Below are 57,671 nucleotides of genomic sequence, written 5' to 3' on the forward strand. Positions count from 1 at the left end.
GGAGCTGCAGCAAGGAAGCATCCACCGTGTCACCCTCGTAGAATTGCGTAAACGCGCCCAGGCTTTCGTTGTAGCCGTTCTTGAGAATCTCCTCGCGCAGCCGATCGCGATAAAACCGCCAACTTTCCACATCACCATCGAGGCCGTGTTGCTCGACTGCCCTAATGCCTTCGTTATAGGCCGCCCACATCATTACTCGACCGTGGGTAAAGAAGCGCTGTTGCCCACGCATCTCCCAAATGCCGTGGTCTTTGACGTGAATGTGCGAGGTCTGATAGTCCAGGAGCTGTTTTTGCAGGCCCCACGAGTATTCGTCTTCCTTGTATCCGGCATCGCGCAGCCTTGCCAATGCCAGCATCACCTCACCGACCACGTCGGCCTGATACTGCGCGGCCGCGCCGTTGCCGATGCGCACCGGGCGGGAATCCGCATAGCCAGCAAGGTGGGGCAATTCCTTTTCTTGCAGCTCTCGCTCGCCGCCCAAGCCATACATGATCTGCAGGTTTTCCACATCCCCTGCCACCGCACGCAGCAGCCAATCCCGCCAGTCCAACGCGCCCTCGACGAGCCCGTGGCTGGCCATGACTTCCACGGTCAGGGCCGCATCGCGCAGCCAGGTATAGCGGTAGTCCCAATTGCGTTCGCCACCGAAGTCCTCCGGCAGACTGGTGGTCGGGGCTGCGACGATGCCGCCGGTATCTGAATGGGTCAGCGCGCGTAGCACTAGCAAAGACCGACGTACGAGCCGCGCCCAGGGTGAATCCACCTCGACTGCGGCCAGCCAGGACTGCCAGAAATCCTTGGTCAGCAGCAACGCCGAATGCGCATCCATGGGAACCGGCAGTTGTTGCCACGACGGGAACCAGGTCAGCGACCATGCCAGGCGTTCGCCGGCGGTCATGCGGAAGCTGCCCACCAGCCGTGGCAGTAGCCCGGATTGGCCTTCTTCAAGGTCATCGTCCGTGGCAGGTGTGAGCATCGGCCCGTGCAGCAATAATCCATCCGGCCCGGCTTTACACACCAAGACCTGTTCCCCTGTGTCGGGCAGCACCTGATTGCTAAACCACGGCAATGCGCGCGCATAATTGAAACGCACCCGCAGGTCTTGGACGATGGTGACCTCACCGCTGATACATTCCACTATCCGTACAACGTCTGCCTGCACCGTGGACGGCGGCAGGAAGTCAATCACTTTGGCGGTGCCCGTGGGGCACTCCCAGATTGTCTCGACGATGAGGGTATCCCCCAGATACCGGCGCTCGCGCACCATGCCACCGCGAACGGCCAGGCGCCAGCGACCATCATCGGCGGTACCGAGCAAGGCGCTAAAGACCGCCGCGGAGTCAAAGCGTGGCAGACACAGCCAGTCGATCGAACCCTCTCTGGAAACCAGCGGCCCCGTCTGCAGATCACTGAGCAGCGCGTAGTCCTCGATGGGGGTGATGTGCCGTCTGCGGGTGCTAGCGTCCTTGCCCGCTTGAGCACTTGACGATGATCCCTCAGAATCGTGTGGTGCCGCCCCTTTCTGCTTGCCGACGCTCGCCGGGCCTGGCTTCTTGTCCGCCACCTGGCCGCCAGCAGGTTGGCCTTGATTCTGTGCACTACCTGCTTCCGCAACCTTACCGAGGCCGCGCTGATGAAGGCCCTCAGGGATGGCCTCGTTCGGAGCGATTGTATCCGGTGGTGTGTTGCGTTTTTCCATAGCCCATTTCTACACGATGGCTCCGACCTCGCGACAGGTCTTTTCGAACACCCCCACCCCAGCGGCCTGAACACGTTTCCCCTGAATCCTAAAAATGACGGCGCTAATCCACGTGATTTTTCTTAAGTTTTGGGCAGTCCCCACAGGGTTGTCGACATCGAGTAAGCGTGGTTGTCCACAGAGTTATCCACAGGTGTCCACATTGCTTGGGGAAATCCGTGGTGAAAACTCACACCTTCTGTGGATAAGTGATGGACGTACCACCACCCCGGGTCGAAACGCCTACTATTCCCGCTGGTCACAGCCTTTTTGAGTTTTTCACCGGCCTGTGGAATTCGATGAAAATTCAGTGAACAACCTTGTCACCTGCGGGTTTGACAAACGGAATTTTGGTGTTTTTTAGCCCTAAACCCATATGCAGGGCATTCTTTTTTCAATTTGTCCCCAGCGTTATCCACAGGTAAAAAAATCCAGATGTCAAGGTCGTAATTCTCACAGGTTTGCGGAGTATTCCTTCCTCCGATCTATCACCTAGCGGTGTCTGCATCACGCCAGTTGGGGTGAGAATAAACGAACGGCCCCACTCCCGTTGAAGGGGAGGGGGCCGTTCGTCTGCTGTTGTCGTTGGGCTAGAAATCTAGCCGTTGTTGTTGCCTAGAGATTAGGCAGCAACAACCTCAAAGTTCACCTTTGCTGCGATGTCGGAGTGCAGCTTTACGTTCACGGAGTACTTGCCCGTGGACTTGATCAAGCCCTTAGGAAGTTCGATGGAACGCTTGTCCAGGGTCGGGCCGCCGGCCTGCTTGACAGCAGCGGCGATGTCCTCAGCGGAAACGGAGCCGAAGAGCTTGCCCTTGTCCGAGGTACGGACTGCAACGGAGACACCCTCGAGTGCCTCAACTGCAGCCTTGACTTCGCGTGCGTGATCGAGATCGCGAATTGCGCGAGCCTCCTGAGCACGCTTGATGCCCTCGATCTGCTTCTCGGCACCACGGGTGGCCACGATGGCCAGGCCGCGAGGAAGCAGGAGGTTACGTCCGTAGCCGTCCTTGACCTCCACGATGTCGCCTGCGACACCGAGGTTGTCAACGTCGGCGGTGAGGATCAGCTTCATGATCCCTGCCTTTCGTTTTACGGCCTCTTTCCCTATTGGCACCTCCAGCCCAAGCGGGGCGAAAGTCTCCAGGAAAGAGGAAAGTGTGAAAATCAGTTGATATTAGTGCTTATCGATCGCCTTAGAACGGCGGATCGTCATCGGCACCACCGAATCCACTAGCTGGTGGCGCACTGTTCCATGGGTCTGGTTCGGTGCTGCCACGTTGGGCCTGCTGCGATGAGCCCGGCTGACCCTGGAAGCCGCCCTGGTTGCCTTGGTTAAAGCCACCTTGAGCACCTCCGCCGAAGCCGCCCTGGCCGCCGCCATTGAAGCCGCCACCATTGTTTCCGTAAGAACCACCAGCGTTGCCGCCGCCAAAGTTGCCGCCCTCGCGGGCGTTGCGGTTGACGGTTGCGGTTGCGTAGCGCAGGGATGGGCCGACCTCGTCGACGTCAATCTCCATGACGCTACGCTTTTCACCCTCGCGGGTTTCGTAAGAGCGCTGCTTGAGGCGACCGGTGACGATAACGCGGGTGCCCTTTGTGAGGGATTCCGCCACATTCTCGGCGGCCTGACGCCAGATGTTGCAACTGATGAACATAGCTTCGCCATCGACCCACTGGTTCGTCTGATTATCAAATCGACGTGGGGTGGATGCGACGCGGAAATTCGCCACCGCAGCACCGTTGGGGGTGAAGCGGAGCTCTGGGTCGGCGACAATGTTGCCGACAACAGTGATGTTGACGTCTCCCTGTGCCATGTTCTCTTCCTTAAAGTCGAACTGCTTGTGGTACTTAACGTGGAACTTTTGTGGATTGGATGCGCAAGAAGAAACCGGTTCACTTACGCCAAAAGTTCAGCTTTGCCTCAAATATAGGCGAAAGCGTTACTTGTCGTTGCGCAGAACCTTGGTACGCAGAACGCTGTCGTTCAGGTTCAGAACGCGGTCGAGCTCCAGGACGGTAGCGGACTCGCAGTTGAGGTTCACTACAGCGTAGATTCCCTCTTCCTTCTTGGCGATTGGGTAGGCCAGACGGCGCTTACCCCAGATATCAACCTTTTCCACGGTGCCGTTTTCCTTGCGGACGATCTCGAGGAACTTGTCCAGGGACGGGGCAACAGTGCGTTCATCCTGGGAAGGATCCAGAATGACCATAACTTCGTAGTGACGCACGGACCTCATCACCTCCTATGGTCTTGTAGTAATTTGATTCGGCCACAGCCCGAATTGGCTGTGGCAGGAGGGTTCGTTGCGTCAGCAACCTTTCTAAGATAACGGAAGTCATCCCAAAAGTCCAGCCCACGCGCCCGCATTTGCGCACTTCCGCTCCAACTCTGCCTACTTCACCCGCAGCGGCGAGACAATGGACCCGAATCCAAGGCACGGTTGACTTGTGCGACTGAAAAGAATGTGTGCCTTGGGTACGGCAGGGGACGAAAGTCCGTGCCCGTGGCAGTCCCTAGCTCGGGTTGTTGGCCACGTATATTCCAATGAGCAAGGGCACGATGGTGATAAGCACGATCGCGATGCTAAATAGCGTCCATATCTGCTTCTTTGATTTGTTGTACATGAAGCTGGCAAAAGCCGAACCGAAGAAGAGAAAGCCCACGAATACGCTTCCCATGGTGGCAAACATTACTGGCATTGACATTGCGATGATTTCCTTTGTTGAGTTTGCTTTCCGACGTCCACGGGACGTACTTATTCGGCGACATGCTTGACGTCGCGGGAGGCGTGAGCTTCTGCCTCAAGATTCACGTCAGTAGCCTCGGCTGGTTTCTTCACTGGTGACTGCGACACCACCGGAACGATCTCGTCATCGAGCTCTCCAGCCAGCGGGTCATGCCCATCATGATCCCGGCGCACGGGATCAACTCGCTTGCCCAGCATCTGACGAATAACCAGCACCGCAATGGCGATGATGAAGCCATCCCGACCGAGAACGAAAATGTCGAGGAAGTGTCCCGGCACGCCCTTGTTGTCTTCACCCATCATGTGCCACATCAGGACTGGCCACGTAAGAGCGTCGGTAAGCGCCCAGGCAAAAATGAGACGCCAATTCGGCAAGGCCAACGCCGCGAGGACGACAAGCCAGAGCGAATACTGCGGGCTCCACACCTTGTTGGTCAACAGGAAGGCAGCAACAATGAGATAACACAGCTCGGCCACCCGGGGACGTCTGGCGACCATGATGCCTAACGCCGCAATCGCCGCACACGCTCCCAAAAACAAAATGAACGAGACCGTGTTAAGAGTGGTCGGCGTACCGGGACCGTCGAACCCAGCCCAGCCGAACTCACGGGAGATGACCGCATAAATGGTGGTCCACTCCCAGCCGCGGGTGGTATTAAGGCGGTAGAACTCGCCCCAGGCCTGCGGGTAGGCAAGCCACACACCCACGTTGCACACGACCCACGTGACCACGGTGGCCACGGTCATCTTCACCAACGGCACGAAGTTGCGGCTGCGCACCGACAAAACGAAATACGCGCCCAACAGGAAAAGTGGCCACAGCTTGATGGAGATACCGATGCCGATCCATACGCCAGCCATCCATGCATTGCGTCGACTAAACGCCCACAACGCCAGCGTCGCCGCCAAGATCGAGGGAATGTCCCAGTTGGTGAATGCATGCATGATCACCAGTGGAGAACATGCCACCAGAATGGCGTCCCACACGCGGTTGCCTGCCAGTTCGGCCACCAGCCGAACCACGCACACCCACATCATTCCCATGACCAACGCACTGAGGGAAAAGTAAACTGCAACTTCCGGGATAGCCAACGGGAGTACTTCCACCGCGGGGTAGATAGCACGAGTAATCACGGCCATGATCCACTGGAAAATGCCCGCTAGCACGGGGTATTCCATGTATCTTGTGCGCTCACCCTCCACCCAACTGTAGGCATAGGGGAATCCCGGTGCGTCAAGCCCACGTCCGCCATAGAGCGGAACGATGTCGTTGTAGCAGGCTGAGGTGTATTGGCGATTGCCGGCCCAGTCCAGCACCGCGACCCCGTCGACCATGTTGCCCTGAATGCAGTTGGCCTTGGCAAGGAACCCTAGGCTCAGGAAAGTTAGCGACGCCACAATGAGCACGCGGATGGGGGTCCACAACCGCTGCGTGCCGGCCCGGGCGAAGCGTCCCAGCGGGCCGCCGATGAATGCCGCGAAGTCCGAGGCAATAGGCTCGGTGGCTACCGGGGAGACCCTGCGAGAGGGATCGCTAAGGAAGACGCGCTTGCCGCCCGCCGCCTCATGGGCACCGCCTTCACGCCTGTGGGTCGTGGTTCGTGCTTGCTGTGTAGCCACCGCGAATCCTTCGAGCTCCTAGTGATCCTTCGCGCAGCTGTAACCACAGGGGCTGCAACTGCATTTCTTTTACTAAACCCTAACGCACCCGCGCGACACGCAAACCCATGCGCCGTCCCAGCAGGCCACATGAAGTAACAAAAGGGGGCGCGCCGCAGACGTTGTGCAGCGCGCCCCTGTCTTTACCGAGTGCGGTTTCAAGGACACTTGATTGCCTGTCGACGCGGGCAAGCAACCAAACTATTGCCCGATCAGCTCACCAGGGATGACCACTCCTGGCAAGATCTCCACGCCACCGCCAGTATCGGTACCGGCGTCGGTATCTGCGCCAGCGCCGACTCCCGGATCAACCGGGGCCACCTGCTCGGCGGGCGCATCGGGTACCGCCGTGTCGGAGGTACCGCCGGTAGTGGTCCCCTCAGTGTAGTCACTGTAGCCACTGCCATTGTCGTAGTAGCTCCAGGTTTGACCGTAGGAGCCTTCCTTGTAGAAGCCCATTTCCTCAGCTGGTTTGAAGGTCTCGTTCGGCTTGTCCTCTAAGGCGCCGTCGAGGATGTCCTTCCACGTCGAGGCGGGCAGGCCTGATCCGTACATCAGGCCACCCCAGGAATTGAGAAGCGGAGAATTGTCATCGGTGCCAGCCCACACTGCGGTCGCCAGCTGCGGGGTCGCGCCGATCATCCAGGCATCCTTGTTGTAGCCGGTATCCCCCAGCTGAGTGGTACCGGTCTTCGCGGCAGATTGGCGACCTCCTGCCAAAACGTTGCCATTGGAATAGGACGCAATCGGCAGCATGGCGTCGAGCACGTTGGTTGCCACCCAGCTCGGTACGACCTCCTGGGCGGAGGCGTTGGCATCGTGCTGGTAGAGGACCTCGCCCTCCGCGGTCTCGACCTTCTCAACGAAATAAGCATCATGTCGCACGCCATAATTGGCTAGGGTTGCTAGAGCGTGTGCCATATCCAGCGGACGGGACTGGTACTGGCCTAGAATAACGCCCTCATAGGGCTGGCCACCGTTTTCGGTCAGCGTCTTGTCGATCCCCGGCAAAGACTCCGCTACGCCCAATTTGTGGGCCATGTCGGCGGTGTCCTGCGTGCCGTTTTCCAAGTCATCCTGCAGGCGCAGGAAGCTGGTGTTGTAAGAGTTCAGCAGCGCCGTTTTGATCGAGCAGGCGCCACAGCCACCGCCAACATTGGTGACGGTAATTCCACCGGGCAGGGCGTACGGATCGGAACTGTAGTACGTGGATGTCGGAATGCCCTGTGCTACGGCCGCCGTGAGGCCGAAAACCTTAAAGGTCGAACCGGTCTGCAGTGCCGCGTTCGCATAGTCATAACCGGTGGCGTCCTCACCACCGTAGTAGCCACGGACGGCGCCGGTGGCAGGCTCAATCGAGACTGCTGCCATGCGGATCTTGCCGCTTTCGCCCTCGAGGTTGCTGCGAACGGCATCGACGGTGGCGTTTTGAACCTGTGGGTCGATGGTGGTGGTAACGCGCAGCCCCTTGGTCTCCACGTCTTCCTCGGTGATGCCCACGGAGGCCAGCTCGCTCATAACCTGGTTCCTGATGTGACCGTTGGTACCCTCTGCCTCGGTGTAGGCGCTGGTCAGGGCCGGATCAATGGTCTCCGGATAGACGAGGTTGGCGCGGGTGGTGGCATCGAGCCAACCGGAGCTCACCATGCCGTCGAGTACATAATTCCAGCGATCTTCTGCTTCTTCGCGGTTGTACCACGGATCAAGCTGGGAGGGACGCTGAATGGAGGCGGCCAGCACGGCCGACTGAGACACATCGAGCTGGGAAGCGGGAATATCGAAGTAAGCCTGGGCGGCGGCGTCAATGCCGTAGGCATTGCGGCCGAAATAGATGGTGTTGAGATAGGCCTCGAGCACCTGGTCCTTCGACCACTCATTGGCCATCTTCACCGAGTAGACCAGCTCCTTGGCCTTACGGGTGTAGGAGTGTTCCTCTCCCACCACCATCTTCTTGACGTACTGTTGCGTGATCGTCGAGCCGCCGCCGGCGGAAGCATTGCCGGTAATTTGTCCCAGGGCGGCACGAGCAAAGCCGGTAATGGAGAAACCGTTATTGCTGTAGAACTCGCGATCCTCCGCAGCCAACACCGCGTGGCGGGTGTCCTCCGGAACGGTGTCGAGGCTGACTTCTCGGCGGTTGCCTTCCGGTGGCACGATGCGTGCCAGCTCCGTGGTCGAGTCGGAGGCGTAGATCTCGGTGACCTGCTTGGTCTCCAATTCACCCGGCTTCGGCACGGTGGCTGTGGTGTAGCCGATGCCGAAGGCAACAAATGGGATCAAGATGATGACCAACAAGAGGGCTAGCAATGAGTTGCGCAACGTCTTGCTCTTCTTCTTCAACTGTCGCTTGCCACCCGAGGCCTTGGTGGTGCCACCACCTGCAGTGGAGCCCTCAGGTGTGGTGGGTGAGCTGTTATTTCCTGCCACTTAAAATCCGTGCTTCCTCAATGTGCGCGTTACCGTCAACTCTGACTGCGCGCCGTGCACTGATCGGGTTGCAAACCGACGTGCGGGCGCCTAGCCAGACTAAATCTAAATACTGAGTCTAAAGCCAAGTGGGCTATTTATTAAGGTCGCCACTTCGAAATTGACCTCACCTTGTATCTTTTTGCGTATTCATCACCATTGCCCTGCCTTAGTCGTCTTAGTCTGCCTGCCATGACACGGTGACTTCCTTGAGGAGGTGATTCCAACGACAGTCCGGGCACACCTCCACCGTGTGCATGCGAAAGACCTTGCCTTCAACCGCAAAGCGCTCGATTTCTTCCACGCTACGAGCCGTGGACGACCCCTTCCCGAGGGCATCGCCGTAGACCCAATAGACCTGGCGCAGCTCCTCACTCTCGCACACAGGACAGGGGTAGCCGGCCGGGAACCCGTGGTAGCGGGAGGCGGTCACAAGGATAAAATCCGCATCACATAACTGCTGCCTTGCCACGATCCCCGCCGAATAGTTCGCCAACACCCGAGCCCGGTTGAGCCGGTGGGAGATCTCCCCGCTGAACTGCATCATTCGTCCCAGTCTAACCATCCCCTCTTTCCTGTGGCAGAAGACAGGTTTCAAGCTCATCGCCGTCCGTCCACCCGACGCATAAGCCTTTCCTATTAGGTGCGGCTTGGCTTTCTGCTTTGCCTCTCACCTATCAACCGAGATACTCCTGCACATCTTCCCATCGATGCCACCATTTCGCTGACCGATATCCCCTCCATCGGGCAACGCAGTTCGAAGTTCCGCTCATACAATATATGTCTCCGCCCAGCAGGGTTCTCACGTTCTCTTCCTCATACTTTCCTGCCTCACACTTTCCCCTTCCTGCCTCATCCAGTAGATCTCAGTTCGATTCAGATACCTCACTTGTGGCTTTCGAGGAGATGTTTTTTACCTGCTAGATCACCAAGTAAACGTCGGAAAGCAAACAAAACCGCAGCTTGCAAGACATAAATATCGATTACTTTGTTGTACAAATCTATCTACCGCTGCAGATTCTTATAGAATGCTTACATGACCTCACAGACCCCATTAGAAATTGCCGCCGAGATCCGTCCGGCGCTGACCCAGCTTTACGTGCTGTATTTTCGTCAGGCCGAACAGTCCAAGCTCACCGGGCCGCAGCTGACGATCATGACCCGCCTCGAATCCGAGGGGCCGGCACGCATTAGCCACATCGCCCAGACCGAAGGCATTCGCATGCCCACCGCCTCCAATGCCCTGCACCAATTGGAAGAACGCGGCATGATCGAGCGCGTCCGCGACGAGCAGGATCGCCGTGGCGTGAAGGTAAAGCTCACCGATGAGGGGCGCGCCGAGTTGGCTCGCGTCGGACAGGAACGCACCGAGCACCTGGCCAAGATGCTAGAGACCCTGTCGCCTGAGAGTTTGGAAATGGCTGGAAATCTCGCACCCGTAATCAATGAATTGGCCAAGGCATACTCTGATAACCTTAAAGGTCAGTAGCGCCCTTAACCGATTAGTTATCCGTTCTTAACTGTGGTTTTACGATCGGAGGGGAGCTTGAAGCGCACGACTGGTTTGTTGAGTATCCCCTTCCATGACAAAGAAGAATTCCGCACAGGACCGTACTGCACCGCCCAAGTCCCCGATTAGGGTGCTCGTGGCGTGGTCACCGAACTCCGGCGGCACCGAGACCATCGAGGTTGCCGCTTGGCTGGCCCGCACCACGGAAGTCGAGATCCGCTGTGTGACCACCTTCCTTCGCCCCTGGCCTTCGCCTTCCATCACCAAGCTCGGCGAGAAGTACAAGCGTTGGTTCAAAAAGGAAGCCGCCCGCCTCGAGAAGGTAGTGCGCGCTGAACTATCCAAGGAGGGAATTGAGGAGTCCTCCTTGGCCAAAAAGGTTTCCATCTTCGCCGACGGCTCCAACGAAGCCGCGCTGTTGGCGCAGGCAGCCGCCGATTTCGAGGCCGATGTCATCCTACTTGGTTCGGGAGCCACTGCCCCCAAGGGGCGCTTCCTTCCTTCGACCACGGCGGAAACCCTGCTGCATTCTTCGCCCATCTCTCTGGGACTGGCACCGCGGAGTCCCAAGCTATCCAAACGTGGCATTACCCGCCTCAACTACGCGCATGTCGATGACAGCGATCCCACCCAGCATCTGCTGCGCCTTGCGGCCATGGCCGAAAGTTGGGGTGTTCCGCTGCGCATCGTGGCGCTCTCGCCCTCCGGATTCGGGCAGGCGCCGGTGACCCAGTCGCTCGAGCTGCCAACAGACTTGGCGTTGGAATGGCGCGAGAACACGTGGGCGATCCTCGATCGGCTAGGCGATCGCCTGCACGAGCACTTCCCCGAGTTGGCCGTGGAAACAGAGGTGGCCTCCGGTTCGGGTTGGTCGGGCGCGCTCGACGCGGTTAAGTGGAAGAAGGGGGATCTGCTGTGCCTGCGCTCTACTCCCATGCGTGCCCTTGAGCGGGTGTTCGTGGGATCCCAGGCAGCCGAGATCCTGCCCCACGTGCGCGTGCCCGTGTTGATGCTGCAGGAAGTTGCCGACTAGGAGGATCTGAATCGTGAACGACCACTCGCCTTCCACCGCTCCGATCGCCGTAGTCACCGGTGCCAGCCGTGGCGTCGGCCTGGCCGTATCGCTTGCGCTTGCCGACGCCGGCTACCGCGTCAAGGCTCACTACCGAAGCGCCCTGCCAGAAGGCCTCGATGGAAATGGCGCTATCGAGTGGTGGCAGGCCGATTTCACCAGGCCACTGGCCGGGCAGGTGCCGAGCTTTGAGCAGGTTGATGCCCTCGTCCACTGCGCCGGGGTATGCAGCCTCGGCACCACCGAGTCTTCCAGCCGCGCCGAGTGGGAGCACCACATGACGGTCAACCTCCATGCCCCGGTGGAGCTGACGCAGATGTTACTGCCACAGCTTCGCCAGTCCCGCGGGCAGGTGATTTACATCAACTCCGGTGCGGGAAAGCGTGCCAACCCCAATTGGGGGGCTTATGCGGCGAGCAAGTTCGCCGCCCGTGCGTGGTGCGATGCGCTGCGCGCCGAGGAATCCTTACTGCGCGTGACCGGCATCTTCCCAGGTAGAATCGACACCGACATGCAGCGGGCCATCGTGGCCAGCGAGGGCGGAACCTATGATCCGGCACAATTTCTTGCGCCGGAAACGGTAGGGCGCAGCGTTCTCCATGCCCTGAATACCCCTAAAGATGGGCATATTCATGAGATCATCTTGCGCCCGGGGGCACACTAGGAAGATGATTTTTCTCACGGGGCCGTAGTGGCTTCGCCAGTGTCCGGTAGGGAGGAATTATTCGGTGAACAGCATTCATATGGGACATCCGGAAAATGATCTTTCCTCGGATGCCGATTATGCCAACCGTTTTAGGCCAGCCCCGACGACCTTCGACGAGCTCGCCGACGCCCCCGATCCCCTGCTGATTGCAAAAAAGAACAAGCGCTCGACCAAGCAGGCGATTATCTATGCCTTCGCGGTCATTTTTGGCACCGTGCTCATCGCATTCCTGCTTGCCCTCGTCGCCCGCGCACAGGGCGGCCCGCTGTGCGAGTCTGGGCAGGCGACGTGGATCTGTTCGCGTTCGGCACAGATCTGGTGGCCGCTGGCCACGAGCCTTGTGCCGGTGTGGGGCACGATTGGTTGCGGTGTCATCTTGTACCGCAAGTACATCAATTACATTCGCTGGCGCCCGTGGATGGGCACGTTTTGGACGCTGATTCCTTGGTCGATGTTGTGGATGACCACCACTTTCCAGATGGCGATTACCGGGCATTAGTACCGGCAGCACTTCGCACCAGAGTTTTGCCTCCAGTTCATCTTGCGGTTACTGAAGCTTCTTAACCTTTTCGGGGTCATGAACCCGGATTTGTTTGGAGGCCCTTGTGCGTCATCGTCTCGCTTTATTCAGTGCCGTAGCTACGGCGTTTTCCCTAATCGGCACCGCCACTGCGGTAAGCGCCACCGCCACCCCAGCCCCCAGCGTTGTCATCAACGAGGTGGAGTCCAACGGCGATACCGTGGGCGACTGGGTTGAGCTGCACAACACCGACACCTCCCAGTCGGTCGACATCTCCGGCTGGTCCCTCATCGACGGAGATGCCTCCCACACCCCCATCACCTTCCCCGCTGGCACCGTCATTGAATCGGGTGGGTATTTCGCCTTTTATACCGACACCGATTCTTCACCCGATGGCAACACCTTCGGCCTCGGCGGCAAGGACTCCGTCACGCTTTCCGACGCCGCCGGCGCGCAGGTCGACAGCGTGTCGTGGACCGAACATGCCACCACCACGCTCGGACGCACCGACGCGGGTGCCATCGAGGTGACCTCCGCTCCCACCCGCGGCCTGCGCAACGATTTCACCCCGGCTACCCCGAACACCCCGGAGGATGCCCCCTTTAGCCCGGCTGGCCTTTCCATCAAACCAGTCGAACTCGGCGAATCCTTCGCCGCCGAGGACTTCTCCGGCGCCGATGTCGATGCCGCAGGCCGCGCTTGGGTCGTCAACAACGATAAGGGCGAGCTCTACGCCCTCGATTTCGACGAGGCCACCGGCGCCTACTCGGTCGCAGGCCACTGGCAGCTGCGCTATGCCGACGGCACCGGCGAGCCCGACGCCGAGGGCGTCACCGTCACCGACGAGGGCATCTATGTCGCCACCGAGCGCGACAATGCCACCAAGACCGTCTCGCGCCCATCCATCCTGCGCTTCGATGTCCCCTCCGCTGACCAACCTGCCGAACTCACGGCGACCAACGAGTGGAACCTTGCGGAGTTCACCGGCACGATCGGCGCCAACGGCGGCCCCGAGGCCATCGAGTTCGACCCCGCCACCGGCACCTTCGGGGTGGGCATCGAATCCACCGCGGAGGTCATGTTCCTGAAGCTGGATCGCGCAGGCAATAAGGCCACGCTCACCCAGCGCATCGCCACCGGCTTCGAAGCCGTGGCCTCCCTCAACTATGAGGATGGCGCGTTGCGCATCTCCTGCGACGACGCCTGCGAGGGCCGGTCCGCCATTGTGGGCTCCGACGGCACGCTTTCCTATCAGGCCCGCCCGACCGGCATCGACAACCTGGCCACCGAGGGCTTTGCCAGCTTCGCCACCAGCTGCGGCACCCGGTACCTGTGGGCTGATGACGGCGCCACGCTCGGCTCCGGCATTCTCGCCGCACAGACCTACACCTCGCCATGCAAGCAGGACACCCAATCGGATGACCAGGGCGCGGGCAGCTCCACGAGTGTGCTGGGTATTGTCGCCGTGCTGGGAGTAATCGGCGCCTTGATCGCCGCACTTTTCAACGCCTTCCTGCAGCTGCCGCACCTCGGCTAAGCCTCGAAGGGGGTCACCTCACCCCGTGGCCTTCAATAAATCAAGCCCCTACCCAGCAAGAAGGCAAGGTAGGGGAATCGTCGGCAAGCGCGCTCAGGCGTGCGCCGCTTCGGCCGTCATGCGGGCTGCCACCTCAGCGCACTCGGGCCTGCCGCAATGGCGGGTCTCGAGGTGCTCGTAGCAGTCGGGGCACATGAGCACGAGGTCGCGGCAGTTATCTTCGTTGATGCAGTGCTCGAACTTATTCGTGGGCTTGCCGCACTTGCAGTGCCCCAGCTGGATGAATCCGGGGTCTTCGATGCCTGCGCCGAATTCCATGTGCATGCGTTTGTCGAAGACGTAGAGCGAGCCCTCCCACAGCCCGTCATTGCCATATTTCTCGCCATAGCGGACGATGCCGCCGTCGATCTGGTAGACCTCCTTGAAGCCGCGGTTTTTCATCAGCGAGGACAGGATCTCGCAGCGAATGCCGCCGGTGCAGTAGGAGACGACGGGCTTGTCCTTCATCCAGTCGTACTTGCCGGACTCGAGTTCACGAATGAAGTCGTGGGTCGTGCGCACGTCGGGGACCACGGCGTTTTTGAACTTGCCGATCTGCGCCTCCATCGCGTTGCGTCCGTCGAAGAAGACGACCTCGTCGCCGCGCTCTTCGACCAGTTTGTTGACCTCCTCCGGTTTGAGGTGCACGCCGCCGCCGATGACGCCATTTTCGTCCACCTTCAGCTCACCCGGCGCGCCGAAGGCCACGATCTCGTCGCGAACCTTGACGGATAGGCGCGGGAAATCCTCCGCCCCGCCCTCGGACCACTTGAATTCGGTGCCCTTGAAGCCGGGGTATTCGCGGAAGCGCTTGATGTAGGCCTTGCAGGCATCCATGTCGCCGCCGACGGTGCCGTTGATGCCGTGTTCGGAGATGAGGATGCGGCCCTTGAGCCCCAGCAGCTCGCAGAGCTCGCGCTGCCACAGCATCACCGCCTTGGGGTCGGCGATCGGGGTGAACTTGTAATAGAGGAGAATCTTGCCAACAGTCACGCTCTCATCCTAACCCGTGGCTTAAGATGTTTGTCCATGCCCGAAGGTCACGTTATTCACCGTCTTGCGCGAGAGATCAATTCCCATTTCGCCGGTACCGCGCCGGTGGTCACGTCCCCGCAGGGCCGTTTTTCGGCCGAGGCCTCGCTTATCGACGGCCATAGGTTGGCAGCCGCCGAGGCCTTCGGCAAGCACCTGTTCATCGAGTTCGATGCCCCGACCCCGCAGCGCATCGTTTCCATCCACCTGGGGTTGATCGGATCCCTGCACTTCGACCCGCCGTCCGAGACCAAGGGGCAAATCCGGCTGCACATCGAAGGCGGTGAGGTGGCGGCCAATCTGCGCGGCCCGCAGTGGTGCCGGCTCATCACCGATCAGGAGCAGGCCGTGGCCGTCGGCAAGCTGGGCGCGGACCCGCTGCGGCCGGACGCGGACTTTGACGCGGTGAAGGCTAAGGTCGCGCGCTCGTCGCGTTCAATCGGCTCGCTGCTCATGGACCAGCATCTTTTTGCAGGTGTGGGCAATATCTATCGCGCGGAGACCCTGTTTCGGCTGGGTATTGATCCGATGACCCCCGGCCGGCAACTAGGCCCCCGCCTCGATGCGATCTGGGAGGATCTGGTGGGGCTCATGCGCTACGGCGCCAAACGCGGTCGAATCGATACGGTGCGCCCGCAGCATACCCCGGAGGCGATGGGGCGCCCGCCGCGCAAGGACGATCATGGCGGGGAGGTCTACGTCTACCGCAGGGCCGGGCAATCCTGTTTCGTGTGTGGCACCTCGATCGAGCACGTGGTGTTGGAAGGCCGCAACCTGTTTTGGTGCCCCGGCTGCCAGAATTAGCTCCACGCGCGGGGCAGCCGTGGCATGCCGAAGGAAGAAAAAAAGGGTGCTTCCCTTTTCGGGAACCACCCACGGCATCGGCGTTTAGTCAAGCAGATAGGTCGAGCTTGCCAGCATCAGGGCCAGCACCAGCACAGAACCCAACAGCGAGAAGGCTGTCACTATGCCCCGCTTGCGAGCGCCCAACCGGATAAACAGCACCGCACCCACGACGGCGCCGACGGAGTTGAACATGAGGTCATCAACATCCGAATAGCCCACGGCCAAGGCAAACTGTGCGACCTCGATGCAAAGGCTCAGGCCGATACCGATGACGACGGCCCAGACGGCGGGATGCCGGGTGCTGCTGCGCTGGTTGAGCCAGCCGGTAATCAGAAACGACAGAGGGACAAACATCACGATGTTGCCAATCGTGTTCGTCCACGGACCCCACCACACCGAATAATGTTGCCAACTGTAAAACGGTTGGAGGTTGAGGGAGCGATGCCCGGCGTGCGCGGAGGTAGACCACAGGCCGCCGAGACTGAGCTCGCCTTTGAACAGGGTCAGCGCCACCACGAGTAACGCCACCACTGCCAGCGTTACCGTGATCGCCTTGTGTGAGGCCATTCGTGTAAACGTCATGGGAACCGAGGCTAGGCAGGACTACTGTGAGCAAGCTGTGATTGTTATTCCATTCAACTGCCAACTTGCGGACAACAGCTTTCCCCGCATGATGCCGAAAAAACCTCCTTAATTTAGCTGTCAGCAAAGACGACGTGTTGATGTGCAAAGGGGATCGAATCAGGATCGTGGGCAATCTCGACGATGATTGCCTGCGGCAGGTACGTGCGGATCCCTAAGCGCACCCGAGCCGCAAGCGCTCGATCGAGATGGGCGGTGGGCTCATCTAAAAGCAGGATCTCGGGCTTGGCCAGCAAGGCTCGGGCTATTTCCACACGGGCGAGCTGCCCGCCGGACCACTGCCCCATCGGGGAGTCAAGCCCGCGTTCTGCGACATGTTCGCCGAGTTCCACGATGTCGAGCACCCGCGCGATCTCCGCGTCGGCATGCTTGGCGCCGAGCGTCAGGTTGAAGCGGACGGTGCCGGGGAAGGTCACCGCCTTCTGGGGCACGAACATGACGTGGCAGCGAAGCTGATCGAAGCCAATTGAGCGCACGTCGATGCCGCCTATCGTTACTGTCCCTGCGGCATCCAAGGTCATGGCCGAGCGCAGAAGCCTCGTCTTGCCGACTCCCGATGGGCCGGTGATCACCGCGTAGTCGCCGGGTGCCAGCGTGAGTGGTTGCCCGCCGTTGAGCCCTGGGGCCATAAGCTCACACACCCCACCCGGCCATGGGTGTGGCGGCGTATTCATGGGAGGTTGCGCCAGGTGTCGTACCCGCCGCGCCGATGCCAACGCCGCGGACAGGCTTGGGGCTAATTGTTCGATGGCGGCGACGTGCATGCAGGCGGTGAGAGTGATGAGCGCGGCCATAAGCGCCTCGGGCCACGGCATGCCGATGCTCACCATCAGGGATGCCCCACCGAGGCTTGCGCCGGCGCTCAACCCGGCGCGCACCCCTGACCAGCGGGCAAGGGTGCCAGCCGCCTGGAGGAGGCGGTTGTCGGTATCGGCGATGCGCGCGAGCTGGCCTTCTTGCATGTGGTAACCCACCACCTCGGCGTGCCCGAAGACGACGTCGGTGACTTGGTGGGTAAGCGTGCCCCGGGATAAAGCCACCGCCTCGTTGGCGCGAAACATGGGTGCCAGCCCGGTGGCCGCGGCCACCCACACCACGAGGCCGGAGGCGATCGTGATTGCGGCGGCTGCGCCGTTGCCGGTCGCCGCACAGGTTGCCGCCGCGGCAATGAAGGGGGCGAGCCCGGCGCTGAGAATCGGCACGAGCGTATGGGCGTAGAAGACCTCCAAGCGGTCGATGTCTTTGGTCAGGCGCTCGACGATATCGCCTGTTGTTCGGCGGTCGGTGTCGGCACCTTGATCACCGACGGTTGTGGCCAGTGCCGCAAACGCCTGCGCGCGCAACTGTTCTAAGACCTTGAACGCAACCCAATGCCCGCAGAATTGTTCGCCATATCGCAGCAAGGCCTTAAGCAGTCCGAAACCTATCACCAGCCACACCAGCCGCCAGTCGCGTTCGCTGATGGCGACAACCGCAGCACACACCATCGCGAGGTAGGCAACGAGACCGAGGATTCTTTGTAATCCGCTGGCAACCAGCGCGCCTGTAAATCCTCGCGTGGCTTTGAAAAGCCAGCCAAAGGTGCTCATCGCAGGCCGCCTCCCCGGTGCCCGTCGTTTTCAGCTGCCATGGTGATGACCTGTGCATTCGGCAGGCTGGCGGTGGGGTGATGGGTGACCATGACCACGGCGTGGGTGGCCGCAAGCTGGCCAAGCAGCGCCATGATCTCCGCGTGGGTTTCCGGGTCGAGGTTGGCGGTGGGTTCGTCGCACAGTATCACCCCTCGCCCGGACAACAAGCCGCGGGCGAGGCTGATTCTTTGGGCCTGACCGGCGCTGACGAAGGCGGCATCCTCACCGATCGGGGCATCGAGTCCTCGCTGTGCGACGACATCCTCCATGTGCACTGCGTCAAGCGCTGCCGTGATCTGCTTATCGCTTGCGTCTGGGGCGGCCAGCAGCAGGTTCTCGCGCAGCGTCCCGGTAAATAGCCAGGTGCGCTGGGAAATGAGCGCGCTGCCTTGGCGTGGGCGAAGCACCGTTCCGGCTACCGGATCCAGCGCGCCACCGAGGACGGCGAGCACGGTGGACTTGCCCACGCCCGACTTCCCGCGCACCACCACCGGGTGCCCGGGGCGGGCCTGGAAGCTCATATCCCGCGCAAGCACCTTGTCCCCGCGGGCGATGCTGGCGCGGTCACTGAGGACGGTATCGAATCCGAGAGTAAACCTTGTCCCCGCGGGCGATGCTGGCGCGGTCAAGGCCCACGATGGGTTCGGTCGTCCAGGTAACGCGCGCGTGCGCAGCTGTGGGATCCGTCACCGGTGCGGGGGCATGGCCTTCAGCCTTTTGCGTGCTTTCATGCCTTGTCGTGCCTTCCGTCCTGTGGTCAGTTGTGCCGCCGGGCTCAACACCCACGGCGGCTCCCGTGCCCGCACCGCGACTGGGAGCAACCCGAGCCCGGAAACGCCCCATCGCGGCGCCCGCGGCGCGGCCGGTCATACCGATGTAGAAGAAGCTGCCCACCAACTGCAGGGGGCTCGTCAAAGCGATGCTGGCCAGTAGCAATGCTGCGGCCTGCCCGTTGGTGATCGCGCCTGTTGTCAGCCGCCAGGTTGCCATGATGACGGTGACGGCGATGGTGCACAGTGCAAACGCTGCCTCGGAGACAAACAGCACGAGCTGGTTGCGGGACAGCAGCTTCATGGTGGCCAGGCGATTGCGTTCGCCGGCGTTTTCCAGCTGGGCGTGGATGCGTTCGGTTGCCCCGTGGCGCTCGATGGTCTCTAAACCGCGCACCATCGCGGTGAACTGGGCGGCCAGCGTGGCGCGCATGCGCCGGGAGCGCCCGGCGTCGGCGCGGAACTTCTTCTGAAACCACCCGATAACAACAGGTGCCAATACCAGCGCGGCGGCGGTTGCCAGTGCGCTTGCCCAGTCCACGGCGATTCCCAGCAAAATCAGCACCAGCACCGGGCCTGCGACCGCGCCGAGGATGAGTCCCTGAAATCCATAAGTGTTGTTCGTGTACTTCTCCACGTCGTGGGTCATCAAGGCGACATCGGCACCCGCTCCCGCCTCAGGCGCGCGGTATTCGGGCTGCGACCACAGCGCGCGCAGCAGCCCGGCGCGCACCCCTTTTTCGGCCGCGCGGGGTTGACGCTGCTGATGGTAGGCGGAAAGGGCCTGGGCGAGGGCGTAGCCGAGCACGCCTGCGGCGATGAGCACTGCGGCCCGGTGGCCGTCGATAAGCATGCCAATCCCGATCGACCACCCTGCCCACGCGGCATAACGCACGATAGTCGCGCCCGCTATCACTCGCGCTGCCCGTGTCTTCCACGAGGTCTTCAGCGTTGCCAGCAAAGCCGAACCCTGCTGTGCGGCATGGGGATGACCATGCTGGGTGCCCTGCGGGTGAGCATGCGGGTGCGCCTCCGGATGCCCGGTCTCTGGCCCGCGCGGGTGGCTATGCGGGCTGCTATGCGGGGGCGCCGTGGTAGAAGGCGTGGGCGGGTGCTGCCCTGTGCGGTGGCCGGTCGGGTGAGTCATAACCGTGGATTCTATTCCTCTCATCCCTGTCGGCGTCCTTTTGCGGATCCGTTTTCTTCGCTGTTAGCTCTGTTCGATCACGTCGATGATCTGGCCGAATCCGATTGCGGTATTCAGCGCTGAGATCCCCGAGGCATCGCTTTGGGCAATCACGTGAACCTGATTGTTCTTGATCGCCGGGACCTCTGCCACGGCGGGGTTCTTCAGCAGCTCCTCGAAAGGCGCACGCCCCTGGCCTTGGAAATCCTCGAGGAATAGCACGTCCGGATTGGCGGCGAGCAGCTGTTCAGCGTCGATCGGGCGGGTGTTGGTGACCCCGATGCGGGCGGCGGCGTAGTCCGCACCCGCACGCCCGATGAGCCCAGGCAGCATGAGCGAGTCATCCATGGCCATGACCTGTGGCCCGCGGGACATGAGCGCAAGCGCGCGTGGGTGCTTGCCGACGCCCTCAGCGCGCGCTTGTTGTCGCGCGATGTCTTTTTCGAACTGGGCCGCCTTTTCCTCAGCCACCGCCTGCATGCCGACGGCCGCGCCAATCGCGCGGGTGGCCGTGGCAACGCCCTCCGGGGTGGTGAAGTCGTCGGGGTCGATGACCAGTGACCGTACCCCGGTTGTGGCAAGCTGGTCCGCCAGGGACTTCTCGCCGCCGTGCCGGGTGGTGGCGATGACCAGGTCTGGTTGCAGCGCCAAGACCTGCTCGACCTCGGGGTCGGTGCCCGGAGGCAACGTCGCCTCCACCGCGCTCGCGGCCTGGGCCACCGGGCCCGGCGCGGACTTCAAGCTGGCAGGCACCGCCACCACGCGATCCCCGCCGGTGAGGCTTAGGACGATACCGGCTACATCGCTGGTCACGGCGACGATGCGCTGCGGGGCCTCGGCGGCGTCGGCAGCACCGGATTTACTCGCGGCGCTGGTCATCCCCGCAGGTGCCGCAGCACTGGACTCGGGGCCGCCGTTGGCACCCTGCTCGCCAGGCTCGCTGCTTCCGCAGGCGCCTAAGAACACGGTGACAGTGAGGACAAGGGGCAACAGCCCGCGGCGGGATCGGATGGCATTCATTGGCAAAGTAGAGTCCTTATCTAAATCAGAGTGAGTCTTGTTCTTTCAGTGAAAAGTTCATTGAGCTTTGGCGCGGGGTAGTGCATGCCCCACGGCTGTTTTCTTGCAGGGCGCTACAAGGGATGGACCTCAACAAACCCCAGGCTTGGATGCCTTCCCACGGTGACCTCCACCCCGAAGGCCTGACGGATGTGATCGGGGTGGAGCACCTCGCCGGGGCTTCCGCGATGGGCGATCCCTCCGTCATGGACGAGCAGCATCTCGTCGCAGTAGCGGGCGGCGAGGGTGAGATCGTGGACGACAATGATCACGCACCGGCGCGGATCCGCCCGCACCCACGGGCCAAGCAGTCGCATGACCTGGGTTTCGTGGGCGATGTCGAGGGCGCTGGTAGGTTCATCGAGAAGGAGGATCTTAGGCTCCTGGGCCAACGCCCGGGCCAGGCTGCTCAGCTGCTGCTGCCCGCCGGAGGTCGCGCACACCGGGGTGTCGGCCCATGCGATGGCGCCGCTTTGTTGCAGTGCCTCCGCCACCGCCTGCTCGTCTGCGGCGCTGAGCCCGGCGAAGCGGCGCGAACGTGAGTAGCGCCCCAGACGCACAAAGTCCCGCCCGCTGCATTCCACCGCCTGTGGCAGGTGCTGGGGCACATAAGCGATCTCACAGGCGCGCTCGCGCGGTGACAACGTCCTAGCATCGCGTCCGTCGATAAGCAGCCCACCGGTGCTAGGAACCAGCCCCGCGATGGCCTTGATGAGGGTGGATTTTCCCGCCCCGTTGGCCCCAACAATCGCATGTACCGCACCATAACGGAATTCGTGGCTGACGTGTTGCAGGATCTTCCTGCGCTGGCGCCGGTTGCGGTAGCCTGCGGCAAGATCGTCGATCCTAACCGCAACGGTGGGGTTATCGTTCTTCATCAACCTGCCTCCGGGGACTGCTGATGGGTGGTGTGGCGCATGACGAGGAAGAGGAGGAAAGGCGCACCCACCAATGCGGTGACGGTGCCGGTTTGGAGTGCAACCGGCTGCCAGACAAGCCGCGCCCCGAGGTCTGCCACCAGCAGCCCGGTGGCCCCGACCAGCGCGGAGGCGGGTAGCAGGAGTCGGTGATCGCTTCCCCAGATAAGTCGCACCACATGCGGCACCACCAGCCCGACGAAAGAGATGATGCCGGTGATGGCAACGCCGGCGGCGGTGGTCAGTGCGGCTGCGAACAAGACGATCTGCTTGGTGCGCGCAACCTGCATGCCGGAGGTGTGCGCGATCGCCTCGCCTGCCGCCAGCAGGTTGAGCTCTCGCGCATAAAACATGACCGCAAGCAGGCCCGCGGCAAGGGGGACTGCGACTAGGGCGGCGTCGGCAAGCGTGCGCCCGCTTAAGTCGCCGTTGAGCCAGAACATTGCCGAACGTGCATCCTCGGCATTGACGGCATTGGCGATCACCGCGGCGATGATGGCCCCGAGCAAGGCGTTGAGCGCAATTCCCACCAGCAAGATCGTGTGCGTGCCACCGCGCCCGCCGATGAACTGGACGATGAGCACCGCGATGAGCGCACCGGCGAACGCGCCAAAGGGCAGCAGGAATGAGTGGGCGCAGCCCCCGAAGACGATCATCACCACCGCCACCACCGCGGCGCCGCTGCTCACACCGGTAATCCCCGGTTCGGCAAGCGGGTTGCGAAAGACCGCTTGCATCGCCGCCCCTGCCACCGCTAGGCTCGCCCCCACCATCACGGCGACGAGCGTCCTAGGCAAGCGCACGGCGACGACCAAGGCATTGGCCGGATCCTGTGGTTCACGCAGCGCTTGCCATACGAGGCCCGGTTGAAAACCCAGCGGCCCTAGGCTCGTGCCGATGAACATGGCCACCGCCAACACGCACCCCAGCGCCGCGAGGACAAGCACGCGGCTGCGCCCCCGCGGGGCAGCTATTGCCCGTGCCTGCTCCGTTTCCATCCGCCACTCCCAACACAACCAGCTTAATGAAAATTCAATCCTTTAAGAAAAGTAAGTTGAGGATAGCCACAATAAAACCTGCTTCGCAAACGCGCACGCCACCCCGGACTACGCGCGCCGACATGCTCCGCCAACGCTTGAGGACTCATCGACCCGAACAAGGCCGATGAGCGTCCCCTCAAGCCACCGGCAGGCTAGTTCCCCAGCGGGGAAACCGTGACGCTCATCCCGACCCGCGCGCGGGCGCCGGGCGCAAGCTCCCGGCCATCGAGGCTAGGCCCCACCAGGGTCGGTTCCACGCAGAGGAATTCCCGCCAACCACCGGGATGGATATCCGAAATGGTAGCGGCAAGCTGCTCGCCGGGGTTCCACACCACGAAGGCGTCATTGTCAATGCCACGCACGTCCATGCGCCTGCCCACAACCGGATCGATGATGCTCACCGTCTCCGCTGCGCCCCGGCAGATACGGTCAAACTCCCCACGGAAGGTGGTTTGAGCCGTACCGACGGTATGCGCATCCTGTGCGCGATCGTATAAATCGGCACCGTCCAGACCCGTAACGTGGAGCTTTTCGACGTCGCCCACGCGGAAATACGGATGTAGCCCAAGCTGAATCCGCGCCTCCTTTTCAGACACATTGACCGCGCTGAGCACGACGTCGATCCCCTGCTCGGTGCTCGTAGTCAGCAGTTCAAGCGCCAGCCCATCATGTTCGACGTGGGCGCGGGAGACGCTTGCCCTCACCACGCCCGCGTTGCTACCGCCAGCACCTTGTGGCTGAGCCACGCCCTCGCCGACCACCTCCCACGGAGTAACCCGCGCCCAACCGTGTTTCGGACCGTCCATGAGGTCGGCGAACTGTGGGGCGATCACGGGCACCCCGCCGCGGATTGCCCGCGGGCCGGCGGTTGTGGTGAGTGTGGAAAGCCAAAAGATCTCGCCCATTTCACGGGCGGGACCAATAGCGGTGGCGCTGAGGATGTGGGCGCCGAAGGAAGCGATGTCAATCATGCCCCCATTATCCTCGCGCAAGCAGACTCGGGCGTGTCAGTAAAGCCCTGCCTGGGGCCACACCTGAACCTAGCCAGCGACGATTCAACCTGAAAACGTGGCCGCCCGCCCTGGATTAGAAGCCACCCGCAAGGACTTCTATTCCGGCAAACACAAAGGTCAGAACTATCCCTAGACCTATCCACCACCAGGACTTGTCGGGGCCACGACGCAAAGCCAGCCAAGCACCCAGAAAGGTGCCGAAAGTATTACACATCAGGTCGTCGATGTAGCTGCGCCCGAGTGCGAAGAGGAACTGCAGTACTTCAAGGCACAGGCTCAGGGCGAATCCGATGAGCGTGGCTCGGCGCAGCCGGTCCGCGCGTCCCCATAGTCCACAGGTGACCACAACTAGGGCCCCAAAGGGAACGAAGAGCCCGATATTGCCCACGTATTCAAAGTTGGGGGCAAACCATGACCGGGACATCAGCAGCATGTCGAAGGGGATAGGTTCGATGCGGCGCACGCGCTGACGCTCGGGGCGCCACAGTGGGCCGATGTGATAGAAACCCTTGAAGATGGTCAAAGAACAAATAACCAGCAGATAGCCAGCGAGCCCCCACGTGGTGCTCCACCTCTGCTCGTTAGACATAACGCCCAACGTAGCAGGTAGCTTCGTTGGACGTTGAATGAATTTGGCTTTTTAGGCCAGTGCAGCCTCGAGGGCGGCGAGCGCCTGCTCGGCGGTCTCGCGCTGGCCGTCGGCTGGCACGAACGCGCCCTCAACCATTTCGGTGGCGAGGTTAAACGACAAGGCGGGGGCAACCTCCGGCATACCGAAGCCATTGAGCACTGGCTTCCATGCGGTGATCGCATCCACGCCGCCTGCCCAGCCGTATCCGGCGAGCAGAACTGGCTTTTCCTTCCACTCCGGCCCCAGGGAGTCGACGGCGTTCTTGAAGGCTGCCGGGACGGAGTGGTTGTACTCGGCGGAAACGAAGACGAAGCCGTCCTGGGCGTCGATCTTGTCGCTCCAGGCCTGAGTCTTTTCGTTGTCGTACTGCTTGTTCAGTCCCATCGGCGGGGTGGCGTCGGTAAAAAACGGCAGGTCGAAGTCCTTGAGGTCGAGCAGCTCGTAGGTGGCCTCGGTGCCGCGCTCCTGCGCGATCGCGTTGAGCCATTCAGCAACAGCGGCGCCGAAGCGTCCGTCGCGGGTGGATCCGAGGATAATGCCGATCTTCATACAAGTCCCTTTCGAAATATCGAGAATGAGCAAACGCCACGAGCGCGACGGGGCGCCGACGACGTCGAAAAATGGTATCTGTCGATAGCAATCAACAAAACGGGATGCATCGCCCAGGCTATGTCGGCCTTTATACCGACGGGCAGGCAAACCGATTGTTGTGCTTGCCGACGCCACCAGCGCCGCCTTCGCAAGCGGCGCCCACTGGTCCTCGTGGCCACACCCACGCTTTGTTGACTTATCATATTTATAGTATTCCCGAACTGCGCCACTATCAGATCCGCAGGCTGTGAATTAAGGCACAGGCCGCTCCCCTGCATCGACCGGCGATTCCGGCGCGGCGTTATCGAGGTTTTCGTTTTGCTTCAGCGACGCCCTGCGCACCGAGACCGCCAGCAGCACGAGGCCACAGATGAGGAAGGCTACCGCGCGGGCAATGCCGCTTAAGGCCGCGAGGTCATAGAACACCAACTTCAGCACGGCGATCAGCGCGAGGAGCGCGCCGAGGTTGGTCAGCCGCCCGGCGCGGGTAAGCAGGAAACGCGCGGCCAGCGCCATCCATGCGATCGACACCAGAGCATGGGCGATCAACATGCCTCCGCGTGCGTTGCCCAGCATCCACCCCAGGTGCATGCCCACCCCCACCGTGGCAAGCATGGATAGATACAGTCCCACAAGGACCGCGATGATCTCCGTGGGGGTATCCCGCCTGGTTGGCCACAGCGGGCGCGCGCCAACCGCAGCGATCAGCGCTACCCAGATCACGATCGCAGCCAGGAGCGAATCCGGTGCGCGCTGGCCGAAGTCCAAGGTCAGCACGGGCAAGCCGAGGTCGGCGGTGATTCCGATGGCGCACACCGCCCAGACTGCCGTCACCCATGCCTGCTCGATAAAGCGCATGGCGGCAAGCAAAAGGGCGAAAAACACCACGAGCGCGCCCACCGACCAGACCATCAAGATGGTGGAATCAATAAACTCCAAACGCACCATCGCAGGTCCGCGGGTGGCCCACGCGGCAATCGGCAGCACGCCGATTGCGGCGTTGCGCACCCGCTCGCTGCGAAAGACCGTCAGGGACATCACGAACGCGCCGACTGCCGCAAGCAGCACCAGCCACTGCGCCACATCTAAACGATCTGATACTGCGGCGACGAGGGGTAGGCACAGCGGAGCCGCGGCCACAATGCTTGGTCGCCGCTTGCCACCTTGCACGTCCTCCGGTGCGACCGCACCTTCCTTGCCTTCCGCAGTGCGATCTGCGCCCGCCCACAGCAGCACCCACGTCTGAACCACAACGATCACCGCGATCAGCAGCGGGTATTCGCGCCCATCGAAAAAGATCGCGGCAGCTAAGGCCACTGCAGCGGTGACGGTGGCGATGCCCTGAAGTATCGCATCCTTATGCACCATCCCGAAGCCTGCTATCAGCAAAGGGATGAGCGCGAAGGTCAGATGATCTGGCACCTCGCTGGCCAGCGGGGTGTAGAGGCAGATTGCCGCGGCACCCAGCGCCAGCCACTGGGCTGTCCCCTGCCCGCCCTTGGCGGCAAAGAAGCGCCAGTTGTAATACCCCACCGCGCCGTAGCATAACAGCATGACCATTCCCGCAAGGTTGGGCGGGATCCATTTGTACACGGCCGTGACCGCGTGCGTTGTTATCAGCACTGTATAAAGGCTTGTGGTCATCAATGCGGTCAGCGCCGGTTGCGGCGCGGCATTGCGGTAGCGGTAGCTCGCCCCGAGAAGAACTAATGACACCAGGTAGGCGAGGATGACGCGGCCCACAGGTCCAAGCCATCCCATCTGGATGGCAATGGCCACGAGAAAGGCCACGCCGAGGAAGGTGATGATGCCGCCGCCGATCGCCACGGCACGAATCAGGTTCGACTCGCGATTACGCGTCGCCTGTGCGGTGAGCTCCGCCGTCGTGCGCGCAGCCGGCTGCGATTGCTGGGGCACCGGCGCGGGTCGCGGACCAACCCACCCACGGCCACGACGCTGGTTGGGATCATGTGCCGGCGGCATCGGCCGAAAGGCCGGCGCATCAGGCGACGCCAGCGGCATAGCGACAGGACCTGGTTGCAGGAGCGGCATGTCCTGATTGGCCGTGTGAGGTGGCTGCGGTGTCGAAAGGGATGCCACTGCGGAAGCATCGAGCTGTGCTAGCACCCGGCGCGCGTCCATGAGTGCGTTTTCCGCAACTTCCAGCCGACGAAGCGCATAGCTCACCGCTTCGTTGTTCTGACGGTGATTGTCGTTTCGTGTTTCCATATCCCCTACCTATCCACAACACCGAAGAGTGCGCACCCTCAATGCCTGCTTTGTTATGAATTCGTTGTGTAGGCAAAACATCCCTGCTCGTCGCACCTCGGCATATCACAAACCCCATCGAGCCTCAGCCGTAAACACCCTCTCACCTTGGACATCCACTGCTGCATTCAACAACCCTGCAGGAAGCCTCCTCGCCGCTCTTGTCGTGCGCCGAGCCCTTAAGAGGCAGGAACACTAGCGTGTGCGGCACGTTCGAAGGGGTCGATTGCTGCCACCGAATGAGCCAGGCGTTCGAAGTGCTCAGCCACGAGGCAGATCTGAGAATCCAGTACTGCCTCGAGGTCGTCTCCAGGCTCGACAAAGTCACACCAATACTCAACGTCGCGCTCGTCGCTGACGTCGATAAAGTCCTCCCAGTCTTCCCAATACTGAGCAACCTCGAGGCGGGTGAGATGATCGAGAGCTTCGATGGCGTCGTTCCACATGTGGTACTCGTCGTAATAATCTTTTTCAGCCGTGCCGAGACCGCCTATGAGCTGGGCACGCCCGTGTGCGTTGTCAGCAGAGGCATGCCCCAGGAAAGTAACCGTGAAAGGCCAGATGTTGTCCTCGTTGTAGTGGTAGAAGATTGCTTGGCCGTAAGCCTTCAGCACATTTTCCACACGCTCATTCATGTCTATGGCATGGACCTGAAAATCCGGGGACTCCAGAAGGTTTTCGCGGGAGAAGAAAGAGATCTCTTCCTCCCAGCCGAAGGCCGCGGCGATGATCCGGTGCAGGCCATACAAGGTGGTGCCGCGGGGAACGTCGATGAATCGGTCGACGACGATGTAGCTGTCATGCAGCTCTACTTTTAGCTTCACTTTCTCCATGCGCCGATTGTGCCAACCATTCCTCGCGGGACGGAAGACCCTTTTCTCCATGAGAGGCCGGTTGTCAACTCCAGTTGTCAGGAATGATGTTCTCTTACCTCGCACGGCCATGTCTCGGTACTTTCTTGCCGCCCACACACCTCCGATCGCACCTTTTCATCCCCGCTCGCTACTTGACACGCACCAGCCAACAGTCGCCCGCGGCGGGCAGGTGTCCACGCGGAAGTTTTTTTCACCGCTAAGGATGTCTCATGGATAAACTCGCACGCACCGAATCTCACGGTGGCCGCCAGCGCCCGCCCGGCAGTAGCCGTTCAAGCCGCCTGCACGTGGCCTGCGCCGTGAGCATCGCAGTGCTGACGCCTTCCGCATGTGGAAGCACCGATGAAGATTCCACCCAGCCCGCCACCAGCACTGCTGCGAGCACGACCGTGGCACCGGTGGCGTCGGCAAGCAAAAACGCGGAACCAACAGGGATCCAGGCGGTGCGTGTGGCCTATGAGAAACTGCTTGCGGACCCGGCTGCGGCGCGTGCACAGGCGGGCGCGGAATACACCCCGAGCAGCGAGGATAGCTTTAGTTACGCCATTGGCGAGTTCACTGGCGATGATCGCCCGGAAATGTTGCTGCGCGCGGGTGCCCATGCCGCCAATCCGGTGTTCGTTGTCTCAACAGATCCCAACAATGCCGTTGTTGTTGCCCGCACCATTGTCCACCAGGGCGTGAACGAGTTGGGTCAAGACCTTCAGATTCGCTTCTCCGCGGCGCATGATTTCATTTATCAACTGACTTTTGACACCACACGCTCGACGACCGCTGACACCGCACCTACCAGCATCGACACAGGCATAACCAACGTCGCACGCACTGACCAGGCAGAAGCCCTCGCGCTCGAAGGTGGCGCTTTGTCCAGCGTGGGCGTTTATGGATTTGCATTAGACGCCGCCACAGAGGCAGGCCAGACCGAGAAAGCGACGACGGGAACCGCCAGCACCGCAGCTTCCGATACGGTCCGCGACTTCCTCGACTTTGCGTGGTTTAGCTCCATTGACCCAGCGGGGTTGGATGCCCTCGCAGCGGTGTCCACCACGCATATTCCCGCCGGTTCGGCGGGGCGAGTATCTGACGATGGTCTAGGAAGGCCTACCCCGCAGACCGAATCCACGCCGACCCCCGAGGCGGCGGCACAGGCAGGCAACGTCTTTACCGGGACGTTGGTTTCGTATAGCGCCGCGAACATCGACGGGCAATACCTGGCCGAGGGGGTGGATCCGCAGGAGCGCTTCTTGTTGCTCCGGCTCGATTCACCCATCACGATCGAGGCCGATTCCGGCAATGGAACCTCGCAGGTCACGGCCAGCTATGTGGTCCCCGCGGGCGATTATTGGTCGCTCGAAGGTCAACACGTTACCGTCTATGTGGAAGCCGCGGACACCAATCTGCCTTCCGCCGACAACGTTCCTTCCACGGTCACGCATCTGCTTAATCCAACGGTTTTCCCGGACTAGTCCGGCTTCGCGTCCTGCGTGCCGACGCCGCCAGCCGCGACCTCGTACTCAGCGCTGCCATGCCCGTTGCGGCCGGCTCTGCTTCTTCATCTTCACCATCGCTCGCCTACTCATGCGCGCGTGTGCCCCGTGGCCGTCGGCAAGCGATAGACACCGCACGCACAACCGGGACGTATAAGCAGGGGGGACACGGGCCAAGCGGTGCAGGGTGCGTCGGCAAGCAATGGAAGGCGGCGTTGGCAACCGGATCTTTCACAAAAGCCCCGCTCCCCGCGCTTGTGCGTCGCTGGAGAAACCTCTTAATAGACCGGGCGTTTCGCTTTCCATTCCTCATGTGAAGTGTGATTTATTCACCTTTCACTTCCCACAATAGACAATCCTGTATACACTAACCGAACAAGCTAGTTCGGCTTGACTACTTCCGACGCCGCATGGCCGCCCTCCTTGCACGACCTCGTTCGCGCGGGCAACGTCGCCGGAAGTCTCGAAGAACGCAACACAGCACGAGTTATTCAAGAATCAAAAAGGAAGATCATCATGTCCGGAACACTGTCACGCCGCGATACGCGGATCTCAGTCCTTATCATCGCGCTCCTGTCTACCCTGGCAATGCTGCTGCTGAGCGCTTGCTCGGGTGGTAGCTCCAGCTCGGAGGGCAACTCCGAGTCCAGCGGATCCGCAGCCAGCGGTTCGTCCACCTTCCGCACCTTGGATGAGATCAAGTCCTCCGGCGTGATCAAGGTTGGCGTGTTCTCCGACAAGGCTCCGTTTGGTTCCGTCAATTCCGAGGGTGAGTACGAGGGCTACGACATCGAGTACGCCAAGCGCATTGCAGATGACCTCGGCGTCGAGGTTGAGTACGTGCCGGTCGAGGCCGCTGCCCGCGTCGAATTCGTCGACACCGGCAAGGTCGACGTCATTCTCGCCAACTTCACCGTCACCGACGAGCGCAAGGAGAAGGTTGACTTCGCCAACCCGTACCTGAAGGTCTCCCTCGGTGTCGCTTCCCCGGATAGCGCTCCGATCAAGGACGTCTCCGAGCTGGCCGACAAGACCGTCCTCGTTGTCAAGGGCACCACCGCCGAGTCCTACCTCGAAAAGGAGCACCCGGAGCTCAAGCTGCAGAAGTACGAGCAGTACACCGAGGTCACCAACGCCCTGATCGACGGCCGTGGCGCCGCCTGGGTCACCGACAACACCGAGGCACTGGCATGGGCTGGCCAGACCGAGGGCTTCTCCGCAAGCATCACCTCCCTGGGCGATCCCGACAACATCGCGGCAGCCGTTGCCAAGGGCAACTCCACCGTCTTGGACTTCCTCAACGAGGAGCTGGTCACCTTGGACTCCGAGAAGTTCTTCTTCGATGACTTCGAAAAGACCCTGCTTCCGGTCTACGGCGACCAGATCAAGCCCGAAGAGCTCGTTTTCTCCGCTGAAGAGCGCTAAACCGCGCCATTTATTAAAAACCCAAAACACATGGATACTTCGGTTGTTTTCGACAACCTTCCAATGTATGCCGAGGCGGCAGTTCTCACTGTGAGAGTTGCCGCTAAAGGCATTCTGGTTGCCTTTATCGTGGGGCTTGCCTGCGCCACGATCAACCTGTTTCGCACCCCAGTGCTGCGTTGGATCGTTGCCGCCTATGTCGAGCTCTCCCGCAACACCCCGTTGCTGGTGCAGCTGTTCTTCCTTTACTTCGGACTGCCAAAGGTAGGCATCACCTTGGAGTCGGAGACCTGCGCGGTGGTAGGCCTTGCCTTCTTAGGAGGTAGCTACATGTCGGAGGCAATCCGCACCGGACTGGAGGCGGTTCAGCCGATTCAGATGCAATCGGCGGTTTCCCTGGGCATGTCGCGCCTGCAGGCGTTGCGGCACGTCATCTTGCCTCAAGCCTTCACTATTTCACTCCCAGCCATCACCGCCAACGTCATCTTCCTTATCAAGGAGACCTCTGTGGTCAGCGTGGTGGCCCTGCCCGATTTGGTTTACACCGCCAAGGAACAAATCGGCCAAAGCTATGAGACCCGCGAGGCCTTGCTGCTGCTCGTGGTGTTCTACCTGATTATCTTGCTGCCCATTTCTCTGGGTGCTGGCTGGCTGGAAAGGAAGGTGCGCGGCAGTGTTTTCGGATCTTGACGTCCTCTTCCAAGGGAACAACTTCTTGCGCCTTTTGTCAGGGCTGTGGGTATCGGTGGAAATCGCGTTGTCCTCCATGGCCTTGTCCATCGTGCTGGGCACGATCTTGGGTGTCATCATGACCTCCCGCAACCGCGTGGTGCAGGTAGTCACCCAGATCTACCTGCAGTTTGTGCGCATCATGCCGCAGCTGGTGTTGCTGTTTTTGGTGTACTTCGACCTCACCCGCGGCTTTGGCATCAACCTTGACTCCAAGCTCGCCGCGATCATCGTCTTCACCTTGTGGGGCACCGCCGAGATGGGCGATCTGGTTCGTGGCGCCATCAAGGCCACCCCGCAGCACCAATTCGAATCGGCCGCGGCCTTAGGCATCGAGGGCATGAACCTCTACCGCTACGTGGTCCTCCCGCAGGCGGTACGCGGCCTGATCCCCCTGACCATCAACCTCACCAACCGCATGATTATGACCACCTCTCTGGTGGTGCTTATCGGCGTGGTTGAGGTACTCAAGGTCGCCCAGCAGATCATCGACGCCAACCGCTTCGACTACCCCGGCGCGGCCTTGTGGATCTACGGCGTGGTGTTCTTGCTGTACTTCCTGGTCTGTTTTCCAATCTCCGTGGCGTCCCGCAAACTCGAAAAAAGGTGGCAAGCATAGTGAGCGTCCCCAATTCCCCCGCCTCCAATGATCCCCAAGCCGGAGCACACCAGGCTCCAACACATCAGGCTCTAGGTCCCCAGACTGCACCAACCGGCCCGGGCCCTACCCCGCTCATCGAGCTCAAGGACGTGGACAAGGTTTACCCCGGCGGCTTCCAGGCTCTCCATGAGATCAACTTGGCGGTGGCTCCCGGTGAGGTCATCGCGATCGTCGGGCCCTCCGGCTGTGGCAAGTCGACCCTGCTCAAGACCGTCAACGGCCTTGAGGACATCCAGGGTGGCACCATTTCGCTCGATGGCGTAGTCATTTCCGCCGGTGACCCGAAAGCGGTCAAGACTAAGTGGAAAGACGTGCGCACCCAGGTCGGCATGGTTTTCCAGAACTACGAGCTCTTTCCACACTTGACGGTGCTGAAGAATCTCCTGCTCGCCCCGAAGGTCGTGCAGGGCGCGGATCAGAAGGAGGCCGAGCAGCGCGCATTGGCACTGCTCGAGCGCGTCGGCTTGGCACATAAGGCCCACGCGAAGCCCCGTGAGCTCTCCGGTGGCCAAAAGCAGCGCGTTGCGATTGTGCGAGCGCTCATGATGCAGCCGAAGGCCTTGCTCTTGGATGAGATCACAGCCAGCCTCGACCCAGAGATCGTCCGCGAGGTCTTAGACGTGGTGATGAACCTGGCCAAGGAAGGCATGACCATGCTGGTGGTCACCCATGAGATGCCCTTCGCCCGTGCCGTTGCCGACCGCATCGTATTCATGGACGCCGGCCGCATCGTTGAGGTGGCCCCGCCGAAGCAGTTCTTCACCAACCCTTCCTCGCCGCGCGCACAGGCGTTCCTGAACACCTTCGTATTCGAGTAATTGCTTGCCGACGCCCACGCGGTGGCTTCATTCCCACGATGCACGGCTACTACCTGGAGTGATCCCGGTACCCCTCCTGCGCCTCGGTAAGCAGATGCTGCGGATCGAGGTGGCTGAGGCTTTCCTTGACGAACGCAACCAACGTGGGGTGCGGGGTTTGTTGCTCGGGGAAGAGCGGGTTGGGAATAAATGGGTACATCTCCAGCAGGCTATCGCGCACCCCACCGAAGCGACGGAAGATCTCCTGCAATGGCCCTAGTTCGACAACCTCCGGATCCAGGTGCGGGAAGTAGAGTCGCGCCAGGCCCTGATAAAACTCGGTAGTTTCCATCATCGGATCGTGATCGCGCAGCTGGCCCAGAGCGCGGGCGGCTTCTTCCCCATAGGCGAGAGTAAGCAGCGCGATGATGCTGGTGATGAAGTGCTCCCCGCGTTCGGCGGGCATGCGCCTGGCCACCTCGCGGGCAAAGGTAGCCGGGTCGCACTCCAGGAGCCTACGAGTTTCAGGCACGGGGATGAGTTCCTCGCCTGTCCACGCCAAAAACTCGATGGTGAGGAAGAGGTATTCGAACTCGTTGTGGATGGCATCGCCCACGGCCAGCGGTTGGCCAAGCAGTGTGGCCAGTGCTCTTTCCTTGGCCTCCCGCGGATCGTCGTTGAGCATGATGGCATAGACGGCTTGGATCTTGGTGCCGAACAACTCGGCGTGGGTGTCATTGAAGTGTGCCGAGGATTCCTCCTGCATGGCGATCATCTCATTGAGCAGAGAGAGCCCAAAGTAGTCGCCGACGACGCGCAGCACGCCCCGCTGCTGGGCGCGCTCGTACAGGCGCTGTGGAATGGTATCGCCGTCGAAGGGTGTGGGCTCCTTGATGAGGGCGTCGTACCAGCCGCTTTCATAGAGGTCGAAGTCATCATCGTCGTCCTCGCCACCGCCTTGGCTGGTGCTGATCAAACCGGCGCCCTTGGCGGCGCTGATGGGGTTACCGATGCTCACACTGCCCGCCTGCGCGGGATGCTCATAGGCATCGAAGTTGGCGTTTGCCAGGTCTTCGGACGTCAACGGCTTCATGTCGAGGTGGAAAGTGGCTATCTTCTCGTTGATGACATCCACGGCATCTTGCGCGCTGTAGCCCATGTCCATGAGCCCGCGCGCGAGCAAAAGAGAGGTGTCGAGGGCCTTGTCGAAGCTGTCCTCGCCGAAGTCTGGGTAGTCGTCCGGGTTCGGCTCCGCTGTGGGATCGGCCTTCTTGACCGCGTTGATGTCTTCGCGGAAGTATTTCTCGTGTGCCTTGTCCGCCCAGTGCTTGATGATAGTGGCGTGCTCGTTGCGGAAGATGAGCCGGTAGCGTTCGCGGTCATGAAGCTCCTCCCAGCGCCCCTCGGCGGCAAGGTCGATGTCTTCTAAGATCTCCGCCCAGGCCTCGATCCCGCCGATATCCTCCATGGGAGTCAGGCCCGTTGCACTCTTTAAGGCGGCCTTTTTCCGGGCACGGTTGTCGGTGCCCACCAGGGTGATGGTGTGGTTCCACTGATCGCCGAAGTGATAGGTGTAGGCCATGGTGTCGCCGACCTGCGTCAAGAGTTCGGAAACACGCACACCTGCCTCATTGTTGGTGTCGGGCAGCCGCGCTGGGCACCAGATTTTTTCACCTTTGGAAAACAGGTGCAGGTGGGCGTCTGCCCAGCCAAAAGCCGCCTGCACGAGCAGGTGCAGTCCGTGCAAGGTCGTTTCAGCCGGGATATCGATGACGCGGGTCACCGGCCGCGGCGCCTCGTCGAGCGTTACTTGCAGATTCAGGCTAGGCATGTGGCCATTGTGCCCAAAAACGTCCCCACATTCACCCCATTACGACAAATTCCTCATCTCGTGTTCAAGAAATTTGACCACGAAGTGTGAAAGCGACACTCACCGTGCGTGACAACCCGCCACCAGACCGAGCCTGCTGGCGGGTCGTTTCACGCCATCTATGCGCTTTTAATACGAGCGCCTCTTCGAATCTGTTCCTTCCTCAAGTGACAAAAACCAGCGCGCATCGACATGACGCAGGCACTGCCGCATGAACGCGAGCACTGCGTCGTCCTGCGGACCCGCTTCCGCATCATCAACGATTCCCGCGTTAATGCGAGGCAAAAAATGGTGTGTGTCCTTGAGCAAGTCGATACACTCGGTGGCCGCATCGACCTTGTCGATGAAGGCGACTATCCGCTGATACTCCACCCCGGGATAGACCTCTGGTGGGAAGTAGATCGCCGATAGTTGGTTGTAAAACTCATCGAGGATGGCTGCAGGCGACATTCCCCGCAGCCATGCAAGCTGCTCGCGCGCTTGTCTTCCGTAGACCTTGTTAAGCAGCCCCACAATTGCCGTTATGTAGGAAACGCCTTGGTGAGCGGGGATCCGATGCGCCATGGCACGGGCCATGTCCTCCGGCGGCATTGCCAGCATGCGCGCCGTAGTGGCATTGGCTACCAACGCAGCGTCGTCCTGCTCGGCGTGCCCGTCGGCGCACCCGGTCACGAGGAACAACTCCTCGAGTCGTTCCCACAAATTGGCATGCACCCTAGGGTCATAGCTTTGGCCGTGGTCCGCGAGGTACTTATCCTCGATGGATTCACGGCTGTGCCCCAACGTCACCAGCGCTAGGAGCCTTTGCAGCCGCTGGCCAATGACGCGCGCGTGCTCGTCGGAAAGCTCGCGATCGTCCTCGCCTTGCAGGCGCACCATTTCAGTAATCATGGGGTTGGCAAAAAAGTCGGCGAGCGCCGGCAGTGCCCCGCGAGTGTCGGCGCGCTGCGCAATTCTCTGGGTTACCGCCGCGTTTTCAATATCAGGAACCTGCCTCGCCATGAAGTCCTGCAGCGCCTGTTCGGCAGCGCTATAGGAGTCAAAGCCGCCATCATCGTCGATTCCTCCGACTACAGCGTCTGCCCCAAATTCTGGTATCTCCACCGCGCGCCCGTAGCGCCGCGACCACCGCAGGTGCGTGGTGGTCCACCCATCAAAAGGCTCCTTTTTATATAGCTCAAACAACTCTTCAAGCTGTTCGGCGTCGAGCGCGGGATTCTTGTGCGCACGTTCGCCAAAGCAATTGATGGCAGCCACGGACTTCACCCACGTCGCCTGATGGATAGGACTTACCTCGGCGAAGCTTCTCAGCAGCTCATGCGGGGTGTAATCGGAGAAATTTTCCATGTAGTAGTCGAAAAACTTCTCCACATCCGTGTTATTAAGCGCGGCTTTTTCCACCTCGGCGACGAACTCTCCCCAGGCCTTGGGCCCGCCGACGCCTTCGTAGGCGGCCGGCCCGACGACCTCAAGCAGCCGCGCTGAGGTGGGGCGAGTCGGCGGGGCGGCCAGAACCGTTATGTGATGTAACCACAGGTCTACGAAGTCATACAGGTAATACATTTCGTCGCCGGCCTTGTTGACGATGTCATTGACCCGCACGCCCATGGAATCGGCCTCGTTGTTGTGGCGGGGCCACGGCATCCACCGCATTCCGTCTTGCGCGAATTGATATAGGCGAGCGCTTCCCCAACCGAATGCTTCTTGAATCACACGGTGGAGCGCATAAAGCGTGGTGTCTGACGGGATCTCTACCACACGGACAACGGGCCAAGGCATGTTTTCGAGTTCGATCTTGAGTCGGAGCGAAGCCATGCCCACATTGTTGCAAAACCGCGCCTAGCCCGCGCCCATTTGGAAATTGATTTTGCTTTCCGACGCCAAGGTTGCTCGAACAGGAAAGTGGAACCGCGCAGGCTTCGTTGTTTCAGGGAAACAATCTGTTCTCAACACCCTTCGCACACCTAGCGAGTAAGACCAATCCTGGCCACGTCCAACGTCCACTTGTGACCAAATAACTCGCCACAGTTTGCGTTCACATAATTCGCAATCTCCCCCTTCACAGTGACCTTAGGTGTGAGATTGCACAAATCACATTCGACCCCAAACAAAAAGGAACTTCCTTTTCTATCAAGGTCAATGCATAATCAGGACTCCGAAAGGTGCGATCCACCCGCGCACATGTGTTCTTGCAAACCTTTGCACCTATACACAAACAATCGCTAGTGGTAAGTCTTAAGGTGTTAACGCTTACATCTGAGGCGAGACACATGTGAGACCACAGGAATCTTGTACAACACAGAAAGTGGGAGACTTTCATGTCCATGCTCAACGAGCTCTTAGCTCCCGGGGCGGTGAATCTGCACGGCCAGGCGCGCACCTGGCCCGAGGCCATCCGGCTTGCCGGTGGGCTGCTGGAGCAGGCGGGTACCGCCACCGCCGACTACACCGAGGCGATGGTTGCCTCGATTGAGGACAACGGCCCCTATATCGTCGTCGCACCGGGTTTTGCCTTCGCCCATGCGCGCCCCTCGGCCGCGGTCAAGCAGACCTCGATTTCGTGGGTGCGGCTTGATGCGCCGGTGGAGTTCGGCCACAAGTCCAACGACCCGGTCAGCCTCGTGGTCGCCCTCGCCGCCACCGACGCCACCGCCCACCTCAAGGCGATGCAGGAACTGGCCAGCCTGCTGGGAAATAAGCAGGCGCGCGCACGCCTTGATGAGGTCGCCGACGAGGCGCAGCTGCGCCAGGTGTTGGAGCAGGTAGCCGGTGGCGCGGCGGGAAACGTCGGCAAGCATGCTGCGCCAGCGACTTCGACCGCAGCCAAGCCTGCGCGCGCTCATGCGGCGAACACTGTTGCCTCCAAGGGCAAGATCTACACCGTGTGCGGCAACGGACTGGGCACCTCCTTGTTCCTGAAAAACACCCTTGACCAGGTGCTCGATGCCTGGGGATGGAGCAAGTACCTCACCGTGGAGGCCACCGACACCATCTCCGCGAAAGGCCGCGCCAAGGAGGCCGATTTCCTGCTGACCTCCGGGGAGATCGCCGCCACGCTCGGCGACGTGGGCGTACCCGTCCACGTCATCGAGGATTTCACGTCCCTGTCCGAAATCGACGCCGCGCTGCGCGAGCTTTATGACGTGTAAAGGACCCTCATGAACGTCTTATTGGCCATCGCCAACTTCCTTGTCAACGAAATTCTCTCCGTGCCAGCATTCCTTATCGGCATCATCACCGCCGTCGGCCTATCCGCCCTCGGCAAGTCCGCGGGCCAGGTGCTCGGCAGCGCCATCAAGGCCACGCTGGGCTTCCTCCTCATCAGCGCCGGCGCCAACCTCGTGGTCGCCTCCTTGGATCCGCTGGGCGCCATGATCACCGGCGCCACCGGCGCCCAAGGCGTGGTTCCCACCAACGAGGCCATCGTCGGCATCGCCCAGGAACAGTTCGGCTCCCAGGTCGCCTGGATCATGATCTTAGGCTTCGTGGTTTCACTCATCCTGGCCAGGTTCACCCCGATGAGCTACGTGTTCCTCACCGGCCACCACGTGCTGTTTATGGCAACACTTCTGACCATGGTTTTGGCCCCGGCGGGCTATTCCTCCTGGGTGGTCATCGTCTTCGGTGCGGTGCTGCTGGGCATCCTCATGGTGTCGCTGCCCGCCATCGCCCACCCCTGGACGAGGCGCATTACCGGCGACGATTCGATCGCTATTGGGCATTTCGGCACCGCGGGCTATCTGGCGGCTGGCGCCGTCGGCAAGCTGGTTGGTGGCAAGGGACAGAAGATGTCGGCATCGACGGAGGAGCTCAAGCTACCTGAGGGGCTGCGCTTCCTGCGCGACTCCATGGTCGCCACCGCACTGTCCATGGCCTTGATGTATGTAGTCTTGGCCGTGCTGTTCATCGCCCGCGCGGGCACCGACGAAGCCTTCCAGGCATTCGAGGGCGGTGCCACCGGCGTCGGCGACTACCTCATGCAGTCGGTCACCCAGGGCCTGCAGTTCGGCGTGGCCGTGGCCGTGATCCTCTTCGGCGTGCGCACCATCCTCGGTGAGCTCGTGCCCGCCTTCCAGGGCATTGCCGCCAAGGTCGTCCCCGGCGCGATCCCGGCGCTGGACTGCCCGATCGTGTTCCCCTACGCACAAAATGCCGTGCTGGTTGGTTTCATCTCCTCCTTCGTCGGCGGCCTCGTGGGTCTGGCCGTACTGTCGCTGTGGCTGAACCCGGCCTTCGGCGTGGCCTTGATCCTGCCCGGGTTGGTGCCCCACTTCTTTACCGGCGGTGCGGCCGGCGTCTACGGCAACGCCACCGGTGGTCGCCGCGGCGCGGTCTTCGGCGCCTTCACCAATGGCCTGATCATCACCTTCCTGCCCGCCTTCTTGCTGGGCGTTCTGGGCTCCTTCGGCGATGCGAACACCACCTTCGGCGACGCCGACTTCGGCTGGTTCGGCCTGCTGCTGGGCTGGTCGTCCAAGGCAGGCGGTGCGCTTGGCCTGGCACTCATGGCCGTGCTCGGCCTTGCCGTGCTCGCCGTGGCGTGGCTGGTTCAGACCAAGCTTGTCGACGGCGGCTGGGACCCCACCCCGAACCGTCCGCGTCCCGGCGCTGCCGCAGGGGCTAAGGATGACGCTGCTCCCACCGCCCTTGCCGCTGGTGCTACGGCCGCCTCGCGCAAGTATCCAAAGATTGCACCTCCTGAGGGTGCGCCAGTGCCGCCGAAGCCGGTGGCCTAAGGCTCAAGCGGTCCGCTTTCGCGGGCCGCTTTTCTTTGTGTGCGGGCTGCGCCCGTCAATCCCATGATTCCTCGGCTGGGGCTTCACATCTGCGGTCGAACGGAAACAGTAGAACGGAGTGCCAAAAATACCCCAGGGGGTATGAAAACAGGCCCTTTTCGACCATGCCTATTCGACCGCACATGTGAAGCCCTTCAAACCGGCCTAGGTCACCCCTTATTACCACAGCCCGCTGAGATCAGTGATCGGCAGCCAATTGGGTTCGATATGGTCGGCCGGATAGTTCGTCTTGTCAAACGATTGCTCACTGACTTTCACTGGCATGGTGCCCTGCAGCTGGTAGTTTTCAGAAAGGGCACCCGGTTGGGGGGAGTCGTAGGACACCTGCCACACACCCAATTGATTGGCATTGAAAAGCACCTCGTAGCGTCCACCGCCTGCAGAGGCCGCACCGTTGACAAGCGAGGCCGTTGCCTGAATGACCTGATAGTTCTCGTCGCCGGTCACCATGGTGACCGGCGAATGCCCCCTGTAGAAGTTCATTATCAACATGTCCGGGCGGCTATCGCCGGTAAATTCGCCGATGGCGTAGTAGTAGCCTGTGGAAACCTCATCCGGTCCGTGCATGACAGTGTCCAGCTGTGGGGGATTGGCCAACACGGAAGCATACGCCGCACTCAACTTGTGAAAATTCGTACCCGAGGTCTCCTGACCACCCGCCTGCTCAACAGTCGCAATGGGTGACTCCGGCGCAGCCTGTTCGGGCGTGGCCTGGTCCGGCGCAACGGTAACCGTCACGTACACTACATCCTCACTAGAGCCACCGCTGCAGGCAACCAGCGTCAATGATGCCAACGCAATCAGGGCGATTCGCTTACTCACACGCATGGCTTCAACCTTTCCCGAGAACATCATGCATCCATTTCCAATAGCGCACATAATACGTCCGGAAACTCGCCCTAACACCTCTTTTAGTTATCAAGACACGCGATTTTGATAACTTTGCTCCGCGCCAAGGCCCCTATATGTGCAAAAAATGGCACCGATTCGACATATCCAGCCGGCTGTCCGCGGATGCTCGCGGGTGGTGCGACGGTGGGCGTCGGTAAGCAAGAGTGAACAAGGCTGCAGCCTAGTACTTGAGGACCTCCGCCACGATCTCGGCCAGGTGCTTGGCGCTCACGCCGGTACCTTGGGCGATCTGCGTGCGGCAGGAGAATCCGTCGGCAAGCACGGTGCCGCCGTTGTCCTTGTCCATGGCGCGCACGCGGGGGAAGAGCTCGCGCTCGCCAAGCTGCATGGACATCTCGCCGTGGCCCTTCTCAAAGCCCCAGTTTCCGGCAAGCCCGCAGCAACCGGTCTCGATCTGGGCCTCGCTAAAGCCTAGGGCATCAAGGATTGCCGACGCCTCGGCGCCGCCGCCGGCCGAACGCTCGTGGCAGTGGACTTGGGTGAGCACGTTGCCAGCCGCCTCGATGCGCTGCGCGGGGATCGCGCCGGTATCGACGAGCTCCCTAATCTTCGGTGCCACAACCTCGGCGAAGCTCTTGGTCGCGGCCGCAAGCGGTGCGATATTCGGGTTAAGCTCTGCCGCTTCGCCGCGCAACATCGTGGTACACGAGGGTTCGATGGCCACCACGTTAAGTCCCTGGTCAAGGTAGGGTTTCATGACCTTCGCCGTGTGATCCAAGACCCTGTTGACCATCCCCAGCTGGCCGGTGGAATGCCAGGTCAGCCCGCAGCAGACGAACTCCTGCGGGATGATGACCTCAAATCCTAGCGCCTCCAACGCCTCCACGGCAGCGGTCGCGGGCCCTGTGGCCAGCGAACTATTGAAGGAGTCCGGCCACAGGACGATCTTCTCCCCGCCGCCTTGAGGGGTCCGCGTGCGCGCCCACCGACGTAGGCCGGTGTGGGCGAAGCGGATCAGTGGGCGAGAAGAATCGAGACCACCGAGTGCGGCGACCGCCTTCGGGAAGCGGGTCATGATGGTGTCGATGAGCGTCGGCAAGCCGAAAACCTTGTGCGCGATGAAGCCGGTCAGCGGCAGCCACCCCATCACGTAGTGCGCCATCGGGCGCAGTTTCCCCTTGTAGTGATGGTTGAGGAACTCCGACTTGTAGGTGGCCATATCCACGTTGACTGGGCACTCCGAGGAACAGGCCTTACACGACAGGCACAAATCCAACGCCTGCGCCGCATCGTCCCCGGTGACGGTCTCACCGCGGAAGAGCTCGGACAGGATCCGCGAGCGCCCGCGGGTGGAGTGCACCTCGTCGCCGGTGATCTGGAAGCTGGGGCACATCGCGCCCTCCATCGATCGACAGGCACTCACCCCCACGCAGCGGTTGACGGCGCGCAGGAAGTCGCCGCCATCGTGCGAGAAGGCATGCGCCTGAGTGATGTCCAGGTTGCGCTGGCCGGGATCCATGCGCAGGCCCTGGTCCACGGGATCGGCCCAGACCAGCACGCCGGGGTTGAAGATGCGCTCGGGGTCGAAGATGAGCTTGAACTGCTCGAAGAGTGCGCGCATCTCGGGCGAATACATTGTGGACAATAGTTCCGAGCGCGCGCGGCCGTCGCCGTGCTCGCCGGACAGCGATCCGCCATAGGAGGTCACCAGCTCCGCCGCCTCACGCATGAAGGCGCTAAAGACCTTGATTCCCTCGTCGGTTTGGAAGTCGAAGCTGATCCGCACGTGTACGCAGCCTTCGCCGAAGTGCCCGAAGGGGATGCCTTTGAGCTGATGGCGATCCATGAGCGCGTACAGGTCGCGGAGGTACTCGGCGAGGTTTTCCGGCGGGACGGCGGAGTCCTCCCAGTTCGGCCACGCCTCGCCGCCGTCGGGCAGGCGCGTGACGGTGCCTGCCGACGCTTCGCGGATGCGCCACAGTTCGCGCATCGCCTTGGGGTCGGTGACCACCACGAACGCGCGGGTGGGCACTGAGGCCGCTACCTCCTCGGCGCGCCTGCGCGCCGCAGCTTCGGTTTCCGCGCCGACCTCGCAATACAGCCAGCCGCCAGCCCCCGGCTGCCCGGGCAGGTTCTCACCGGCATGTTCCTGGCCGTTCTTGCTGCGCAGCGCATCCAGCAGGTCGCCGCCCATGCCCTCGATCGTGGCCACCCCCTCAAGACGCAGGGCTGCTGCGTGCCGGGCGGCCTCAAACACGGTGTCAAAGGCGAGCACCGCCAGGGCGGTGGCCTGAGGCTTAGCCACCAGCTTGACCTTGAGCTTGGTGATGATCCCAAGAGTGCCCTCCGAGCCCGCGATGGCCTTGGCCATGTCCGCGGCGAGGTAGTGCAGTCCGTAGCCAGAGACCTGGCGGGGGAAGCGCCCGAGCTCGGCCTGGATCAGGTCGGCGTTGTCATCAAAGAGGCTGCGCAGCTGGGCGTCAATGACCGGGTCGCTGCAGCCGTCCTGGGTGACGGTGACCTCACGCCCGTCTGCCAGCATGAGGGTGATCTCCGCTAGGTTCTCGGCGGCGGTTCCATAGGCCACCGAGTGCGAGCCGCAGGCGTTGTTGGCGACCATGCCGCCGATCGTGCAGCGCGAATGCGTGGACGGGTCAGGTCCGTAGGTCAGCCCGTATTCGGCCGCCGCCGCGCGCAGCTGATCGCAGACCACGCCCGGCTCCACCTCGGCGGTTGCGGCGACGGGGTCGATGTTCAAGATCCGGTTGAAGTGCCGGGAGGTGTCGATAATCAGCCCATCGCCGATGGCGTTGCCCGCCACCGACGAGCCACCGCCGCGGCCCACGATGGGCCAGCCCTTCTCGCGCGCATAGGCAATCGCCTCGCGGATGTCTTCGACCGTGTGCGGTTCCAGCACTGCTGCGGGCACGCGGCGGAAGATCGAGGCGTCGGAGGAATATGCCGCCCGGGTGGGCATATCGCGTCGGAGTTGGGAAGGAACCTTTGTCTGCACAGGTAGCATGTTACTCCTTTCGTTGGGCCGCGTGGCCATGTATGGGAAACTGGTGTGGTGGAAAGTCTCACCGAGAAAGTGATGGATTATGTGCGCGACGGGGTAGCGCAGGGAACCATGGTTCCCGGCCAGTGGTACTCGGTGTACAAGCTCGCCAGCGAGCTAGACATCTCCCGCTCGCCCGTGCGCGACGGACTACTCCGGCTCGAAGAAGCGGGCCTGATCTCCTTCACCCGCAATCGGGGCTTCCAGATCGTGCCTACCAATCCCGCCGATGTCGCCGAGCTTTTTGCCCTGCGCCTGGGCATCGAGCCGCCCGCCGCCTACCGCGCCGCACGCCAGCGCACCCCCGCCCAGCTGGCGGAGGCCCACCGCCTGGTCGAGGCGATGACGCAGGCCGCAGGCCGCGGCGATGAGCGCACATTTTTCGCCCACGACCGGGCCCTTCACCACCAGATCCTGGTAATGGGCGGCGCCCGCCGCGGCGTCGCCATCGTCGACCGCATCCGCGACAACACCGTGCTCCTTGGCCACTCAACGGCGGGTAGGAGCCGTTCGCTTGCCGATATCCTGGCCGAACATCAGCCGATCATCGAGGCCATCGAGCGCGGCGACGGGCTCATCGCGGCCGCCGCGATGCGTAGCCACCTGGGCTCCACCGGCAGGCTGTTGCTTGCCCAGGCCGCGCACACGGCCGGGCTCGATGAGCAGGCCACCGCCACGATCTGGGCCGACTACACCGCGGGGCTGCTCTAGGCCCGCGATGCCCACACAGGCAGCAAAAAGGCAGCACACAGGCAGCAAATAGGCAACAAGGAGCCGACCAGCCGCCGCTACTTCTTCGGCGCGTAGGTGAGGATGAAGGCGCACACCGCGCACAGCGTGGATGCCCAGAAGGCATAGGGGGCGATACTCTTTGTCGCCCCGGTCACTAGCTCATTGCTCAAGGTAAATAGGCCCAGCGCCTGCACGCCCACGATGGCCACACCGCCGATCAGAAAGGCCGCGAGGAAGAGATAAAACAGGACTCGAACAAGCTTGAAAATCATCTAGAGCACCTCCGGTACATACACTGGCAACCATCCCATGCCCACCAGCCAGGCAAGCAGGATCATCGGCAAGACAAAGTAGATGATGAGCGGGACAAACATCTTGGTGGGGTTGGCCTCCGCGATGGCGGAGGAGAGGTAGATCGGCGCACCCACCGGCGGCGAGGCCCCTTCGGTGGAGGTGCACAGCAAGATCACCACGATCGCGATGGTGGGGTCGATGCCCACGGCGGTCAGCGCCGCCACCGCGGGCGCGCCGATGGCCGCAGCCGTCGCCGTGGAGGACAGCGGTGTCGCGACGATGACCGACAGGATGCACACAGCCACAATCATGAGCCACTTCGGCAGGGACATGGAGTTAAGCGCATCCGACAGCTGCGGGCCCACGCCAAGTTCTTCCATGATGGTCGCCGCAGCCAGCGCCGAGAACAAGGAGATGCCGACGGTGGCAAAGCTGGGCAGATCCCGCTTGATCTGCGCGGCAAAGTGCGCCCGGTTTTGGTTAATGCGATTGGCACCCTCGACCAGCGCGATGAGGGTGATGAGGATGGGCACCCACACGATAATCGAGATCGACTTGATGCCATCGGCCCCCACGCGATGCTCCTCGCCGAGCCAGCGGGCCAGCGGACCGATGGTCACCATGACGGGGATAATGATGCCTAAGAAGATCAGCGGCGAGCGCCATCCGTTTTTCAGCGCACCCAGGAAGGGGACGATCTCCGCGGCGGGCGTGCGCGGCACCGCGTCCTTCCGCGACCACATAAACACCACGGCCAGGCGGTAGAGCACGGCGTATGCGCCGGCGCAGGCCAGCGCCACATACACCGACGAGGAGCTTGCGCCGGCGGCGGCGGGCAGCGCCAGGATGATAAACATCGTGGAGTTCGGCGGCAGGGCAACGCCCAGGCCGGAGTTACCTGCCACCAAGGTGGCCGCGCGTTCGCTGGACCAGCCGGTTTGTTTCATCCAGGGGATGGTAACCGAGCCCACGGTGGCGGAGTTGCCCGCGGTCGATCCCGCAATCAGGCCGATCATGGCCGAACCCAGCGTCGACACATAGGCCGCGCCACCGCGGAGCCTGCCGAAGATCGAGTTCAAGATGGTGATGAGCCGGTCGATCAGCCCGGTTGACTGCACGATGATGCCCATAAACACAAAGGCCATGCCCGCGAAGGTCACCTCGGATTTTCCCGCTGTTGTTATCCCGTGCCACAACAGCTGCGGCGCGTCTTTGCCGCCCACCAGCGCCACGCCGATGAGCCCCACGAGCAGCGCCTCGGAGATCTCGCGCTTGAGAAACACGTTGACGATCACCGCGATGGCGATGAACACGACAAGCGCAACAATTCCCATCTCTCGCTCCTTTCCATCGATTACGTTGGGTCTTCGTTCTCATCCAGCGACCAACCTTTGAGTTAGTCAGCTCAATACGACACCCTTTCGGTGATGTAGAGCACAGTAACATGTTACTTAATCGTTTGTTAAGCGGGCGCGCATATGCGGGTGTGACCTAGGACAAATTCATTACCCCTCCGGTTTCCCACCCACAGCGTTTGCATGCTTGCCGACGACCACAGGTCGCGCACCCGCGAACACCGAAAAAGCCACTGGGCGCCCGGCAGGTGGTGCGGGCGGCCAGTGGCCGTCGGAAAGCAAAAACCAGCCAACAACAAGCTAGGAAAGCCGTATATCGCGCACGTCATAGACGCGCAGCATACCCAGCGGCAGGCTGGTATCGGACGGGTACGTGCCCGCAATCGCCGGCACGGTGATGGTCACGTGCTTGCCCTCGTAGTCCCAATACTCGCCCGCGGTAATGCTCACGCCAACATCCATCGTGCGCGTACGCGTCGTCCCCGGCCTGCCGCTTTGGAAGCCGGTGATGTCTTGGGACTGATCCAGCATCAAAACCCAGAAGGAGTTTGCAAGATCGACCCCCGGGTTGGGATCCGCCGAGCCGAACAGTGCACCCTGCCGATCAAGGTGCCGCATCGTGCCAGATAGCTCGATGGTGTCCGTCTCCGACGCACCCTCAGCCTGCGCCGGCTCGGGTGTTGCCTGCTGCGCGGGTTGCTGCGCTTGCCCGTACTGCGCCGCCACGGTCGACAACGCATCCAGCCCGCTGGGATCAGTGGTCGGGCGCCAATCCACCTCGACGTGGGTCGATGGAAGATTCGGCAAGGGGACCGTTTCTTCGCCCACCTTTGTCGGCATCGTGCCCACCAGGCGGTAGCGTTCCGAACGCCCGGAGGTAGCGTTGGCGTCATAGAGGATTTGGAAAACGCCGTCGCCGTCGCTGCTGAATGCCACCTAGCCGCGTTCACTACCGCCGCTGGCCCCATCGAGCAGCGAAGCTGTCGCCTGCACAATGTTGTAATCGGCATCGGTGGTGATCATGGTGATCGGCGACCATCCCCTGGTATCTCGCCTAATGAGCAAGTCCGGGCGGTTATCGCTGGTGAACTCGCCGATCGCGTAACCGTAGGTGGCCCCGAACGCTTCAAAATCTTCATGGGTCAGCGTATCCAGGTCCGGTGGCGCGGCCAGCACCTGTTCATAGGCGCTGCGCAGCTTGCCCAGGTCCACCCCTGAATCCGACTGTCCCTGCTGATCTTGTTGCTGCTCCTGCGGTACGTCTAAAGGTACGCCGGGGGTGCTGGTCACGGTCACCACCACGACCTCGTCGCTGCCACTGCCGCCACAGGCCACCAGCGACATCGATGCAAGCACAGCCATCGCGGCCGTGCCTATGGCCCGGAGGATTCCGCGCATGATGACGCCCCTTTTTTTAAGCGAAGGAATCTCTTTTCAACTTTATAGCGCCTGCACGCTATCCGCCTGCAAAATCGGTCCTTGGCACCCCTTTTTGCTTGCCGACGCCCACCGCCGCAAGCCCTGGGCGCACCTTTCATGCTGCTGGAAAATGACTACATAAGGTGACAACTGATTACTGATTCAAATCTCTTAGGGTAGCGGCTCTGACGCGGGCTAATTTGCGCATATTTTCTTCGTGGAGTGTTCCACTGGGAATTGAATCAAAAAGCGGACGAGTGGGATACAGGATCTCAGAGTGGTTGAGGTCGTCGACAGCACGAAAATGCAGTCTGAGTTTAGACTCATAAGTAAAGGACCCACGGGCGGTAGAGAGTTGTTTTGCCTTCGGGATCCAGTTGTAACGTGAGTCTTCTACAAGCTGGAACTCGATCGCTCGCTTCGCGAGAGAACAAATCCAATCTGCGAATTGGATGTTTGTAGACAGGCCACTGTCGATGTGCATGGGTGGCTCGATAATTCTTTTCATTTCCCTGTGTTCCGAAGCCCGCCCCAAGATGTGCGCATACATTGTGGGTAATCGTTGGATACGTGACTTTTCATTGATCTGATCCATCATTACCAGAACACGTGAGTCGTGGAAGTCGGCGTGGCGCGCGATACGGTTAAGTGTTTCACGCATGGCAGTTTCTTCCCGCATTCTGAATTCCGCAGGTCCACAGTTTGTTTCTTTTGGGCTACCTATCGGCTTTTCTTCGGCATAGTAGAATAAATTGCCGTCAAGGCGCTTCAGCTTTGAGATTAGAGAACCCAATAGGCGAAGGTTTTGAGGCATTTCCTCGGCAACACGCGCGAATAGAAGGTCAGAGCCTTTCTTTTCCCACCGACCGGGATCAGTATCTGCAGGGATTTCGTTCCTGAAGAATTCCTTCTTACGCTCAGCAAAATAGGCGCCAAACTCGCGGGCATTTTCTTCAGGGATAATGAAGCCTCCATACCCAAATGCAGGGCTGTCACTGAAGCGGGGGTGACTTGGATGAATGAAAGCACCGGTACTGCCGATTTCATCAATGTATGCCAGCAACATTCATGTGACCCTTCTTTTGAAAAAGCACAAGGACCCACATGCTTGCGCACTGAGTCCTTGGAGTTGCTGCCCGGGGCATTCTTGCTTGCGCTCAACCCTGGCTCACAGTGGCCATGTTACATAGTGTTACGAGCACTCACAACCAAGTAAGCAAAGTCATGATGGAAGATGCCGAAACGACTCTTTTGAGAAATCCCAGCATCATCGCTCACGTTAAACAGATATCCATCAAAAGCTCATCAATCCGCTGCCATAAGTCGCAAAACCGATGCACCGCCAGCATTCTCCGAGCTCCAACGATTCGCCTCACCCGCCCCATGCCCAAACCCCAGCTCGCGCAACGCCATGACAAGCGGCCAGGAGCACGCGCATAGCCCGCCCGTGTACAACTATGCCGCGTTCTGGCACACTCTTGGTGTGCCTTCCTTGAGAATCAATGCCGAGCTTATCGATGCCACCCACCCTGTTCAGCGCGTGCTTGACATTCCCGAAGAGACCACGCTTTTCGGAATGCATCTGCTGCTACAAGAGGCGTTTACGTGGGAAGATGTCCATCTTCACGTCTTTGATTGCGGTTCCACCCGGTACTCCAACGCACCGGAGCAGCTGGGCGCGCAGCACGAGGATGACCTGCTGGTGTCCTCCCTCCTCACTGAGATCGGGGCGCAGATGCGCTATACCTATGACCTCGGCGATGATTGGGCGATTCAGTTAACCCTTGTCGGCACAGACCGTCGCCCGCGCAAGAAGGCTACGCTTGTCGACGCCTACGGTGTCGCACCCAGGGAAGACGTCGGCGGCGTCCACGTCTGGGATCAGATGCTTGATGATATCGATCTCGCGGCGCAGGGACGCTTCGATGAGGTGGAGAACCTTGAGGCCATTGAGCTGAACTTTCCGGGAATGAGCTCACTGGAACTCAAATTTAATCTCTTGATGCTCAATGATCAGGAACTCACCCGGATAGGAAACCGAATCAAGCGGGTGGAGGTGACCGCGGTGCCCGAGGAATCCGAAGCCTTCTTCAACCCGGCGGAGGCCGTCATTGCCAGCTTGCGCGACTTGGTCGAAAACCAGGGGCTTTCGCCGGAAGACGCCATCGCCCAGTACAACCAGCAGTTTGATGTGCCGACTGCGAATACCCCTTTCGATGACTTCGATCCTTTTGACGACGATTCCGACGATTTCTTCGATAATCTCTCATTTGAAAGCTCCTTCCTGGAGGATGAGCTGGTTGCCAAGCGCCTGTACAAGAATGCGGTGAAAAATGGCGTCGTCAACGCCATCGCTGAGCATTTCAATAGTCCCCTGGTCACTGAGATGGTGCGCCGCCAGTTGGCGGACACAAAGGAGTTTTCCGACGCGCACGCGCACCTTGTGGGTTCACGGATCCAGGACGTGCTGCGCACGATGTTAAAGAAGCGTCCTTTGGAAAAGAAGGCCCGCGAAATAGTAAAGATCCTCGATTTGGATCCTGACCTCATCACGCCGGCCGAGTTGTGGATGACCTTCTCGGGCTTCTTTCTTTGCGCTCGGGTCGCCGATGCGTCCATCGATTCCCTGCTAGCTACCGACACCACCACACGGATGCTGGCGCTTAGCCCTGCGGAGTTTGCCCGGGAATTCACCACGATGCTTCCCGACGAACAGGGCGAACAATACATCACGTCCATCTTGGCCCTGCTCTACTATGCCTACAACCGCGATGCTGCACGCAGCCTCGCCGTGGTGCATGGCACCGACCCGGATCAGGAAATTGAAGCGTTCCTCATGGACGCCATCGATACCTACTTCGGCCTCGACGACGCGGACAGGGCCGAAGAAAAAGCCGATGAGTTTCTCTCGCGATTCCAATTCGAGATCGAGCCATTCAAGCTCCTGCTCCCGTTCGTCGATAGCCCCTTCGCACCAGGCGATTACCGGGAACCGCCCGCAATGGTCGCCTTCGCACGCGAGTGCCTGCGCAACCTCGACCCTCGCTGGCTATTGCCGACCTCAATGGGCGAAACTCGGAATCCCTAATTCTTCGTGGCTGGGGTGTTCCCGCGCCTCGAGCCTGGAACCATGACGCGTGAACATGAAAGGTACCAGCCATGGACGCCGTGTCCGCCTGAATTCTTCCCTTAGGCGGACACGGCTTTTCGCGCTCGCGGTGGGCGGCTTGCTGAAAGCGATGGATCGCTGCGAACTAGCAAGCTACTTCGCCACGGTGGACCCCATCACGCAATGATTACCCGACCGTGAAACTGGGCGATTAAGTTTAGAGCAGTACGCATTTAGCTTCCCCAACTGACAAATTCTTAATTCTCAAACTATAGAATTTGAGGCGGCTATCTAATCTGTTACTCGGAAGCACTTTGATCAGCCGCAATTACTAGCCATTTACTAAGCTTCGGTGAAATTCATGCCTACCAAGAAGACTTTTCCCAAACCAAAGGTCGTAGTCAAAGAAATCGACTACTCTAACGAGGCTCTTGCTTCACTGTTAGATCCACTGCAAAATGGCGAACTATCTGCCGAGACACGCGAGCTCATTGCTGAGTATCCAACCGTCTATGTTATTTCAAGTGAAGAAGGTCAAAAGACTTCTTTCCGATCTTACGTTGGAGAAACCAACAACATCGTTCAGCGAACCAAGACTCACCTCGTCTCTGACCCACGCTCCGCTTCCCAATCTCAGCGGGAAAAGTGGACCTACTTCCGAGAAAGCAAGTCAAGCCGCCTACATATCATTGGCCATAATTACTTCAACAAGTCGCTTACCCTAGACATTGAAGACAAGATGATGCTCTATTTAACAAGCTCAGAATCATCGCACTCTGTTGACTCTGATCTACGGGAGTCTGCGAATGCACGGCGAAACTCTCAGGGAAAGTACTTTACCAGCAATTTTGTTGATGAAATTTTTTCGCAAATTTGGAGACAACTTAATCTTCTTGACTCAGATCTATTCCCCGCCGAGAAGATTATTCGGGACTCAGCACTATTTAAAGCTTCACCCTTTCACCGCCTCACCCAAGAACAATTAGAAGCAAAAGCGCTTATTCTCAATGCTATAGAGAATAAGTTGACAGATACAGCTCCAAGTGAGGAAGGCAATCTCATTTTTGTTGAGGGAGCAGCTGGAACTGGCAAAACGGTATTACTGAGCAGCATTTTCTTTGAGCTAGCACAAGGAAGTGCTTTTGAAAGCAATCAAATCGAACTGCAAAATTTGGATTGCTACCTACTTTGCAATCATCACGAACAACTACGTGTTTATGAGGAAATCTCCGAAAAGCTTGGTATTTCCAGAAAAGACGAAGAACGAGTTCTTCGCCCCACTCGATTCATTAATAAGCATTCATCTGAGGATAAGGTAGATGTCGTCTTGGTCGATGAGGGGCACTTACTACTAACTCAAGGAGATCAGGGTTACAAAGGCAAGAATCATCTAAAGGATTTACTCGAGAGAGCACGACTGGTGATTTGCATTTTTGATCCGCTGCAAATTCTCAATAGAAAAGGGTACGTGACAACCAGCCAAATCGACGAGATTAGGCACAGCGCAAATACCACCCGAATCGAGCTAAGTCAGCAAATGCGAGTTTCCTCTTTAAAGGCAACAAATTGGATTCGAAGCTTCGTTGACGAAGGACAAATCACCGAGTTTCCGGATGACTATGACTTGCGCGTCTTTGATGATCCACAGGAACTCTATTCTTCGATTTCCGAAAAGGCATCAGAAGTTGAGCATGGACTTTCCCGTCTTCTCGCTACCTACGATTGGGAATGGAAAAGCAAGAAACCTGAAGATGGTGGAACTTGGGATGTCGTGATTGGGGATTTTCGAATGCCCTGGAACTACGCTTTGAAGCCAGAACGAACCCTTTCAAAGAGTGCATGGGCTGAACAGCCACAAACAATTAACGAAGTTGGTTCTACATTCACCATCCAAGGTTTTGATCTCAACTACGCTGGCGTCATTCTTGGGGAGTCGGTCAAATGGGACGAATCTACCCAGCGCGTCATCACGGACAAGAGCAAGTCCTTTAACAAGAATGCGACTTCCAAGAGGACAATCGGTGACACCACGGTGGATGTCTCAGACGAGTTGCTGAGAAATGAGTTGAACGTGCTTCTCACTCGAGGGGTCCATGGCCTCTACATCTACGCAGTTGATCCCGCACTCAGAGCCAAGCTCCTTGAATTTCAGGCTCAATCAACTCCTGGCTCTTAGGGTCCCACCTTTCATTAAGGTGCCGCAGAGTCCAGTTAGGGCATACATCTAGAGATCCACTCAAATAGGCCATTGCCGTAACTGCTCACCATTGATGAAATCCAACAAACCCTATCCTATGAGGAGAGTTCTACCTCATCCAGCCACAAAACCCTCCTTCAGAATCACAGAGCGGCGTTTACGAAACATATTATTCAAGACGGGGACGAGGTGATCATTGAAGTCGTGAACGTTGGCTTCGCGCAAATTGGCCGCCACCTCATCGGCGTCGCGAGTAATTCGCCCAATTTGTTGAATAATGTTGCCTTTAAACCGTGTGGGAGCAGCAAGCACCAGAGTATCCAAAGTAGGGAGATCAAAGCCTTCACCAGCAACTTTATCAATGGCTACTAGGCAGAAACCGTCAACTTCAGCAAGCTTTTTGCGCGTTTCCTCCCTTTCTTTCGACTTTTGACCACCGTAAAGGACGAATGTTGGTATATCTCTCTCCCTTAGTGCAGCAGCCAGCGACTTTACATGGTCCACCCGGTTCGTCAAGAGCAAACAATTCTCGCCTTTTTCGAATGCTTCGGCGGTTACCTTCACCAACAGCTGATTTCGGATCCCATCGTGCGCAAGGCGGTTATATACTCCCGCGATACCTTCCTCAGTCATCACGTTTTCGCCAATTGTAAACTCAGTTTCGTGAATGTGATAGCGGCGTGCAAGGCTCGCAGCATCCCTCTCCAGTGTGATTCTCACAGGTCGGCAGAGCATCGTGATAAGAGGATCCAACCCATCCGAACGGTAAGGAGTTGCCGTCAGACCATACAAATTGCGAACGTTGATTTGATTTAGTGCTGCCTCCATTCCAGGAGCACCAACATTATGGCATTCGTCGACGATGAGCAGCCCGTAGGAATCCAGAAAGCTAAGGTCAGCATCCTTTCGAGCAATGGATTGATTCATAACAAGGTCAATCTTGCCACCCGGTTTCCGCTTGCCAGCGCCCACTTGACCAATGTCGTTTTCTCCTAAGTTGAGAAATTGCATCAACCGCTCACGCCACTGGGATAGTAATTCCTTCTTCGGCACCAAAATCGCAGTCCTAACCCCGAGTCTTGCAATGATTGCGCAGGCCATGACAGTCTTACCCATACCCGGTGCCGCCTTGAGGATTCCCGTCCTCTTCTCCAACATCGCCTCGACCGCCCTTCGCTGCTCAGAGCGCAGCACGCCGGTGAACTCAACGTCAATTCCGGCGGGTTTCGAGTTCAATGTTCTTCGCTGCACTTTATAGCCCGCAGTCTTGACAATCTCTAAAGCCTCTTCAAAACAGCCACGTGGCAGTTTTAGCTGCGTGCCAATCTGTTCATATCGAACAATAAGCCGCGGTGTGCCATAGGTAGACAAGCGTTGCGCCTGCCTACGATAAAACTCCGGATTGTGGATGGCAGCCAGTCGCTTGAGTGCGACGACAGTCGTAGAGTCGATTTGCGAAATATCAATCGATACCTGGGCACCTTGGTGAATCCGTACAGTGGTTCCAGCATTGCCTTTTGCAAGGCCTCGCAGCGTTGCTTTGGTGGGTGCTGCAGGAAGCCCCGGCTCATTTCCGGATTCAATGAAATGAGTGTAGAGCTTGTGTAATTCTCCTGGAGTGGAAGGCTTGATTTCTGCCAATGCGGCGAATTGATCGGGGTAGGGCTCAAACCCCATGGGATCGACAAATACCGTTCGCCCCTCACGCCGCCGATCCCCCTGGAGCGGTAAAGCGATCAGGTTGCCGTAACGAGCCTTTCCACTGGCGTGGCTTGGTAATGTGTCTTGCGCAGGGAAAAAGCGATCAAAGCTGGAAAAGTCGAGGCTTGAATTCCTCATAGCCTCTTGTAGGATTCCCATTCCTACCACTCTCGCTTTGTGCGCGGAGACAGCGTCACTAAAGAATATCCACACGTGCGCGCCCTCGCCCGAGCGCGAAACTTCGATCAGCGGATCAAGTCCATGATTGTCTGCGGCTTCAGCAAAAGAGCGCGCATTCTCCTGCCAGTTCTTATCGTCAAAATCGCAGGCTAAAAGCCGACAGTTATCGTCGGCAAGCAAAACATACAATCCAATATGCAGAGGATTACGACTGCCACCGGTTAGATGCCGGGCAATAACATCATCAGTAAGCGGTACCGGACGACCCTCAACAAGTCTGGGTGACCAGCCTTTCTTGTTCTTCTCCGCCCATTCCCAGGCATATGCGTACACGTCCTTCCGCCCAGAAAACCGGCTACGAAAAAGGGCAATCTTTTCTGCGCTGGATGAGTGCGAATTTATCGGGGGAGATGGTGGCAATTGCTTTTGCCCCGGAGCGCCGGCAGCAGGTGCATGGCGACCAGCAGCCAACTCCAACAAAGGTTCGGGACGCAACCCAGCTTCAAGTATTTTGATGCGCTCTTCGAGTTCAACTTGCTTTAGCTTAAGCTGATCAAGTGCCGCCCGTAGTTGAGCGACTTCACCGATGAGCTCGTCCTTAGCAATCATGAACAGAGTATAACTGTGGCGGTCAGACGTGTTGACGGTTTTAAAGAGGCCCAGACAATGCGGGAAAGGGCGGATCTCAAAAGAAACAAATGAAGACTTGGCGGGCAGAACCGACCTCAGTTCTCCCAAGCACCAAATTCGTAATCACTTTCTTTTCAAGGTTCTTGCCCATCCGCACATGCGATTGCTATCCAAAACCAGCAAGAGCTTCCCACTGGAAAAACTGTCACCTTAAAGGTATTATTAAAGTACCAATAGAACGGAGTAGAGATGCACGTAATTCACAAAGACGACCACGTCTTGTCCATGTCTCCAGAACATCCTGCAAAAGCAATTGCCAAAAGCGGAGAACGTCTTCTGGTTCATACCATGGACTGCTTTTCAGACTCGATTGTCGATGAAAGTCAACTTTTCAGCTCAGTCGGATGGGAATGTATCAACCCTGCAACAGGGCCAATTGCCATTGAGGGGGCCGAGCCTGGGGATACTTTAAAAGTTGAGGTCCTTAGCATCAAGGTGGGATCAGTCGGAACAATGACATCGCACCCCGATTTTGGAGCCCTTCCGGGAACGGTAGAAGAACGTACCCGCAAGATCAAAGTAATTAATGAAGTCATTCAATTTGACGACCGATACAAATTCCCATGTCGCCCCATGATCGGCGTCATTGGCACCGCTCCACAAGTTGATACCGTTCCAACTGGCGAACCCCGTGAACATGGCGGCAACATGGATACGAAAGAAATAGTTGCTGGATCGACTTTGTATTTGCCCGTCAATGTCGAAGGCGCAAATCTAGCCCTAGGGGATGTACACGCCATTATGGGCGATGGTGAGGTTGCAGTTTGTGGCCTAGAGATTGCGGCAGAAGTAGAAATTGAGGTCTCTCTAATTAAGGGACAACCACTTCCTTTGCCCTTCCTAGTATCCGGAGATAGCGCATACACAATTGCATCAGATCGCAACCTTCACACCGCTGTGCAAGAATCTGTTCGCATGATGAGAGACTGGATTTCGTCCAATTCAACTTTGGATCCCACAGATACCCTGCTTCTCTTATCACTAAGAGGGGACACCCAAATCAGCCAAATCGTCGACCCACAGATGACAGCTCGTTTCAGAGTCCCACTTGACCTCATCGGGGCATATAACATCGAGTTGCCTTAGAAATTAACACTCACATTCAGTGCTCGAGCGAACTGCCCGGGCACTTTTTTCTGCATATCTTCGTGCCGATTCGATCATCTCTAGGTCAATTTGGGCATGAACTTGAGCCAATCTCGAGGCCTCCACCGTCATCTTCTGCCTGATCAGGTCAAGTAGCCTTCTATGATCCTGCAAGGCACGAGCCTCCATTCTGGCATGTTCCTCTCCAATCCCCCAAGGATGATGCGGCGCCGAAAGGCTTACCCGCTGCTCAAGAAACATCAAGGCATCCGTCAGCGCAGGAACATGAGCAGCTTCGCAAATCGCCATATGGAAATTGGAGTCAGCAATCTGTTTGGCACGACCAGACTCGGCAGACTCAAATTCCGATAACCGCAGTTCCAGCAGTCGAAGGTCCTCAAAATTACGATTCTCAGCCGCAGCCTCACAGATCGCACCTTGGATTCGAGAGGCACCATCAATAGCTGCCTTTATTTCTGCAAACCTCTCTCGAAGGGCCCTGGCAGCAGCCGTATCGTCTACACGATTCGTAGTGACAAAGTACCCACCTCCCCGTCCAACTCGCACTTCCAGCAGACCCGCCGAGCTAATCTCTTGCAGAGCAGTGCGCATAGTTACCCGAGACACCGACAGCCTCTGAGCTAGCTCTCTTTCCGCCGGCAATCGCGTCCCCGGCAAATACTCACCCACGAGAAGTGCGCTGAGTAACCGATCTCGCACTTCATCGGAACG

The 57,671-nt window shown here is 59.8% G+C and carries 49 protein-coding genes (2 of these 49 running past the window's edge); 17 read left to right on the plus strand and 32 right to left on the minus strand.

Annotation, left to right across the window (positions count from 1 at the left end; genetic code table 11):
* The 8 genes from PAB09_RS12540 to PAB09_RS12575 form a co-directional block, all read right to left on the minus strand.
* Positions 1 to 1,702 carry the 5' portion of a glycoside hydrolase family 15 protein gene (locus tag PAB09_RS12540; RefSeq protein WP_271033968.1) on the minus strand. Its footprint begins 383 nt before the window's first position, so 1,702 of the gene's 2,085 nt are visible here — the first part of the coding sequence; its start codon is at positions 1,700 to 1,702; the stop codon falls past the left edge of the window.
* Positions 1,703 to 2,363: 661 nt separating this feature from the next.
* The gene (gene rplI / locus PAB09_RS12545; RefSeq protein WP_271033969.1) at positions 2,364 to 2,816 is read right to left on the minus strand and encodes a 50S ribosomal protein L9; all 453 of its coding nucleotides are present in this window, start codon (positions 2,814 to 2,816) and stop codon (positions 2,364 to 2,366) included.
* A gap of 121 nt (positions 2,817 to 2,937) precedes the next feature.
* Complete coding sequence (locus PAB09_RS12550; RefSeq protein WP_271033970.1) at positions 2,938 to 3,558, minus strand: single-stranded DNA-binding protein; 621 nt, start codon at positions 3,556 to 3,558, stop codon at positions 2,938 to 2,940.
* Positions 3,559 to 3,684: 126 nt separating this feature from the next.
* On the minus strand, positions 3,685 to 3,972 hold the full coding sequence (gene rpsF / locus PAB09_RS12555; protein ID WP_271033971.1) for a 30S ribosomal protein S6: 288 nt from the start codon (positions 3,970 to 3,972) through the stop codon (positions 3,685 to 3,687).
* A 286-nt stretch (positions 3,973 to 4,258) separates the two neighbouring features.
* A complete protein-coding gene (locus PAB09_RS12560) occupies positions 4,259 to 4,450 on the minus strand; it encodes a hypothetical protein (RefSeq protein ID WP_271033972.1) in 192 nt (63 codons plus the stop codon).
* Between the two features lie 50 nt (positions 4,451 to 4,500).
* A complete protein-coding gene (locus PAB09_RS12565) occupies positions 4,501 to 5,985 on the minus strand; it encodes a glycosyltransferase family 87 protein (protein WP_271035398.1) in 1,485 nt (494 codons plus the stop codon).
* 366 nt (positions 5,986 to 6,351) lie between these two features.
* Positions 6,352 to 8,490, minus strand: coding sequence for a transglycosylase domain-containing protein (locus PAB09_RS12570; RefSeq protein ID WP_271035399.1), 2,139 nt, complete (start codon positions 8,488 to 8,490; stop codon positions 6,352 to 6,354).
* Between the two features lie 304 nt (positions 8,491 to 8,794).
* Complete coding sequence (locus tag PAB09_RS12575; RefSeq protein WP_271033973.1) at positions 8,795 to 9,163, minus strand: DUF5318 family protein; 369 nt, start codon at positions 9,161 to 9,163, stop codon at positions 8,795 to 8,797.
* A gap of 489 nt (positions 9,164 to 9,652) precedes the next feature.
* Here PAB09_RS12575 and PAB09_RS12580 point away from each other — a divergent pair, with 489 nt between their 5' ends.
* From PAB09_RS12580 to PAB09_RS12600, 5 genes are all read left to right on the plus strand, one after another.
* Positions 9,653 to 10,105, plus strand: a complete 453-nt coding sequence (locus PAB09_RS12580) for a MarR family winged helix-turn-helix transcriptional regulator (protein WP_271033974.1) — start codon at positions 9,653 to 9,655, stop codon at positions 10,103 to 10,105.
* Between the two features lie 94 nt (positions 10,106 to 10,199).
* Positions 10,200 to 11,159 carry a universal stress protein gene (locus tag PAB09_RS12585; protein WP_271033975.1) on the plus strand — a complete coding sequence of 320 codons (960 nt, stop codon included), beginning with the start codon at positions 10,200 to 10,202 and terminating at the stop codon, positions 11,157 to 11,159.
* A 13-nt stretch (positions 11,160 to 11,172) separates the two neighbouring features.
* Positions 11,173 to 11,862: an SDR family oxidoreductase gene (locus PAB09_RS12590; RefSeq protein ID WP_271033976.1), complete on the plus strand. Its 690-nt coding sequence runs from the start codon at positions 11,173 to 11,175 to the stop codon at positions 11,860 to 11,862.
* A 79-nt stretch (positions 11,863 to 11,941) separates the two neighbouring features.
* Complete coding sequence (locus PAB09_RS12595) at positions 11,942 to 12,403, plus strand: hypothetical protein (RefSeq protein WP_271035400.1); 462 nt, start codon at positions 11,942 to 11,944, stop codon at positions 12,401 to 12,403.
* A gap of 106 nt (positions 12,404 to 12,509) precedes the next feature.
* Complete coding sequence (locus PAB09_RS12600; protein WP_271033977.1) at positions 12,510 to 13,961, plus strand: lamin tail domain-containing protein; 1,452 nt, start codon at positions 12,510 to 12,512, stop codon at positions 13,959 to 13,961.
* 93 nt (positions 13,962 to 14,054) lie between these two features.
* On the opposite strand, the gene trhO is transcribed toward PAB09_RS12600, so the two are convergent.
* Positions 14,055 to 14,993: an oxygen-dependent tRNA uridine(34) hydroxylase TrhO gene (trhO, locus tag PAB09_RS12605; RefSeq protein WP_271033978.1), complete on the minus strand. Its 939-nt coding sequence runs from the start codon at positions 14,991 to 14,993 to the stop codon at positions 14,055 to 14,057.
* A gap of 36 nt (positions 14,994 to 15,029) precedes the next feature.
* Here trhO and PAB09_RS12610 point away from each other — a divergent pair, with 36 nt between their 5' ends.
* Positions 15,030 to 15,836, plus strand: coding sequence for an Fpg/Nei family DNA glycosylase (locus PAB09_RS12610; RefSeq protein WP_271033979.1), 807 nt, complete (start codon positions 15,030 to 15,032; stop codon positions 15,834 to 15,836).
* Positions 15,837 to 15,920: 84 nt separating this feature from the next.
* Here the strand turns inward: PAB09_RS12610 and PAB09_RS12615 are convergent, their stop codons facing one another.
* From PAB09_RS12615 to PAB09_RS12670, 12 genes are all read right to left on the minus strand, one after another.
* Positions 15,921 to 16,460, minus strand: coding sequence for a VanZ family protein (locus tag PAB09_RS12615; protein WP_271033980.1), 540 nt, complete (start codon positions 16,458 to 16,460; stop codon positions 15,921 to 15,923).
* A gap of 113 nt (positions 16,461 to 16,573) precedes the next feature.
* Positions 16,574 to 18,109 carry an ATP-binding cassette domain-containing protein gene (locus PAB09_RS12620; RefSeq protein ID WP_271033981.1) on the minus strand — a complete coding sequence of 512 codons (1,536 nt, stop codon included), beginning with the start codon at positions 18,107 to 18,109 and terminating at the stop codon, positions 16,574 to 16,576.
* Positions 18,106 to 18,780, minus strand: a complete 675-nt coding sequence (locus PAB09_RS12625; RefSeq protein WP_271033982.1) for an ATP-binding cassette domain-containing protein — start codon at positions 18,778 to 18,780, stop codon at positions 18,106 to 18,108. The genes PAB09_RS12620 and PAB09_RS12625 overlap by 4 nt, the downstream gene beginning before the upstream one ends.
* Complete coding sequence (locus PAB09_RS12630; RefSeq protein WP_271033983.1) at positions 18,716 to 20,068, minus strand: ABC transporter transmembrane domain-containing protein; 1,353 nt, start codon at positions 20,066 to 20,068, stop codon at positions 18,716 to 18,718. Before PAB09_RS12630 ends, PAB09_RS12625 begins: the two co-directional genes overlap by 65 nt.
* A gap of 63 nt (positions 20,069 to 20,131) precedes the next feature.
* On the minus strand, positions 20,132 to 21,127 hold the full coding sequence (locus PAB09_RS12635; protein WP_271033984.1) for an ABC transporter substrate-binding protein: 996 nt from the start codon (positions 21,125 to 21,127) through the stop codon (positions 20,132 to 20,134).
* Positions 21,128 to 21,240: 113 nt separating this feature from the next.
* The gene (locus PAB09_RS12640; RefSeq protein ID WP_271033985.1) at positions 21,241 to 22,044 is read right to left on the minus strand and encodes an ABC transporter ATP-binding protein; all 804 of its coding nucleotides are present in this window, start codon (positions 22,042 to 22,044) and stop codon (positions 21,241 to 21,243) included.
* Positions 22,044 to 23,081 carry a FecCD family ABC transporter permease gene (locus PAB09_RS12645; protein ID WP_271033986.1) on the minus strand — a complete coding sequence of 346 codons (1,038 nt, stop codon included), beginning with the start codon at positions 23,079 to 23,081 and terminating at the stop codon, positions 22,044 to 22,046. The genes PAB09_RS12640 and PAB09_RS12645 overlap by 1 nt, the downstream gene beginning before the upstream one ends.
* Before the next feature lie 194 nt (positions 23,082 to 23,275).
* A complete protein-coding gene (locus PAB09_RS12650; protein WP_271033987.1) occupies positions 23,276 to 24,094 on the minus strand; it encodes an aldose epimerase family protein in 819 nt (272 codons plus the stop codon).
* 115 nt (positions 24,095 to 24,209) lie between these two features.
* Positions 24,210 to 24,725: a VanZ family protein gene (locus PAB09_RS12655; RefSeq protein ID WP_271033988.1), complete on the minus strand. Its 516-nt coding sequence runs from the start codon at positions 24,723 to 24,725 to the stop codon at positions 24,210 to 24,212.
* Positions 24,726 to 24,776: 51 nt separating this feature from the next.
* Positions 24,777 to 25,316 carry an NADPH-dependent FMN reductase gene (locus PAB09_RS12660; protein ID WP_271033989.1) on the minus strand — a complete coding sequence of 180 codons (540 nt, stop codon included), beginning with the start codon at positions 25,314 to 25,316 and terminating at the stop codon, positions 24,777 to 24,779.
* Positions 25,317 to 25,610: 294 nt separating this feature from the next.
* Positions 25,611 to 27,587 carry a hypothetical protein gene (locus PAB09_RS12665; protein ID WP_271033990.1) on the minus strand — a complete coding sequence of 659 codons (1,977 nt, stop codon included), beginning with the start codon at positions 27,585 to 27,587 and terminating at the stop codon, positions 25,611 to 25,613.
* Between the two features lie 218 nt (positions 27,588 to 27,805).
* Positions 27,806 to 28,459, minus strand: coding sequence for an IS1096 element passenger TnpR family protein (locus PAB09_RS12670; RefSeq protein ID WP_271033991.1), 654 nt, complete (start codon positions 28,457 to 28,459; stop codon positions 27,806 to 27,808).
* A 251-nt stretch (positions 28,460 to 28,710) separates the two neighbouring features.
* Between PAB09_RS12670 and PAB09_RS12675 the strand changes: the two genes are divergently transcribed.
* From PAB09_RS12675 to PAB09_RS12695, 5 genes are all read left to right on the plus strand, one after another.
* Positions 28,711 to 29,967, plus strand: a complete 1,257-nt coding sequence (locus tag PAB09_RS12675) for a hypothetical protein (protein WP_271033992.1) — start codon at positions 28,711 to 28,713, stop codon at positions 29,965 to 29,967.
* 411 nt (positions 29,968 to 30,378) lie between these two features.
* Positions 30,379 to 31,413 (plus strand): transporter substrate-binding domain-containing protein, encoded by a 1,035-nt coding sequence (locus PAB09_RS12680; protein WP_271033993.1) that lies wholly within the window; start codon positions 30,379 to 30,381, stop codon positions 31,411 to 31,413.
* A 30-nt stretch (positions 31,414 to 31,443) separates the two neighbouring features.
* The gene (locus PAB09_RS12685; RefSeq protein ID WP_271033994.1) at positions 31,444 to 32,103 is read left to right on the plus strand and encodes an amino acid ABC transporter permease; all 660 of its coding nucleotides are present in this window, start codon (positions 31,444 to 31,446) and stop codon (positions 32,101 to 32,103) included.
* Positions 32,087 to 32,761, plus strand: a complete 675-nt coding sequence (locus PAB09_RS12690; protein WP_271033995.1) for an amino acid ABC transporter permease — start codon at positions 32,087 to 32,089, stop codon at positions 32,759 to 32,761. The genes PAB09_RS12685 and PAB09_RS12690 overlap by 17 nt, the downstream gene beginning before the upstream one ends.
* Before the next feature lie 116 nt (positions 32,762 to 32,877).
* The gene (locus PAB09_RS12695; protein ID WP_271035401.1) at positions 32,878 to 33,621 is read left to right on the plus strand and encodes an amino acid ABC transporter ATP-binding protein; all 744 of its coding nucleotides are present in this window, start codon (positions 32,878 to 32,880) and stop codon (positions 33,619 to 33,621) included.
* A gap of 49 nt (positions 33,622 to 33,670) precedes the next feature.
* Here PAB09_RS12695 and PAB09_RS12700 read toward each other — a convergent pair whose 3' ends face one another.
* Positions 33,671 to 35,431, minus strand: a complete 1,761-nt coding sequence (locus tag PAB09_RS12700) for a plasmid pRiA4b ORF-3 family protein (protein ID WP_271033996.1) — start codon at positions 35,429 to 35,431, stop codon at positions 33,671 to 33,673.
* Positions 35,432 to 35,599: 168 nt separating this feature from the next.
* Positions 35,600 to 37,285: a plasmid pRiA4b ORF-3 family protein gene (locus PAB09_RS12705; protein ID WP_271033997.1), complete on the minus strand. Its 1,686-nt coding sequence runs from the start codon at positions 37,283 to 37,285 to the stop codon at positions 35,600 to 35,602.
* A 503-nt stretch (positions 37,286 to 37,788) separates the two neighbouring features.
* Here PAB09_RS12705 and PAB09_RS12710 point away from each other — a divergent pair.
* Positions 37,789 to 38,619, plus strand: a complete 831-nt coding sequence (locus PAB09_RS12710) for a PTS sugar transporter subunit IIA (RefSeq protein ID WP_271033998.1) — start codon at positions 37,789 to 37,791, stop codon at positions 38,617 to 38,619.
* Between the two features lie 9 nt (positions 38,620 to 38,628).
* On the plus strand, positions 38,629 to 40,206 hold the full coding sequence (locus PAB09_RS12715; protein ID WP_271033999.1) for a PTS ascorbate transporter subunit IIC: 1,578 nt from the start codon (positions 38,629 to 38,631) through the stop codon (positions 40,204 to 40,206).
* Positions 40,207 to 40,425: 219 nt separating this feature from the next.
* Here the strand turns inward: PAB09_RS12715 and PAB09_RS12720 are convergent, their stop codons facing one another.
* The gene (locus PAB09_RS12720) at positions 40,426 to 41,088 is read right to left on the minus strand and encodes a hypothetical protein (protein WP_271034000.1); all 663 of its coding nucleotides are present in this window, start codon (positions 41,086 to 41,088) and stop codon (positions 40,426 to 40,428) included.
* A 250-nt stretch (positions 41,089 to 41,338) separates the two neighbouring features.
* Entirely contained in the window at positions 41,339 to 44,140 is a 2,802-nt protein-coding gene (locus PAB09_RS12725) for an FAD-binding and (Fe-S)-binding domain-containing protein (protein WP_271034001.1), read from the minus strand.
* 72 nt (positions 44,141 to 44,212) lie between these two features.
* Here PAB09_RS12725 and PAB09_RS12730 point away from each other — a divergent pair, with 72 nt between their 5' ends.
* Complete coding sequence (locus PAB09_RS12730) at positions 44,213 to 44,887, plus strand: GntR family transcriptional regulator (RefSeq protein ID WP_442873765.1); 675 nt, start codon at positions 44,213 to 44,215, stop codon at positions 44,885 to 44,887.
* A gap of 77 nt (positions 44,888 to 44,964) precedes the next feature.
* Here PAB09_RS12730 and PAB09_RS12735 read toward each other — a convergent pair whose 3' ends face one another.
* The 5 genes from PAB09_RS12735 to PAB09_RS12755 form a co-directional block, all read right to left on the minus strand.
* Positions 44,965 to 45,180, minus strand: a complete 216-nt coding sequence (locus tag PAB09_RS12735; RefSeq protein WP_271034003.1) for a hypothetical protein — start codon at positions 45,178 to 45,180, stop codon at positions 44,965 to 44,967.
* On the minus strand, positions 45,181 to 46,536 hold the full coding sequence (locus PAB09_RS12740; RefSeq protein ID WP_271034004.1) for a TRAP transporter large permease subunit: 1,356 nt from the start codon (positions 46,534 to 46,536) through the stop codon (positions 45,181 to 45,183).
* A 321-nt stretch (positions 46,537 to 46,857) separates the two neighbouring features.
* Positions 46,858 to 47,493: a hypothetical protein gene (locus tag PAB09_RS12745; protein WP_271034005.1), complete on the minus strand. Its 636-nt coding sequence runs from the start codon at positions 47,491 to 47,493 to the stop codon at positions 46,858 to 46,860.
* A complete protein-coding gene (locus tag PAB09_RS12750; RefSeq protein ID WP_271034006.1) occupies positions 47,494 to 47,955 on the minus strand; it encodes a hypothetical protein in 462 nt (153 codons plus the stop codon).
* A 175-nt stretch (positions 47,956 to 48,130) separates the two neighbouring features.
* The gene (locus tag PAB09_RS12755; protein WP_271034007.1) at positions 48,131 to 49,042 is read right to left on the minus strand and encodes a DUF3800 domain-containing protein; all 912 of its coding nucleotides are present in this window, start codon (positions 49,040 to 49,042) and stop codon (positions 48,131 to 48,133) included.
* Positions 49,043 to 49,459: 417 nt separating this feature from the next.
* On the opposite strand from PAB09_RS12755, the gene PAB09_RS12760 reads away from it, so the two are divergent.
* On the plus strand, positions 49,460 to 51,064 hold the full coding sequence (locus tag PAB09_RS12760; RefSeq protein ID WP_271034008.1) for a plasmid pRiA4b ORF-3 family protein: 1,605 nt from the start codon (positions 49,460 to 49,462) through the stop codon (positions 51,062 to 51,064).
* Between the two features lie 382 nt (positions 51,065 to 51,446).
* Entirely contained in the window at positions 51,447 to 53,261 is a 1,815-nt protein-coding gene (locus PAB09_RS12765; protein ID WP_271034009.1) for a DNA/RNA helicase domain-containing protein, read from the plus strand.
* A gap of 135 nt (positions 53,262 to 53,396) precedes the next feature.
* Here PAB09_RS12765 and PAB09_RS12770 read toward each other — a convergent pair whose 3' ends face one another.
* Positions 53,397 to 55,772 (minus strand): DEAD/DEAH box helicase, encoded by a 2,376-nt coding sequence (locus PAB09_RS12770; RefSeq protein WP_271034010.1) that lies wholly within the window; start codon positions 55,770 to 55,772, stop codon positions 53,397 to 53,399.
* A 306-nt stretch (positions 55,773 to 56,078) separates the two neighbouring features.
* Here PAB09_RS12770 and PAB09_RS12775 point away from each other — a divergent pair, with 306 nt between their 5' ends.
* Positions 56,079 to 56,939 carry an acetamidase/formamidase family protein gene (locus tag PAB09_RS12775; RefSeq protein ID WP_271034011.1) on the plus strand — a complete coding sequence of 287 codons (861 nt, stop codon included), beginning with the start codon at positions 56,079 to 56,081 and terminating at the stop codon, positions 56,937 to 56,939.
* 3 nt (positions 56,940 to 56,942) lie between these two features.
* Here PAB09_RS12775 and PAB09_RS12780 read toward each other — a convergent pair whose 3' ends face one another.
* Positions 56,943 to 57,671, minus strand: partial view of a FadR/GntR family transcriptional regulator gene (locus PAB09_RS12780; protein WP_271034012.1) — the 3' portion only. It continues 21 nt past the right edge of the window; only the last 729 of its 750 coding nucleotides appear in the window; its start codon lies off the right edge, out of view; the stop codon is at positions 56,943 to 56,945.

The organism is Corynebacterium sp. SCR221107, from assembly GCF_027886475.1.
In the GTDB taxonomy this organism is placed as follows: Bacteria; Actinomycetota; Actinomycetes; order Mycobacteriales; family Mycobacteriaceae; genus Corynebacterium.

Bases quoted from the DNA above. Each gene is read 5' to 3' on its own strand.
- rplI (WP_271033969.1), bottom strand. From the start codon at position 2,816: ATGAAGCTGATCCTCACCGCCGACGTTGACAACCTCGGTGTCGCAGGC.
- PAB09_RS12705 (WP_271033997.1), bottom strand. From the start codon at position 37,285: ATGGCTTCGCTCCGACTCAAGATCGAACTCGAAAACATGCCTTGGCCC.
- PAB09_RS12615 (WP_271033980.1), bottom strand. From the start codon at position 16,460: ATGACGTTTACACGAATGGCCTCACACAAGGCGATCACGGTAACGCTG.
- PAB09_RS12710 (WP_271033998.1), top strand. From the start codon at position 37,789: ATGTCCATGCTCAACGAGCTCTTAGCTCCCGGGGCGGTGAATCTGCAC.
- PAB09_RS12620 (WP_271033981.1), bottom strand. From the start codon at position 18,109: ATGAGCACCTTTGGCTGGCTTTTCAAAGCCACGCGAGGATTTACAGGC.
- PAB09_RS12700 (WP_271033996.1), bottom strand. From the start codon at position 35,431: ATGCCTAGCCTGAATCTGCAAGTAACGCTCGACGAGGCGCCGCGGCCG.
- PAB09_RS12725 (WP_271034001.1), bottom strand. From the start codon at position 44,140: ATGCTACCTGTGCAGACAAAGGTTCCTTCCCAACTCCGACGCGATATG.
- PAB09_RS12580 (WP_271033974.1), top strand. From the start codon at position 9,653: ATGACCTCACAGACCCCATTAGAAATTGCCGCCGAGATCCGTCCGGCG.
- PAB09_RS12730 (WP_442873765.1), top strand. From the start codon at position 44,213: ATGGATTATGTGCGCGACGGGGTAGCGCAGGGAACCATGGTTCCCGGC.
- PAB09_RS12575 (WP_271033973.1), bottom strand. From the start codon at position 9,163: ATGATGCAGTTCAGCGGGGAGATCTCCCACCGGCTCAACCGGGCTCGG.
- PAB09_RS12670 (WP_271033991.1), bottom strand. From the start codon at position 28,459: ATGGAGAAAGTGAAGCTAAAAGTAGAGCTGCATGACAGCTACATCGTC.
- PAB09_RS12610 (WP_271033979.1), top strand. From the start codon at position 15,030: ATGCCCGAAGGTCACGTTATTCACCGTCTTGCGCGAGAGATCAATTCC.
- PAB09_RS12775 (WP_271034011.1), top strand. From the start codon at position 56,079: ATGTCTCCAGAACATCCTGCAAAAGCAATTGCCAAAAGCGGAGAACGT.
- PAB09_RS12675 (WP_271033992.1), top strand. From the start codon at position 28,711: ATGGATAAACTCGCACGCACCGAATCTCACGGTGGCCGCCAGCGCCCG.
- PAB09_RS12585 (WP_271033975.1), top strand. From the start codon at position 10,200: ATGACAAAGAAGAATTCCGCACAGGACCGTACTGCACCGCCCAAGTCC.
- PAB09_RS12595 (WP_271035400.1), top strand. From the start codon at position 11,942: ATGGGACATCCGGAAAATGATCTTTCCTCGGATGCCGATTATGCCAAC.
- PAB09_RS12740 (WP_271034004.1), bottom strand. From the start codon at position 46,536: ATGGGAATTGTTGCGCTTGTCGTGTTCATCGCCATCGCGGTGATCGTC.
- PAB09_RS12755 (WP_271034007.1), bottom strand. From the start codon at position 49,042: ATGTTGCTGGCATACATTGATGAAATCGGCAGTACCGGTGCTTTCATT.
- PAB09_RS12650 (WP_271033987.1), bottom strand. From the start codon at position 24,094: ATGATTGACATCGCTTCCTTCGGCGCCCACATCCTCAGCGCCACCGCT.
- PAB09_RS12765 (WP_271034009.1), top strand. From the start codon at position 51,447: ATGCCTACCAAGAAGACTTTTCCCAAACCAAAGGTCGTAGTCAAAGAA.
- PAB09_RS12750 (WP_271034006.1), bottom strand. From the start codon at position 47,955: ATGCGCGGAATCCTCCGGGCCATAGGCACGGCCGCGATGGCTGTGCTT.
- PAB09_RS12655 (WP_271033988.1), bottom strand. From the start codon at position 24,725: ATGTCTAACGAGCAGAGGTGGAGCACCACGTGGGGGCTCGCTGGCTAT.
- PAB09_RS12715 (WP_271033999.1), top strand. From the start codon at position 38,629: ATGAACGTCTTATTGGCCATCGCCAACTTCCTTGTCAACGAAATTCTC.
- PAB09_RS12770 (WP_271034010.1), bottom strand. From the start codon at position 55,772: ATGATTGCTAAGGACGAGCTCATCGGTGAAGTCGCTCAACTACGGGCG.
- PAB09_RS12665 (WP_271033990.1), bottom strand. From the start codon at position 27,587: ATGGAAACACGAAACGACAATCACCGTCAGAACAACGAAGCGGTGAGC.
- PAB09_RS12685 (WP_271033994.1), top strand. From the start codon at position 31,444: ATGGATACTTCGGTTGTTTTCGACAACCTTCCAATGTATGCCGAGGCG.
- PAB09_RS12560 (WP_271033972.1), bottom strand. From the start codon at position 4,450: ATGTCAATGCCAGTAATGTTTGCCACCATGGGAAGCGTATTCGTGGGC.
- PAB09_RS12630 (WP_271033983.1), bottom strand. From the start codon at position 20,068: ATGACTCACCCGACCGGCCACCGCACAGGGCAGCACCCGCCCACGCCT.
- PAB09_RS12660 (WP_271033989.1), bottom strand. From the start codon at position 25,316: ATGAAGATCGGCATTATCCTCGGATCCACCCGCGACGGACGCTTCGGC.
- PAB09_RS12735 (WP_271034003.1), bottom strand. From the start codon at position 45,180: ATGATTTTCAAGCTTGTTCGAGTCCTGTTTTATCTCTTCCTCGCGGCC.
- PAB09_RS12640 (WP_271033985.1), bottom strand. From the start codon at position 22,044: ATGAAGAACGATAACCCCACCGTTGCGGTTAGGATCGACGATCTTGCC.
- PAB09_RS12645 (WP_271033986.1), bottom strand. From the start codon at position 23,081: ATGGAAACGGAGCAGGCACGGGCAATAGCTGCCCCGCGGGGGCGCAGC.
- PAB09_RS12635 (WP_271033984.1), bottom strand. From the start codon at position 21,127: ATGAATGCCATCCGATCCCGCCGCGGGCTGTTGCCCCTTGTCCTCACT.
- PAB09_RS12550 (WP_271033970.1), bottom strand. From the start codon at position 3,558: ATGGCACAGGGAGACGTCAACATCACTGTTGTCGGCAACATTGTCGCC.